Source organism: Streptomyces sp. NPDC034049 (assembly GCF_055575575.1).
Genome location: NZ_JBVISJ010000001.1, coordinates 56,369 through 114,039, shown reverse-complemented (window position 1 = coordinate 114,039; position 57,671 = coordinate 56,369). Strand labels below are relative to the sequence as shown.

The following is a 57,671-nucleotide window of genomic DNA, read 5'->3' as shown; positions in this document are numbered from 1 at the left end:
CTGTACGGCGGCCAGCTGGGCGGGGTCGCCCTGGGCGGCCGCCCGCGCCAGGCTGCCCTGGACGTCGCGCACCCGGCGCTCGACGGCCCGGCGGCGTACGGTGACGAGTTGGTCGCCCGCGTACACCTCGTCGACCTTCTTGCGCATGATCGCCTCGACGGCCAGCTCGGTCACCATCGCCCGCACGGCGTCGTCCGGCGCCGCCTCGCGGACCCGGACCAGGTACTCCTGCGGGTCCTCGGCGCCGTACTCCACGCCGCCCGCCTCGATGATCGCCTCGCGGACGGCCGCGTACGGGGCGGCGGTGAACTCGTCCACGCCGTACGCGTCGAACGCGGGGGCGACCAACTCGGGGCGTTGCAGGGCGAGTTTGAGGAGTTCGCGCTCGGTGGCGAAGACCGGGTTGCGCAGGGTGAGGGCCGGGCCGGAGGGGGGCCGGGCGGTGGACTCGTAGGGCTGCGCGGCGCGCCGGGCGGACGGGGTGGGGCCCTGGCCGCCGCGGTCGCGGGCCCAGCGGGCCAGCTGGGCGACGCGCTTGACGACGAACTGGGTGTCGAGGATGCCGAGCATGCCGGCGAGCTGCACGGCGACCTCGTGCTGGGCGCCGCTGTTCTTGATGCGGGCGACGATCGGCGCGGCCTCGTCGAGGGCCGCGGCGCGCCCTGCGGGGGTCTCCAGGTCGTAGCGGGCGACGATCTGGCGGAGGGCGAACTCGAAGAGCGGGGTGCGGGGTTCGGTCAGTTCGGCGACGGCCTCGTCGCCCTTGGCCAGGCGGAGTTCGCAGGGGTCCATGCCGTCGGGGGCGATGGCGATGTACGTCTCGGCGGCGAACTTCTGGTCGTCCTCGAAGGCGCGCAGGGCCGCCTTCTGGCCGGCCGCGTCGCCGTCGAAGGTGAAGATCACGCGGGCCGAGCCGTTGTCCATCAGCAGCCGGCGGAGGATCTTGATGTGCTCGCCGCCGAAGGCCGTGCCGCAGGTGGCGATGGCCGTGGTGACGCCGGCGAGGTGGCAGGCCATGACGTCGGTGTAACCCTCGACCACGACGGCCCGGCTGGCCTTGGCGATGTCCTTCTTGGCTAGGTCGATGCCGTACAGCACCTGGGACTTGCGGTAGATCGCCGTGTCGGGGGTGTTGAGGTACTTCGGGCCGTTGTCCGCCTCGTAGAGCTTGCGGGCGCCGAAGCCGACCACGTCCCCGCCGATGTCGCGGATGGGCCACATCAGACGGCCCCGGAAACGGTCGATCGGGCCCCGGCGGCCCTCCTGGGAGAGGCCGGACAGCAGCAGTTCCTTGTCGGTGAAGCCCTTGCCGCGCAGGAAGCGGGTGAGGTGGTCCCAGCCCTGGGGGCTGTAGCCGACGCCGAAGTGGACGGCGGCGGCCTGGTCGAAGCCGCGCTCGGCGAGGAAGATCCGGCCGGTGTCGGCCTCGGGGCTGGTGGCGAGCTGTTCCGCGTACCACTCGGCGGCGATCTTGTGCGCCTCGACCAGGCGGATCCGCTCGCCGCGCTGGTGGGAGGGGTTGTACCCGCCCTCCTCGTAGCGCAGGGTGATGCCGGCCTGGCCGGCGAGGCGCTCGACGGCCTCCGAGAAGGACAGGTGGTCGACCTTCATCACGAATGTGATGGTGTCGCCGCCCTCTTGGCAGCCGAAGCAGTGAAAGAGCCCCTTGCTCGGGCTGACCTGGAAGGACGGCGACTTCTCGTCGTGGAACGGGCAGAGCCCCTTGAGGTTCCCGCCGCCCGCGTTGCGCAGCTGGAGGTACTCGGACACCACGGCGTCGATCGGGACCGCGTCCCGTACCGCCTTCACGTCCTCGTCGTTGATCCGTCCTGCCACGCGGAGATTCTACGGTGGTCCACCGACAGCCACGGGTCACGGGCAGCGCCCCTCCAGGTGCGCGGGGAACTGCGCGACCAGCCCACGACGGCCCGCAGTCGCCCCGCCACCGAACCCGGCAGCCCCCTAGGCGATCAGACTATCCAGCGGCACCTGAGGATTCGAGAGCGCGTCCACGTCGACCCGCGCCCGGGACCGGATGAGTTTCTGGATCGGCTCAGTGACATCCCACACGTTCACATTCATCCCGGCCAGCACCCGCCCCTCCTTCACCCAGAACGCGATGAACTCCCGCTTCCCCGCGTCTCCCCGGATCAGCACCTGGTCGTACGAGCCGGGCGGGGCCCACCCCGAGTACTCCATCCCCAGGTCGTACTGGTCGGAGAAGAAGTACGGGACCCGGTCGTACGTGACGTCCTGCCCGAGCATGGAGCGGGCGGCGGCGGGTCCGCCGTTGAGCGCGTTGGCCCAGTGCTCGACGCGGAGCCGGGTGTCGAAGAGGGCGTGCGGGAAGGACACGACGTCGCCGGCCGCGTAGACGGAGGGGTCGGACGTACGGAGCCCCGCGTCCACCAGGATGCCGCCGCCCTGGGACCGGTCGGCCACCTCCAGCCCCGCCGCTTCGGCCAGGCCCGTGCGCGGCCCCGCGCCGATGGCCGCGAGGACGTCGTGCGCCGGGTGCTCCTCCCCCGTGTCCGTGCGGGCCGCGAGGACCATCCCGTCCTGGCCGACGATCTCGGTGAGCCGCGCGCCGAAGTGGAAGCGGACGCCGTGCTCGCGGTGCAGTTCGGCGAAGAGATTGCCCAGCTCGGGGCCGAGGACGCCGTACAGCGGGGTCGGTTCCGGCTCGACGACGGTGACCTCCGCGCCGTACTCGCGGGCCGCGGCCGCCACTTCCAGGCCGATCCAGCCGGCGCCGGCGATGACGAGGTGGCCGTTGTCCCGGCCGAGGGTGGCGAGGACCCCCTTGAGACGCTCGGCGTGGGCGAGGCGGCGCAGATGGTGGACGCCCGCGAGATCGGTGCCCGGGATGTCCAGGCGGCGGGGCTCGGCGCCCGTCGCGAGCAGCAGCTTGTCGTAGTGGACGAGGGTGCCGTCGTCGCCGAAGCGGACGGTCCGGGCCGTGCGGTCGATCGCGTCGACGGTCTGGCCCAGGTGGAGTTCGATGTCGTTGCTCGCGTACCAGGACGGCTCGTGGACGAAGACGCTGTCGCGCTTCTCCTTGCCGAGCAGATAGCCCTTGGAGAGCGGCGGACGCTCGTAGGGGTGGTCGCGTTCGTCGCAGATCAGTATCACGCGGCCGGTGAAGCCCTCCGCTCGGAGCGTCTCGGCCGCCTTCGCGCCGGCGAGACCGCCTCCGACGATGACGAATGTCTGATCCGCGTCGACCACTTGATGCCTCCTCTTAAGGGTGCGTCCACATGCGAGCGTCCCGCACGGAGCGTGATGCGGGAAGAGGTAGTGACCCGATCAGGCCACGCAGGGTCACGTTTTCGTCACATCCGACCCGTCAGTCTCGCGTGTGACGCGCGGGCGGAGGTGTCGGTCAGGGAAGCGATCTGGTCGACGATCACCCGCTTGCGGGCTCGGTCGTCCGGAGCCGCGTCGAACAGCGCGCGGAACTGGGGTTCGAGTCCCTCGGGGGCGCGGGCGGTGAGCGCCTCGGCCAGTTCGGCGACGACGATCCGCTGGTCGGCACGGAGCCGCTCCTGCTCGGCCCGCTGCATCACATAGCGGTCGGCGACGGCCTTCAGCACGGCGCACTCCAGCCGCGCCTCGCGCGGGACGACCAGCTCGGCGGTGTACCGGGTGAGGGGGCCGCCGCCGTACGCCTGCCGGGTGGCGCCCTCGGCGGCGAGGCAGAAGCGGCCGATGAGCTGGCTGGTCGCGTCCTTCAACCGGGCCTGGGCGACGGCCGTTCCGTCGTAGCCGTGGGGCCACCACTCCTGGTCGAGGAGGCGGTCGAGGGCTTCGGCCAGCTCGGCCGGGTCGGTGTCCGCGGAGACGTACCGGCCGCGGGCCACCTCGAACACCGCCTGGCGTTCGGGGTCCGCGTGCAGGCAGCCCGGGTCGATGTGGCCCGCGTGCAGGCCGTCCTCGACGTCGTGCACGGAGTACGCCACGTCGTCGGACCAGTCCATGACCTGGGCCTCGAAGGTCGTGCGGGTGCCGGGGGCGTCCTTGCGGACCCAGTCGAAGACGGGCCGGTCGTCGTCGTACACGCCGAACTTGTGCGACTCGGGGTCGGTGGGGTGAGCGCCGCGCGGCCAGGGGTACTTGGTGGCGGCGTCCAGGGCGGCGCGGGTGAGGTTGAGGCCGACGCTGACGAGGTCGCCGGACTCCGGGGAGCGCACGAAGCGCTTGGGCTCGATGCGGGTCAGCAGGCGCAGGGACTGGGCGTTGCCCTCGAAACCGCCGCAGTCCTCGGCGAATTCGTTGAGCGCCTGTTCGCCGTTGTGGCCGAACGGGGGGTGGCCGAGGTCGTGGGAGAGACAGGCGGCCTCCACGAGATCGGGGTCGCAGCCGAGGGCGGCGCCCAGCTCGCGGCCCACCTGGGCGCACTCCAGGGAGTGGGTGAGGCGGGTGCGGGGGCTGGCGTCCCAGACGTGGGTGCGGGTGCCGGGGGTGACGACCTGGGTCTTGCCGGCGAGTCTGCGCAGGGCCGCGGAGTGCAGCACGCGGGCGCGGTCGCGTTGGAAGGCGGTGCGGCCGGGGCGTTTGTCGGGCTCCGGGGCGTAGCGCTCCGCGGAGGGCGGGGGGTAGGCGGCCGGGGTCTCGTGGGTGGTCGGGGTGTGGGGGCTGGGGGGTGTGGTGCCTTCCATGATTCGACAGTACGGGGAGGGGGTGACAGATGGGTGCCTACTCGTCTGCCGGGTTCGGCTCTTTGGCGGGTGCGGGTGCGTCGTGGCTTGTCGCGCAGTTCCCCGCGCCCCTTCGGGGCGCGCGTTCCTTCTACGCCGACGCCAGTAGCGGCAGCGGCCTGGTCCCGGTCGTCAGGGACTCGTCGTAGCGGTGCAGGATCAGGCTCGCCATCGACGGGTGGGCGCCCAGGGGGGCCGCGGCGATGCCCGGGGCCGCCTCGGCGCACTCCCTCGCGAAGCGGCCCGGGGCCGTGAAGTAGGAGGCGAGGGCTATGCGGGTGCGGCCCTGGGCGGTGAGGGTGCGGACGGCTTCGGGGACCGTGGGGGCTGCGGCCGAGGCGTAGGCGGGGACGACGGGGACGCCCAGGCGGTCGGCGAGGAGGCGGGCCGTCAGGCCGGTGTCCTCGGCGGCCTCGGGGTCGCGGGAGCCCGCGGCGGCGAGCACCACGGCGCTCGTGCGGCGGTGCGCCTCGCTCATCCGGGTGGGCCAGCCGGCCTCGACGAGGCGGGCGCGCAGGGTCTCGACGAGGAGGGGGTGCGGGCCGAGCGGGGCGGCCAGACGGGTGCGGGCCTCGGCGGCGGCGGCCATCTCCGGGATGTCCTGCTTGACGTGGTAGCCGCGGCTGAGGAGGAGGGGGACGAGGACCGCTTCCCGGTCGCCGAGGGCGGCGAGGGTGTCGGGGAGCAGGGGCTCGTTCAGCTCGATGTGGCCGAGGCGCACGGCGAGGCCGGGGCGCTGTTCGCGGACGCGGTCCATGAGGGTGCGCACGGTCGCCAGGGCGCGCGGGTCGCGGCTGCCGTGCGCGACCAGGACGAGCGTCGGCGGGGCGGGGCGCCGGGTCCCGTCGTGGGAGACGAGGCTGAGCTGGGTGGCCAGCTGGTCACTGATCAGGTTCATGATGTGCGCCGTACTGTCGAGGTCCGCGTTCGACTTGCTCGTCGTCGCCGTCATGCACCGATGGTGCCGGGAGGACATTGCCTTCCCGTTGCACGGTGGTGACGGGTGTTTACCAGCGCTTCACCGCGCGCGGTACGGGTGTGTGAACCTCCGTGACCTGGCATTTCGACTCGTTCGAGTGAAGCTTGTCACGCTGGGCGGTGAACCGGATCTCCGCGGATGACGTCTTCGTTGGTCGGGAGGACGGACGCGGACGGGTCCGCCGGAAACACGCAGGACACATAGCGGGACACCTGAGCGGGTCCGAGGGGACGGGGGCGCAGTGAGGCGTATCAGGCGGGTCGCGCACGCCGTTCGGTTGCCGCGGACGCGGGCGGGGCGGCGGGCCGTGCAGGCGGTGATGCTGCTGTGCGTGCTGGCGCTGCTGCCCTCGACCTGGATGTTCACGGCGGCCGGCGACCGGCTGCGGACCACGGCGGACGCGCCACGCACGGAGGTCGCGATGGTCTTCGGCGCCGGGCTGTGGCAGGGCGAGCCGTCCCCGTACCTGGCGCGCCGGCTGGACGCGGCGGCCGAGCTGTACCGGTCGGGCCGGATCAAGGTGGTCCTGGTCACCGGGGACAACAGCCGGGCGGAGTACGACGAACCGGACGCGATGCGCGGCTACCTCACCGAGCACGGCGTGCCCGACGACCGGATCGTGAGCGACTACGCCGGGTTCGACACCTGGGACTCCTGCGTCCGCGCCAAGAAGATTTTCGGCGTGGACCGGGCGGTGCTCATCAGCCAGGGCTTCCACATACGCCGGGCGGTCGCGCTGTGCGAGGAGGCGGGCGTCGAGTCGTACGGCGTCGGCGTCCAGGACCGGCACGACGCGACCTGGTACTACGGCGCCACCCGGGAGCTGTTCGCGGCGGGCAAGGCCTCGCTGGACGCCCTGTTCGAGCCGGACCCCCGCTTCCTCGGACCGGAGGAGACGGGGGTCGAGAAGGCGCTCGCGTCGGCGGGACGAACGCCCACGGAAGCGCCTTAGCGCTCGGAGGGCCTCAGTGCTCGAAGGGCCTCGGTGCTCGGAGGGCCTCAGTGCTTGATGGTGCCCCACCAGCCCTGGTCCACGGCGCAGCCCCACGTCTTGCCCGCGGAGGTCTTGCCGTGGACGGTGAAGCGGACCTCGTAGGGCTTCTTGCGGTTGGTCATGTAGGCGCTGATGCGCAGACCGGTGGTGCCCTTCTTCTTCAGGGTCTTGGTGTACACGGTGGCGACCTTCGAGGTCCGCTTGGTGATCTTGCTGCCCTTGGTGGCAGTGGCGTAGGTGAAGGTCAGGTTGACGGGCTTGCTGACCTTCAGGCTGACGTCCTTGAAGCTCGCGGTCTTGCTCTTGTTCTTGAGCGCGAAGTAGAGGCCGCCCTGCACCCGGTTCTTCGCGTCCAGGGTGAAGTTCTTCGGCGAGCTGAGTTCGATCGGGCAGCCGGCGGCCTGGGGCGCCGCGGAGGCGGCCCCGGCGAGGCCGAGCTGGGTGGCGGTCAGGGCGCCGACGGCACCCAGGACGGCGGCGGTGGTGCGCATACGGTTCACGTGATGGTCCTCTTCCCCCGGCGGCCCGCGTGCGGGCCGGGTGACAGGTCGTACGCCACACGGGGTTCGCGGCACGACCCCCGTGTCTGCGGCGCCCGTAGTTCTTAGCACGCCCGGCCCGAACGAATGGACGGAAAGAAGCGGGGTGACCGCATACGGTGACAGAATCGCGACATCCGGCGGCACGCTTCCTCACGCCGGGCCCGAGGCCGCCGGGAGGTCCCCGTGCCGGTCGCGTAACGAGGGGCGCCCCGGCGCGTAACACGTGCGACGCACGCTGAGCGGTATGCCGAACTCCGCGACGCCCACCCACTGCCCGTACTGCGCCCTGCAGTGCGGGATGAACCTGACGCCCGGTGCGGACGGGACCGAAGGGGTCGTAGTGGTCACGGAGCGCGCGGACTTCCCGGTGAACCGGGGAGCGCTGTGCGGCAAGGGCCGTACGGCGCCGGCGGTGCTCTCGTCCCGGGTCAGGCTGACCAGTCCCTTGGTCAGAAGGGCGGGCAACCTGGAACCCGCCTCCTGGGACGAGGCACTCGACCGGATCGCCGAGGGGCTCACCCGCACGCGGACGGAACATGGCCCGGACGCGTGCGGAGTGTTCGGCGGCGGCGGACTGACGAACGAGAAGGCCTACGCGCTCGGCAAGTTCGCCCGGGTGGTGCTCGGCACCTCGCAGATCGACTACAACGGCCGTTTCTGCATGTCCTCGGCGGCCGCCGCCGGGATGAAGGCGTTCGGGCTGGACCGGGGGCTGCCGTTCCCGCTGGAGGACATCCCGAGGACGGGGTGCGTGATCCTCGTCGGGTCGAACCTCGCGGAGACCATGCCGCCGGCCCTGCGCTATCTCACCGAGCTGAAGGAGAACGGCGGCACGCTGATCGTCATCGATCCGCGCCGCACCCGTACGGCCGAACAGGCCGATCTGCATCTGTCCCCGCGTCCCGGCACCGATCTCGCCCTCGCCCTCGGCCTGTTGCACCTGATCGTGGCCGAGGGGCGGACGGACGAGGAGTACATCCGCGAGCGGACCAGCGGATGGGAGGAGGCCCGGGCGGCGGCCATGGCGCACTGGCCGGAGTACGTGGAACGGATCACGGGGGTGTCCGTTCCCGAACTCCGCGAGGCGGTACGGCTGTTCTGCGAGCCCGAGCACGCGATGGTGCTCACGGCGCGCGGGCCCGAGCAGCAGTCCAAGGGCACGGACACCGTCGGCGCGTGGATCAACCTCACGCTGGCGACGGGCCGCGCCGGACGGCCGCTGTCCGGGTACGGCTGCCTCACCGGGCAGGGCAACGGGCAGGGCGGGCGCGAGCACGGCCAGAAGGCCGACCAGCTGCCCGGCTACCGCAAGCTGGTCGACCCCGAGGCGCGGCGGCACGTCGCCGAGGTCTGGGGCGTGGACCCCGACAGCCTGCCCGGCCCGGGGCGCAGCGCGTACGAGCTGCTGGACGCGCTCGGCACCGACATCAAGTCCCTGCTGCTGATGGCCTCCAACCCGGTGGTGTCGGCGCCGCGCGCCGCGCACATCGAGGACCGGATCAAGTCGCTGGACTTCCTGGCCGTGTGCGATGTCGTGCTGTCGGAGACGGCGGCCCTCGCGGACGTCGTCCTGCCGGTGACGCAGTGGGCGGAGGAGACCGGCACCATGACCAATCTGGAGGGCCGGGTGCTGCTGCGGCGGCGCGCGATCACGCCGCCCGACGGGGTCCGCAGCGACCTGGAGATCATGCGCGAACTGGCCGACCGGCTGGGCGTCGAGAAGGGCTTCCCGACCGACCCCGAGGAGGTCTTCGAGGAGCTGCGCCGGGCGAGCGCGGGCGGGCCCGCCGACTACTCGGGCATCACCTACCGGCGACTGGTCGAGGAGAACGGGGTGTTCTGGCCCTGCCCCACACCGACGGCCGAGGCGGGGGCCGTGCCGCCCGCCGAGGCGCACCCCGGGACACCGCGGCTCTTCCTCGACCGGTTCGCCACGGAGGACGGCCGGGCCCGGTTCGTGCCCGTCTCGCACCGGGCTGCGGCCGAGGAACCGGACGCGGAGTACCCGGTGCTGCTCACCACCGGGCGGGTGGTCGCCCAGTACCAGTCGGGCGCCCAGACGCGGCGGGTCGACGAGCTCAACGCCGCCGCGCCGGGGCCGTTCGTGGAGCTGCACCCGCGGCTGGCCGAGCGGCTCGGCGCGAGCGAGGGCGACCCGGTGGCCGTGGTCTCCCGCCGGGGGCGGGCCGTCGCCCCGGCCCGCATCACGACGGGCATCCGCCCGGACACGGTCTTCATGCCGTTCCACTGGCCGGGCGAGGGCCGCGCCAACACCCTCACCAACCCCGCCCTCGACCCCACCTCCCGCATGCCGGAGTTCAAGACCTGCGCGGTGCGGGTGGAGGCGGTGGGGAAGTAGGGCGGAGCAGAGCGGGGCCGGCCGGAGCGGGGTCGGGCCGCGGCTCAGAGGATCATGCGCACCGTGGCCGCGTCCTCGGCGTACTTCGCCGTCTCCTCGGGGGTGAAGTCCCGGCGTTCCGCGAAGCCGATCCCGACGACGGCGACGAGGGTGTCGTCCGCCGGGTCGAAGACGGGGATGGTGAGGGAGCCCATGGCACCGGCGGCGCGGCCCGCGCGGACGGCGACGCCGGTCGTGTCGGTCTGAAAGTCGGAGACGGCGACGGGCTCACGGCGCTGCGCGGCCGTCCCCGCCATGCCCTTGCCGATCGGTATCACGGCGGTGCCGTTGCGCACCGAGACCGGCAGGTTGTACGAGGCGACGAGGACGATCTCGCCCTCCCCGGCAGGTTCGGCGAGGTGGACGGAGCCGGCGAAGCCGCCGTTGCGGGCCACGAACTCGGCGAGCCAGGCGTCGACTTCGGGGCGGGCGTGCTTCAGGACGGCCTCGTTCAGGGATGTCTCGTTCAGGGATGTCTCGTTCAGGGCTGTCGCGTTCGAGGTGGTTCCGTGCATGGGGGGCTCCTCGTGCTCGCGGCTCAGGTGCCGCTGTCGTGATCAGCATCGTTACCCCACCTGCTTGAACATTCATACTCTTGGATACGAAGATCCTGTGTGGTCGACCCGGGGGGATCGCATGCCGCAGCACGACCGTCACCAGTGGACCGACTCGTTCCCGTGGAGCCTCTCCTACCGTTGGGGGCACTCCGCGCTGACCGCCGACTTCGACCTGCGCGGAGACACGCCCCGGCTGCTGTGCGTGCGTCGCCCCGGCGACCCCGAGCCCGGCCCCGAGGAGCCCGGGACCGGCCCCGCCCTGCCCCTGGTCGACCTGGTCCTGCTCGGTGACGGCACCGGCTGGGCGAGACCCCGCTTCACCGGCACGGCGATCGGCTCCCGTCTGAAGTACCGCGCCCACCACTCCACGTACGACTCCGGTGACCGCGTTCGGTGGCATCGGCTGACCTTCGAACTCCACGATCCGGCGACCGGGTCGACCGCCTTCGTCGAGTACGCCTCCCCGGACGGCATCCCCGTGCTGCGCTCCCGGGTCCGGCTGCGCAACGACGGCTCCGAGTCGGTCACCGTGCGCTCCGTCGGCAGTCTGCTCCTCGGCGGGCTCCCCTCCCCCGACGAGCTGTCCGTCCTGCGGGCGCGCAACGACTGGCTCGCGGAGTGCCGTTGGTACACCGAGCCGCTGCGGGACTCGGTGCCCGACGTCGGTCATGAGCTGCACGGCGGCGCCGGGCACGCGGCGGCCCGCCTCGCCGGGCGCGGCAGTTGGCCCACCGACGGGCACCTCGCGATGGGCGGGCTCCAGCACCGCGCCGACGGCCGCGGCTGGTTGTGGCAGATCGAGTCGGCGTCCAGCTGGGTCTGGGAGGCCGGCGAGTCGGCGGGCCGGACGTGTCTGGCGCTCGGCGGACCGACCCACGACGAGCACCAGTGGCGCCAAGTCCTCGAGCCAGGAGCCGAGTGCACCACGGAGTGGGCCGCTCTCGCCGTCGGCGACGGCTTCGAGGGGGCCCTGGCCGCGCTGACCGCCTACCGCCGGGTCGTACGCCGCCCGCACCCGGACCACACCCGGCTCCCGGTGATCTACAACGACTACATGAACACCCTGATGGGCGACCCCACCACCGAGAAACTGCTCCCGCTGATCGACGCGGCGGCGGAGGTGGGCGCGGAGTACTTCTGCGTGGACGCCGGGTGGTACGACGACAGCGGTGCGGGCGGTGAGGGGGCACCGGGCGACGGGCAGGAGGGCGGTGGCTCGCTCGGGGGCTGGTGGGACAGTGTGGGGGCCTGGCTGCCGTCGGTCCGGCGGTTCCCCGGTGAGGGTGGCATCCGGGTCGTGCTCGACCGGATCCGGGAGCGCGGGATGGTGCCGGGGCTGTGGCTGGAGCCCGAGGTGGTCGGGGTCCGCAGTCCGCTCGCCGCCGAGCTGCCCGCCGAGGCCTTCCTCCGCCACGAGGACGGCACCCGGGTGACCGAACAGGGCCGCCACCAGCTGGATCTGACCCATCCTGCGGCCCGGGCCCAGCTGGACCGGACGGTGGACCGCCTGGTCGGCGAGTGGGGGGTCGGCTACCTCAAACTCGACTACAACATCACCACCTCGGCACCGGCCCACCTCGCCCACTCCCGGGCCTGGCTCTCCTGGCTGTCCTCGATCCTGGACCGCCACCCCGGTCTGGTCGTGGAGAACTGCGCCTCGGGCGGCATGCGGATGGACGGTGCCTCGCTCGCGGTGGCCCAGCTCCAGTCCACCTCCGACCAGCAGGATCCCCTGCGCTGTCCGCCGATCGCCGCGGCCGCCCCCACCGCCGTGCCACCGGAGCAGGGCGCCGTGTGGGCCTACCCGCAACCGTCCTGCACGGACGAGGAGATCGCCTTCACCCTCGGTTCCGCGCTCCTCGGGCGCGTCCATCTGTCCGGCCACCTGGATCGTATGACGGAACGTCAACTCGGCCTGGTGCAAGACGCCTTGGACACGTACAAGTCGATCCGGGGCGACCTGCGCACCGCCGTGCCCTGCTGGCCCCTGGGTCTGCCGGGCTGGTCGGACGACTGGATCGCGCTGGGGCTGAGACAGCCGGGGGCGGGCACGGGCCCGGTGTATGTGACCCTCTGGCGCCGGGGCGGTGACGCGGAACGGTCCTTCACACCGCCCAGGTCGGGTTCGGGGGACGTACGGGTGGAGATCCTGCACCCGAGGGCGACGACGGCCACGGCGCGGTGGAACGGCTCCGAGCTACGGGTGAGCCTGCCGGACGCCCCGTCGGTCGTCCTGCTGAGGCTGACCCCGGCGGGCGGGGCCCCGGACGACCACCGGGGCGCGTCCGGCCGACGGTCTTCGCCGGACCACCGGCACTCCCCCGAGCAGCGGACCTCAACCGCGTAGACGCCAGTCCCCGCTCTCGATCAGCTTCCCCCTGGCCCGCAGTCTGGCCGCGACGGTCGGGGCGGCGACGTAGACCCAGGCCCGGACGACCGTGCCGTCGGCGAGGACGGCGGGGCGTTCCACCCGTTCGTAGAGGTTCGCCGGGTCTCCCGGGGCGTACTCCTCCAACTGGTCGAGGGTGCGCAGGAGTTCGGCGTACTCCTCGGGGGCGGCGGTGACGATCTCGCCGCTCACCTCGCCCGCTCCCCCGCGCACCTGCCCGGCCCCGTCGCCGGCCCTCTCGCCTGCGCTGTCGCCGAGGCTCTCCACCGCGTACGGGTAGCCGGGGCCGTCGTAGAGCGCCATGGCGCGCATCCGGGCCGGTCGCTCCGCGACGGTGCGGCCGCGCAGGAAGAGGTCGTGGTTGGGCTCGCCGGGGCGGAGGGTGCCGTAGACGAAGAAGGGGAGCACCGCTGTCGTCTCTCCTCTCCAGGGGGGGTGGGGACTCTTTGCAGAAACGATTCTCACCCCTCACACATCCCCCTGCCGACGCCCTGGACCGCACCCTGTCATGCCCACTTAAATCTGACGGGATCCGTGGTCGGCCCCACGACCACCGTCGCCCCTCGTCCCTGGGAGACAGATGAGCCGGATACGGCACCTCCGACGTCCGCACCCCGCCACCACCGGCACCGCCGTCGCGGCCGCCGCGCTGCTGGCGGCGACGCTCACCCCCACCGCGGGGGCCGCCGACAGACCCGCTCGGAGCACCGCGATCGCCCACGCCGCCGACGTCCTGCGGGAGCGCGCGGCGAGCCTGGGGCTCACCTCCGCCCAGAAGACCACCGTACGGGACGTGATCGTGGACGCGGACGGCGCGCAGCACGTCCGCTACGACCGGACCTACCGCGGACTCCCGGTGCTCGGCGGCGACTTCGTCGTCCATCTCGCCCCCGGCGGCGAGTTCCGGAGCGCCGACAGGGCGACGACGCGCGCCCTCGACGTCCCCGGCGTCACCCCCGTCGTCAAGGCGCCGCGGGCCGCCGACATCGCCGCCGCCGCGCTGCGCGCCGCGAACGTCGGCGAGACGCTGCGCGGGCTGACGTCGAAGCCCGGGCTGGTCGTCGACGCCCTGCACGGCGCCCCCCGGCTGGCCTGGCGGACGCACGCGCTCGCCCGGGACGAGGCCGGCAACCCGGTCGCCCGCACGGTCCTCACGGACGCCACGACGGGCGGACAGATCGACGCCTGGGACGCGCTGGAGAGCGCCGCGGGCGACGGCAAGTCGCTCTACGGCGGCACGGTGCCGCTGGAGACGACCGTCTCCGGGTCGACGTACCAGCTCAAGGACCCCACCCGCGGCGGCACGTACACCGGCGACGCCGCGAACCAGACCGACCTGTGCGTCCTCGGCATCTGCGTCCGGCGCGCCCCCGCGACGCTCCTCACCGACGCCGACAACCACTGGGGCACGGGCACGACCGCGGACCGCGCCACGGCGGCCGTCGACGCGCAGTACGGCACCGACACCACCTGGGACTACTACAAGAAGGTCCACGGCCGGAACGGCATCGCCGGCGACGGCCGGGGCTCGTACAACCGGGTCCACTACGGCAACGGCTACAACAACGCCTTCTGGGACGACAGTTGCTTCTGCATGACGTACGGCGACGGTGACGGGAACCAGCTCGGTCCGCTCGTCTCGCTGGACGTCGCCGGCCACGAGATGACCCACGGTGTCACCTCCGCGACGGCCGACCTGACCTACTCGGGCGAGCCGGGCGGGCTCAACGAGGCCACCTCGGACATCTTCGGCACGCTCGTCGAGTTCTCCGCGGACAACGCCTCCGACCCCGGGGACTGGCTCGTCGGCGAGAAGATCGTCCGCCCGGGCTTCGGGAAGCCGGCGCTCCGCTTCATGGACCGGCCCAGCAGGGACGGTTCCTCGGCGGACTGCTGGAGTCCGACGGTGGGGAACCTGGACGTCCACTACTCCTCGGGCGTCGCGAACCACTTCGCGTATCTCCTCGCGGAGGGCAGCGGCACCAGGACCATCGGCGGCGTCACGCACTCCGGCACCACCTGCGACGGCTCGACGGTGACCGGCATCGGCAAGGACAAACTGGGCGCGATCTGGTACCGGGCGCTGACCGTCTACATGACCTCGTCCACGAACTACGCCGGGGCGCGCACGGCGACCCTGAACGCGGCGCGGGACCTGTACGGGCCGGACAGCGCGGAGCGCGCCGCGGTGGCGGCGGCGTGGGGTGCGGTGGCGGTGGCCTGACGGGTGGGCGGGCGTCAGCCGGTGACAGGGAGGGCGTCGGCGTACGCGTTGGGCGGGCGGGGGACCTTCTTGACGGTGCGGGCGTCGACGGCGGCCTCGGCGGAACTCGTGCCGAGGGTGCCGGAGGGGTGCCAGACGCCGGTGAGGGCGACCCAGGTGTCGGCGGGCGGGGGCGGGGTGCCGTGCACACGTACCTTCACGAACTGGGCGTCGGCGGCGCAGCAGCTGAAGATGGCGCGGGTCAGGTACCAGCCGGGGTTTCCGTCGCCCTTGCCGGACCCGCCCTTGTCGGGGGTGACGAAGCCGGTCATCTCGACGACGCGGCCGTCGATGGCCCGGTCGCGGTCCTGCTGCACCCGGGCGGTGAAGTCGGTGAGGGTGATCGGGAGCGGTGAGGTCTTCGGCAGGGGGTCGAAGTCGTCCTGGTCCGTGACCGCCACCGCCTTCGGTGCCTCCCGGGACGCGGTGTACGCGCCGATGGCCGGCGGGGCGTAGAAGAGCAGGCTCAGCGCGGGGAGGAGCAGGAGCCAGGCGACCCGGGGCGGGGTGGAGTGGTCATGGCCGTGGTCGTGGCCGTGGGCGTGGGCGTCTCGGCCGTCGGGGGCGTCGTCGTGGCCGGGGGCGTGGCTCGCTGTCTCGGTCGCGGTGGCGGCCTTCCCTTCGTTCCTGCCGTCCTTCCACAGCGACCAGGACTCCGCCGCGCCCAGGACGAGCAGCAGCGCGCCCGAGGCCACGAGGAGGGGGTGCATGCCCTCCTTGACGTATCGCGTGTAGTCGTCGGTGACGACGGTGGCGTGCAGGAGTCCGAGGCCGCTGAGGAGGAGCAGGAGCGCCTGAAGGGGTCGTTTCACAGGAGTACGGCTCCGATCAGGCCGCTGCACAGGATCGCCACGACGACCGTCGCGGCCGAGAAGCGGACCGCGAAGGCCCGGCCGAAGGTGCCTGTCTGCAGGGCGATCAGCTTCAGGTCCACCATGGGGCCGACCACCATGAAGGTCAGCCGCGCGGTGGGGGAGAACCCGGTGAGGGAGGCGGCGACGAAGGCGTCCGCCTCGGAGCACACCGAGAGGAGGATGGCGAGCGCGGCGAGGAACAGCACCGACAGCCAGGGCGAGTCGGCGAAGGTGTCGAGCACGGTACGCGGGACGAGGACGTTGAAGGTGGCCGCGGCCATCGCGCCGACGACGAGGAAGCCGCCCGCGTGCAGGAAGTCGTGCTGGAAGCCGGTCCGGAACTCGTTCCAGCGGCTCTGCCCGGGCCGGTGTCCCGTCTGCCGCGCGACCGGCTTCAGCCACTCCGCGCGCCCCAGCCAGAGCCACAGCCAGCCCATCGCGGCGGCGGTGACGAGGGAGGCCAGCAGCCGGGCCAGCACCATCGCGGGGCTGCCGGGGAAGGCGATGGCCGTGGCGGTCAGGACGACCGGGTTGATGGCGGGGGCGGAGAGCAGGAACGCGAAGGCGGCGGCCGGGTCGACCCCCCGGCGGATCAGGCTCTGCGCGACCGGTACCGAGGCGCACTCGCAGCCCGGCAGGACCACCCCGGCGGCACCGGCGACCGGGACCGCGAGCGCCGGTCTCCTCGGCAGCACCCGGGTGAACACCCGCGCCGGGACGAAGGCGTTGATGGCACCCGACAGGGCCGTCCCGAGCAGCAGGAACGGCAGCGCCTGCACGGTGATGGAGAGACAGACCGTCCGCCACGCCTGAAGCGCCGGCTCCTCCATCCACCGCCCCACCACGAAGAGCACGACACCGGGGACGACGGCCGCGCCGAGGAGCAGCAGGGGCCAGTGCCGGGGCCAGGTGGGGCCGCCGGGCCGGTCGAGGGGGCCCGCGTCGTCGGCGTCGTCGCCCACCGCGTCATCACGCACGGCGTCATCACGCACGGCGTCATCACGCACGGCGTCATCGTTCACCGCGTCGGTGTTCACCCCGTCGGCGTTCACCGCGTCGACGAAGGCCGCTCCGGCCGTGGTGCCGGTCGAGGTCCTGTTCGCGGCCCCGCTCACGGTCTTGCCCCTGGTCCGGGCCCGTCGGCCGGTCTCTCTGTCTTCCGCATGCCCACTCCGAACGTCCGCACGATCGGATCGAACATAGCGGGCGCTCCGGGCCGACGTCTCAGACCCCACCCAGGAGAGAGGTGAGGCCGTCGTCGAGCGCCGATCCCAGGTCCTCGCCGCCGAGCGCGACGACGGCGTACGAGCGGTGCAGGAAGCGGCGGAGCGAGGGCGTGTCGAAGCGGATCATGGCCATGCCGTGCGGCGAGTGGAGCTCCACGACGGTGTGCGCCGGGCCGCAGGGCCACAGGTGTACGTCGCCGATCCCGGCCGGGGCGGTCAGGCCCTCCGCGAGGAGGGTGCGGGCGAACGCCCACGTGACGTTCGCGTCGTCGGCGGAGGCGCCGGACGGGAAGTCGATGTGGACGGCGAAGGGGTCGTCGGGGGTGTAGCGCAGGGTGGTGCGGACCGGGATCTCGTCGTAGTCGGGGGTGATCAGGCGGGCGCGGGCGCTCTGTTCGAGGGCGGGAGGCGTCGGGCGGGTGGGCCGGGCGGCGGGCATGGGCGGTCTCCAGTTCGGGCGTGTCGGGCGGTTCGGGCGATGCGGGCGCGTCAGGTGGTTCAGGTGCTTCAGGTGCTTCAGGTGCTTCAGGTGCTTCAGAGGGTTCAGGCACGTCAGGCGGATCAGGCGGATCGGGCGCTTCGACTTCTTCACGTGGCTCGGGCTTTTCGGATGCTCGGATGCTGTGGGTTCATGCGTTCGTCTGATGCTTCTTCGGGCGACACACCCTGTCGACCGCGCCAAGCCCCCATGTATTACGCCGCTTTCGAAGTCACCCGCTGTGATGAATGTCACTTTGCGTAATTACTTGAGATTTTTGTCATCTCCACATACAAAATCGTCCTGCCCCTCAAGCAGCACGCGACTGGAGAGCGTTCCCGCCATGACCGACGGCCTGTCCGGGTCCGCGACCACCGCGTACACCCGGATCTACGAGGAACAGCATCCGCGCCTCGTCGCGTACGCGCGTTCCCTCACGCGGAACTCCTGGACCGCCGAAGACCTCGTCGCCGAGGCCCACTTCCGTGTGTGGCGGCGGCTCTCCGGAGGGCACGAGATCGACAACGTGCCCGCCTACCTGATGACGACGGTGCGGCACCTCGCGACGGCGGCGGGCTCCACCGCCGCGCGGGAGACGCCGCTCGATCCGACGGCACCCGAGCGGGTCGAGGTCGATGTGCGGGTGGCCGACGCCACCGACCCCGCCGAACAGGTCTCCTCCGTCGATCTGTTGGTGCGGGTGCTGGGGCAGCTGCCCCAGCGGTGGGTCCAGGCGCTGTGGCTGGCCGAGGCGGAGGGGCAGCCGCTGGAGGCCGTCGGGCAGCGCATCGGCGCGAAGCAGGGCGCGACGGCGGTACTGCTGCACCGGGCGCGCGAGGGGATGCGCCAGGCGTTTCTGCGCGAGCAGCCGGGGGCGCCGATCGATCCGGCGTGCCAGGTGCGTTGGGGGCGTATGCCGGCGTACGTGCGCGGTGCCGCGACCGCTCGGCAGTCCGAGCAACTGCTCAGCCATGTGGACGCGTGCGACGACTGCCGGGCGCGACTGGCCGAGCTGATGCGCACGAACGACCGGCTGCCCGCGTTCGTCGGTCCGGCTCTGCTGGTGTTCGTCGTGGGCGGGGGCGGGGGCAAGCTGCTGATGGCCCTCACGGGGGGCTCCGCCGGTACGGCCGCGGTCGTCGGTTCCGCGGGTGGGCACGGGGGTGGCCAGTCGCTGCACGCCGTGCGGCAGGTGGCGGGTGGCCGTGCGGGTGGGGTGAAGGTGCCCACCGTGGCGGCGGTCGGGGCGGCCGCGGCTGCCGCCGCCGTCGTGGCCGGCATCGTCCTCGGTCCCCTCGACTCCGGGGTGGGTCCGGCACAGCGGATGCCGGTCGCACAGGCGCCCGCGCCGCATCGGCCCGAGGTCCTGTCTCCCGATGTCGTCGAGCACCGGGGGGCGGTCACGGACGTGGTGGTCTCCCCGCGTGCGGAGGGCGCGGGCGGGGCCGGGGGCGGGGAGCAGGGGGGCGAGCTGGGAGTGGGTGCGCCTGACTCGCCGGGACGTGTGGGACCGGGGGGTGAGGAGCCGACTGGGTCTGGGGTGGAGCCGCCGGTGGTGGAAGCACCGCCTGTGGAGGAGCCGCCGGTGGAGGAGGTGCCGCCGGTGGAGGAGGCGCCGCACGTGGTCGAGCCGCCTGTCGAGGAAGCGCCACCCGCCGAGCCGCCGGTGGAGGAGGCGCCGCCCGTCGTCGAGCCGCCCGCCGGGGAGGCACCGCCCGTCGTCGAGCCGCCCGCCGAGGAGGCACCGCCGGTCGCGGAACCCCCTGCCGAGGAAGCTCCCCCCGTCGTCGAGCCGCCCACCGAGGAGGCACCGCCCGTCGAGGAGCCGCCGGTGGAGGAGGCACCGCCCGTCGTCGAGCCACCCACCGAGGAAGCACCGCCGGTCGCGGAACCCCCTGCCGAGGAAGCTCCCCCCGTCGTCGAGCCGCCCGCCGAGGAAGCACCGCCGGTCGCGGAACCGCCCACCGAGGAGGCCCCGCCCGCCGTCGAGCCCCCTGCCGAGGAGGCACCTGTGCCGCCCGTCGAGGCGGGCCCGGAGCAGCCGGGGGAGGGGGCCGGAGGCGGTTGTTGATGTCGAGGGGGCGGTGCGGGTGTGGGGTTTCCTCGCCCCCGCCGCCCCTACCCGTCCCATCCCCCAGGGGCTGCGCCCCTTCGACCCCCATACGCACCTCCATACGTCCCCCCATGCGCTTCCGCCGGCGGGCAGTCCGCTCGGGCCCCTGGCCCGCCCCCCGTTCGCACCCCCGGCGCACACCCCCGCTCGGACCCCGCTCCGACCCCTGGCCCGCGCCCCGTTCGCACCCCCCGTTCGCATCCCCCGGCGGGCAGTCCGCTCGGGCCCCTGGCCCGCGCCCCGTTCGCACCCCCCGTTCGCATCCCCCGGCGGGCAGTCCGCTCGGGCCCCTGGGCCCGCCCCCCGTTCGCACCCCCGGCGCACACCCCCACACGTCCCCCCGTTCGCACCCCCCGTTCGCTTCCGCCGGCGGGCAGCCCGCTCGGGCCCCTGGGCCTGCGCCCCGGGCTGCACCCCCGGCGCACACCCCCGCTCGGGCCCCACTCCGGCCCCTGGCCCGCCCCCCGTTCGCACCCCCGGCGCACACCCCCGCTCGGACCCCACTCCGGCCCCTGGCCCGCCCCGCTCCGCCGCCCTCGCGCCTGAGGTCGAGGCGTGTCCGGCAGTGTCCGCCCGCCGGCGCGTAGGACCGCTTCGCGCCCCCGGTCACCCGTTCACACCCCCGCCGGCCCCCGGCGCTCCCCCTTTCTCCGCGATGCTCGCGCCCACCCCCATGACCTGCTCAAACGCCCGGCATTCCGGCTTCTCCCGCACGCTCCCTGACACCCGTTCACCTCATTTCTGACGCCCCCTCAGCAAGCGCGCGGGCCGGAGAGCCACTTACCTCGGAAGGGAACGGAGGACTCTCGGAGGAGGCAGCACGATGCGACGTACCGCCCGGCCGCTGGCCACGACCGCGCTCGCCCTCGCCTTCGCGGCCCTCGCCACCGCCCCCGCGTACGGCGGTGCGGGCACCGAGCTGCTGGAACTGTCCCCCGCCACCGTCGTCCCCGGCGACGAGGTCACCGTCCGTACGGCGGCCTGTGGTGCGGGCGGAACCGCGACGGGGGACGCCAGCGCGGTCGGCGCCGGCTCCTTCTCGCTCACCCCCGTCGCCGGGCAGCGGCTCGGCGGGCGGTTCGAGGTGCCGCCGAGCGCGCAGCCGGGGACGTACGAGATCGTCGCGGCCTGCACGGACGGGGACGGTCGGATCACCGGCGACCTGGTGGTCTCGCTCAACGGCACCCTGACCGGGCAGCCGACGTATCCGAGAGGCAGTGTGAAGACGGGGGTCGGCGGCGCACTCGGCCCCGACCCCGTGCAGACCGCGGCGGGTGTGGCGGCCCTGGCCGTCGCCGCCGCGGGCGGTACCTGGCTCCTGCATCGCCGGGCGAGAGGCGACGGGATCTGACGGACACCCTCCGCCGTCCGTCCGCCGGTACCGCCGTCCCCTCCTCCCCTCCGGGCCCGACGCCCCTCGGCCCGGAGGGGAGGAACACGGGGACCCGGCCCGCGGCGCGTCCTCGGGCGCCCGCCGGCCCATGAAGAGCATGAAGAGGTCGAGGAGGTCCAGGGGTTGAGGGGGCCCAGGGGGTCGAGGAGGTTTCTGGTGCGTGGGCTCGCCGACGCCGTCATAGCCGGGGTCACCGTGGTGGCCCTCTGTACGGGCGCGTGGTTGCTGCACGACGGCACCGCGTCGCACGCTCCGCCGCAGCCGTCGGCCGCGCAGGCCCACAGCCGGCCGGGCGGCGCCTCGGCGACCTCGGACACGGGGAGCGACCGGGCGGACGGCGGTCCGGTGGCCGTCGCGCTGGCGCCCTCCCCGCCCGTGCGGATCCGCATCCCCTCCCTCCGCGTCGACGCGCCGCTCATGGGGCTCGGTCTCACGCCCACCGGCAGCCTCGACGTCCCGCCCGCCGAGAAGGAGAACCTCGCGGGCTGGTACGAGGCCGGCACGGCCCCGGGCGAGCGTGGCACCGCGATCGTGGCCGGGCATGTGGACAACGCCGACGGTGCCGCCGTCTTCTACCGCCTCGGCGCGCTGCGGCGGGGCGCCACCATCGAGGTGGACCGGCGGGACGGCGGGACCGCCGTGTTCACGGTGGACGCGGTGGAGGTGTACGACGCGCGGAACTTCCCCGACGAGAAGGTGTACGGGGCCGCGCCGGGGCCCGAGCTGCGGGTCATCACCTGCGGCGGCGGATACTCGCGGACGACCGGCTACCAGGGGAACGTGGTCGCCTTCGCCCACCTCACCGGCAGCCGAGCGGCCGCGTCGCCACCGGCCACGAACGGGCCGACCGCGCAGCCGCCGACGGCCCGCTAGCGCGCACGGCAGCCCCGCCGACGTGACCTACGGCACCGCGCCCCGGGGCACGCTCCCCCGCCCGTGCGCCGGCCCGTCCTCCCGTATACGCCCGCATGACCCTCGTATCACCAGGTCAGCGCGGTGATCCCGGGCGTCCTCACACCCCACCCGGCCTCTGTGGAAACCCCTCACACTCCCCTCGGGGCCGCAGGGAGGGCAGCGTTCCTCGTGGGAAACAGATGCGATGCGGTCGGGTAACACCGGCACCGCACGCTCAAGGACATGACCTCGAATGAGCGTGTGGTGGTGATCGGCTCCGGCCTAGCGGGTGTACGTCTCGCCCGGCGGCTGGGAGAGCTCGGCATGCCCGCCACGCTGGTGGGCGAGGAGGAGCACTCACCGTACAACCGGGTGCTGCTCGCCGAGGTGCTGGCCGGGCGGTACGCGCCCGAGGTCATCGCGTTGCCCGCCCCCGCCGAGCTGACGCGCGGCCGGGTGGTCCGGATCGACCGCGAGATGCGAGCCGTACATCTCGCGGACGGTACGGAGATCGCGTACGACAGGCTGGTCCTCGCGACCGGCTCGAACCCGGTGCTGCCGCCGCTGCGCGGCCTCTGGGACCCGGAGCGGCACGAGTTCCCCGACGGGGTGCACGCCTTCCGGACCATGGACGACTGCATGCGGCTGTCCAAGGCCGTACGGCCGGGCTCGCGGGCCGTCGTCATCGGCGGCGGACTCCTCGGGGTCTCCGCCTCCCGCGCACTCGCCCTGCGCGGCGCCCAGGTCGTCCTCGCCCAGCAGGGCGAACGCCTGATGGAACGTCAACTCGACCCATCCGCCTCGAAGTTGGTCCGTCGGCATCTCACCGACCTCGGCGTCGAGGTGCACACCGAGACGCGCGTACGCGCGGTGCGCAGCATCGGCGGGACCGTGCGGTCGGTGTCGATGGCCGACGGATACGCCCTGGACGCGGACCTCGTGGTCATCGCCTGCGGCGTCCACCCCCGGGTGGGTCTCGCCCAGGAGGCGGGGCTCGCGGTGCACAAGGGCGTCATCGTCGACGAGGAGCTGCGCAGCTCCGACCCGCGCATCCACGCCATCGGCGACTGCGCCCAGTTCGAGGGCACGGTGTACGGGCTCGCCACCCCGGCGCTCGAACAGGCCGATGTGCTGGCCGAGTTGCTCGCGGGGAACACCGGCTCCCGGTACACCGGCACCCGCGCCCTGACCCGGCTGACGCTCGCCGGAGCGGACTTCCTCGACCTCGCCGCGTTCGGCGAGCCCGAGCCGCTGCCCGGTGACGACGTCATCCAGCTGGCCGATGCCACGCGCGGCACCTACCGCAAGGTCGTCGTCCGCGACGACCGCCTGGTCGGCGGGGTGCTCGTCGGCGAACTCGGCACCGTCGGCGCGCTCGCCCGCGCCTGGGAGGGAGCGGAGCCGCTCCCCGGAGACGGCGCTCCCCTGCTCCACCTGCTCACCAACGATGGAGGCTCCTGAATGTCCGCCACCCTGGGGGCCACCCCCACGATCGTGCTCGTCGGCCACGGCATGGTCGGCCAGCGCTTCCTCGAAGCGCTCGCCGAGCGCGGCCTGACCGCCACGCACCGCGTGGTCGTGCTCTGCGAGGAGCCGCGCCCGGCGTACGACCGGGTGGCGCTCACCTCGTACTTCGCGGGCAAGAGCCCCGAGGACCTCTCCATGACCGACATGGAGTTCATCGAGACGCACGGGATCGAACTGCTCGTCGGCGACCCGGCCGAGACGATCGACCGTGAGGCGAAGAAGGTCACCGCGCGCTCCGGGCAGGTCTTCGAGTACGACATCCTCGTCCTCGCCACCGGCTCGTTCCCCTTCGTGCCGCCGGTCCCCAACAAGGACGCGGCCGGCTGCTTCGTCTACCGCACGATCGAGGACCTGCTCGCGATCGAGGAGTACGCGAAGACGGCCGAGGTCGGTGCCGTGGTCGGCGGCGGTCTGCTCGGTCTGGAGGCGGCGGGCGCGCTGAAGGGTCTCGGACTCACCTCCCACATCGTGGAGTTCGCGCCCCGGCTGATGCCGGTGCAGGTGGACGACGGTGGCGGCGCCGCGCTGCTGCGCACCATCGAGGACATGGGCCTGTCGGTCCACACCGGGGTGGGCACGCAGGAGATCGTCGTCGACGAGTCCGGCGCGGTCACCGGCATGAAGCTCTCCGACGGCTCCGAACTCGCCACCGACATGGTCGTGTTCTCCGCCGGCGTCCGCCCCCGCGACCAGCTCGCCCGCGACTGCGGCCTGACGGTCGGCGAGCGCGGCGGCATCAGCGTCGACGAGCAGTGCCGGACCGTCTCCGACCCGCACGTGTTCGCGATCGGCGAGTGCGCGCTGGCCTCCGACGGCCGGGTGTACGGCCTGGTGGCCCCCGGTTACGAGCAGGCCGAGACGGTCGCCGCGACGATCGCCGCCGACGAGGCCGCGTTCACGGGCGCGGACATGTCGACGAAGCTGAAGCTGCTCGGCGTCGACGTCGCCTCCTTCGGTGACGCGCACGGCGCGACCGCCGACTGCCTGGACGTCGTGTACTCCGACTCCCGCTCGGGCGTCTACAAGAAGCTGGTCATCGGCCGGGGCGGCGAGCTGCTCGGCGGCATCCTGGTCGGCGACGCGGACGCGTACGGCACGCTGAAGGCGTTCACCGGGTCCGTCCCGCCGGTCTCCCCCGAGTCGCTGGTGCTCCCGGCGGGTTCCGGCGGCGGCGCCCAGCTCGGCCCGACGGCGCTGCCGGACGACGCGATCATCTGCTCCTGCCACAACGTGTCCAAGGGCGCGATCCGCGGCGCGGTCACCGACCACCAGTGCACCACGGTGCCCGAGGTCAAGAAGTGCACCAAGGCCGGCACGGGCTGCGGCAGCTGTGTGAAGGTGCTGGGCCAGCTGGTCACGGCCGAGCTGGAGGCCGGCGGCATCGTCGTCGACAAGGGCCTGTGCGGCTGCTTCTCGCAGACCCGCGAGGAGCTGTACGAGATCGTCCTCGCCCTGCGCATCAACACCTACCAGGACCTGCTGGACCGGTACGGTCGCGACGAGGCCAAGGGTGGCGACGGCTGCGACATCTGCAAGCCGGCGGTCGCCTCGATCATCGCCTCCCTCGCCCCGACGATCGGCGCGAGCGGCTACGTCCTCGACGGCGAGCAGGCGGCGCTCCAGGAGACCAACGACCACTTCCTGGCCAACCTGCAGAAGAACGGCTCGTACTCGGTCGTCCCGCGCATCCCCGGCGGTGAGATCACCCCCGAGGGCCTGATCGTGATCGGCGAGATCGCCCGCGACTTCGGTCTCTACACCAAGATCACGGGCGGTCAGCGGATCGACATGTTCGGCGCCCGGGTCGAGCAACTGCCGCTCATCTGGACCCGGTTGGTCGACGCCGGCTTCGAGTCGGGCCACGCCTACGGCAAGTCGCTGCGTACGGTGAAGTCCTGCGTCGGCCAGACCTGGTGCCGCTACGGCGTCCAGGACTCGGTCCGCATGGCGATCGACCTGGAGCTGCGCTACCGGGGCCTGAGGTCCCCGCACAAGCTGAAGTCGGCGGTCTCGGGCTGCGCCCGCGAGTGCGCCGAGGCCCAGTCGAAGGACTTCGGTGTCATCGCCACCTCCAACGGCTGGAACCTGTACGTCGGCGGCAACGGCGGCGCCACCCCGCGCCACGCGGACCTGCTGGCCCAGGACCTCTCCGACGCCGAACTGATCAAGCTGATCGACCGGTTCCTGATGTTCTACATCCGCACCGCGGACCGCCTGGAGCGCACCTCGACGTGGCTGGAGCGGATCCCCGGCGGCCTCGACCACGTCCGTGACGTGGTCGTGGAGGACTCCCTCGGCATCTGCGAGGAGCTGGAGTCCCTGATGACGGACCACGTCTCGCACTACGCCGACGAGTGGGCCTCCACCATCAACGACCCCGAGAAGCTCGCCCGGTTCGTGTCCTTCGTCAACGCCCCCGACACCCCGGACCCGGTCGTCGGCTTCGTCCCCGAGCGCGACCAGATCAAGCCCGACCTGCCCCTGCTGTCCATCGGCCTGCGGCCCGCCGATGTCCTGGAAGGAAGCGCCCAGCGATGACCCTCGCCCCCGAGAAGATCGACGTCAAGGTCCAGCTGCGGCTGGCGGACGGCTGGTTCACGGTCTGCGACCTGGCCCTGCTGATGCCGGGCCGCGGTGTGGCCGCCCTGCTCCCCGACGGCAGCCAGGCCGCGCTCTTCATGGACCGCGCGGGCAAGCTGTACGCCATCGACAACCGGGACCCCTTCGGCGGCGCCGCCGTCCTCTCCCGGGGCCTCACCGGCAACCACCAGGGCCGCCCCTTCGTCGCCTCCCCGCTCCTGAAGCAGCGCTTCGACCTGGAGACCGGGCAGTGCCTGGACGACGAGACGGTACGCATCACGGCATACGAGGTGCGGGCCGCGTAGCCCGTCGCCGCCCACCCACCCGTCGCGCGTGGCGCGCGGACGACCGTACGAGGGTACGGACGTCCGCGCGCCGCGCGCGTTCTCGTGCCTCGGCCGTGGCGTCAGGCCTTCAGTTCGTCGTACGTGACGCCGGTGAGGTGCGCCGAGGCGGCCCAGAGGCGTTCGCTCGCGCGGTCGTCGCGGGTCCAGGGGGCTCGGAGGGAGGGTGCGGGGGTGCCGCGCCACATCGCGAAGGACGGGCCGATGAAGGAGTCGGGGCGTACGTCGGGGGCGGTCGCCGCGTAGAGGGTGGGCAGGGCGCCGCCCTCGGCGGACTGGGCGAAGATGCGGTTGCCGACCCGCATGAAGCGTTCGACGCCCTTGCGGCCCTCGGCGCTGGGCCCGGCCGTCTGGAGGTTGGTCGACGCGTAGCCGGGGTGCGCGGCCGCGGCGACGACGTCCGAGCCGTTCGCCGCCAGGCGCCGGGCCAGCTCGTGGGTGAAGAGCAGATTGGCGGTCTTGGAACGGCCGTAGGCGAGCCAACGCCCGTACGGGTGCTCGCTGTCGAGGTCGTCGATGTCGATGTTCGCCCGCAGGTGCATCAGGCTGGAGACGGTCACGACGCGGGCGCCGGGGGTGGCCAGGAGGGCCGGCAGGAGCAGACCGGTGAGGGCGAAGTGGCCGAGGTGGTTGATCCCGAACTGCGTCTCGAAGCCGTCGGCCGTCCGGCTCCGCGCCACGGCCATCACACCCGCGTTGTTGACGAGCAGGTCCAGCCGGTCGCTCGCCTGCGCGTAGGCGTCCGCGAACTCCCGTACGGAGCGCAGGTCCCCGAGGTCGAGCCGCATCAACTCGACGCTGCCGTGCGGCACTTCGGCACTCATCCGCTCCAGCGCCGCGGCGCCCCGCTCCGCGCTGCGGCAGGCGAGGACGACATGGGCGCCGCGGCGGGCCAGTTCCCTGGCGGCGGCGTAGCCGATACCGCTGTTGGCCCCGGTGACGACGACGGAGCGGCCGTGCTGGTCGGGGATGTCGCGCACGTTCCAGTCGGTCATGACCGCCGCCCTCCCGGGGGGTTCCTGGGGTGTTCTCCAGCGTAGACCGGGTGGGGGTGTGTCGGGAGGGGTGCCGGGAGGGGTGTCGGCTGCGGGTGCGTGGGGCTTCTCGCGCAGTTCCCCGCGCCCCTGAAAAGCCGGGGCTGCGCCCCGCGCTTTTCAGGTCCGCGGGGCAGTGGTCTTCCAGGCCCGCAGGGGCCTGGTCTTTCAGGGGCGCGGGGAACTGCGCGATCACGGCCCACCGGCCCGCACCCGCCCACGACCCCCCGGTCACTCCCCCCAGTCGCGCCCCCGGCGCAACAACGGCGGCCGGGCCTCCGGCGCCCCCGGCATCGGCTGGGTGTCCAGATAGAACCACTCGGCGTCGGGCCCCGGCCCGGCCCCGGTCGGCATCGGCCCCGTACCCCCCACCGCCGCCGTACCGACCGTCGCGTAGTCCCACACCTCCGTCGACACCGGCTCCGGCGCCTCCGTGAACCCCGGCTCCTCCTCCACGGCCCTCGGCTCGGCTGCCGCCGGCAATTTCGTGAGGTCCGGCATCAGCAGTTCCACCCGCAGCCCGGCCCCCCGCTGCTGCGCCACGAACTCCTCGACCTGGCTGCGGCAGGCATGGTCGAGGTGGGTCACCCCGAGCAGGTCCAGCCGGATGCGCGGCTTGCCGGCGGCGGCCGCGCCCTCCAGCGCGTCGATCAGCTTGGGCAGCCGCAGGAACGTCGCGTTGCCCGCCATCACGACCTTCGCCGTGTCGTCCTCGATGTGCTGTCGTACGACGGTCTGCGACATCCGCAGCGCGGCCAGCACCACACCCGCGGCCAGCCCGAACAGCACCCCTTCGAGCAGCGCGGTCACCGTGATGACCAGCGTCGTCAGCGTCATGACCGCGAACTCGCCCCGGTCCTGCCGCCACATCTTCGGGAACTGGTCCGGCGCGAACAGCTTCCACCCGCTGTGCACGAGGACACCCGCGAGCACCGAGATCGGGATCAGCGCCAGCACCTGCGGCAGCAGCAGCGCGAAGGCGAGCAGCCACAGGCCGTGCAGCGTGCGGGAGAGGCGGGTCTTGGCACCGGCCTGCACGTTCGCCGAACTGCGCGCGACGACCGCCGTGATGGGCAGCGCGCCGAGGACTCCGGCGACGGTGTTGCCCGCGCCCTGGGCGATGAGTTCGGTGTTGTAGCGGGTGCGCGGACCGTTGTGCATCCGGTCCACGGCGGCGGCGGTGAACAGGCTCTCCGCCGACGCGATCACGGTGAAGGTGAGGATCGCCGTGATGATCCCGACGTCGGCGAGCCCGGCCAGCTGATCCGGCCCGGGCACGTCCACGGACGCCAGCAGATCGCCGACCTGGAGCGTCTTCACCTCGACGCCCGGCAACGAGGCCACCGCGATGCCGATCCCGACGGCCACGAGCGCGGCCGGGATCTTCTTCGCCGGCCCCGGTACCTGCTTCCACAGGAAGCTCAGCACGATCGTGACGATCCCGAGTCCGGCCGCGATCAGCGCCTGCGGGTCCGTCACGGTGTCGGCGACGAGTCCGGGGACGCCCGCCATGTTCTCCAAGGGGGTGCCCGGCGCCTTGGAGTCGGACATCGGGTAGAGCTGGCTGAACATCAGCGGCAGTCCGATGCCGGCGAGCATGCCCTGCACCACGGCCAGGGAGATCGCCTGGAACATCCGGCCCAGTTTCACGAGGCCCAGCACGATCTGGAGGATGCCGGAGAAGAGGACGATCACGCCGAGCATCGCGACGCCGAACTCCATGACCGTCTCCGCGACGAGCGCCGCGAGCCCGGCCGCCGGGCCGCTGACCTGGAGGGTGCTGCCCCGCACCGCGCCGACCACCAGACCGCCGATCACGCCGGAGATGATGCCCAGTTCGGCCGGCACGCCGGAGGCCACAGCCACACCGATGCAGAGCGGCAGCGCGACCAGGAAGACGACGAGGGACGCGGTGATCTCGGTGGCGAAGTCGATACGACCGGCGGAGCCACCGGGGCGCGGCCCCTTGGCGCCGGGGCCGGGGCCGGGGCCGGGGCCGGGGTCCTCGGTGGCGGCCCCTGCCCCTGCCCCCGGGGGCGGATGGTCCCGGCCCAAGGGCTCGGCGGGGGGCCACTCCGGAGGATCACCGTGGCCGTGGGCGAAGTCCGGAGCGGAGTACGCGGCGGGGTCCGGGGCCGAGTACGGCGCGAAGTCCGGGGCGTAGGGGGGCGGGCCGGGTATGTGGGCCGGGGACGCCGGCCCGCCGCTCCGGGCGGTGCGGTGGGACCGGCGGGCGCCGCCGCCCGCCGCGTGCCGGCCGCCGTGCGCGCCGCTCATGAGCCGTGCACCTGGAAGCCGCCGTCCGCGTCCAGCTCGTGGACCTGGCCGGTGTCGATCTCGTAGTACCAGCCGTGCAACCGGAGCCGTCCGGCGTCGAGTTGCTGTCGGGCGACCGGGTACTCCCGCAGGACGGCGAGCTGGTTGCGGATGTTGAGCTGCACGACCTCGCGCAGGGCGGGATCCTCGGACGAGGCGCTGTCCCTGCCGGAGCCATCGCTGCCGGAACCGTTGCTGCCGGAACCGTCCCTGCCGCCGTCGTTCCCGCCGGTGCCGCTCGGGCCCGCGGCGGCCCCCAGGACCGGTTCGAGCGCGGGCCTGGCGTAGTCGAGCCAGGCGTCCACCCGGGGCAGGCCGGACAGGTCGGCGCCGTACTTCAGCGCGCCCATCGCACCGCAGTGGGAATGACCACACACCACGATGTCCTGAACGCCGAGCACCTCCAGCGCGTACTCGATGGTGGCGGCCTCGCCGGAGGCGGCCCCGTACGCGTCGTGCGGCGGCACGATGTTGCCCGCGTTTCGCAGCTCGAATATCTCGCCGGGCCGCGCCCCGGTGATCAGGGCGGGAATCACCCGCGAGTCCGAGCAGGTAATGAACAGCGCCTCGGGGAATTGTCCGACGGCGAGCTTCCGGTATTCGTCGCTCTCGAAGTCGACCCGCCGCTTGAACGAGCGGGCGCGATCCAGCAACGCCTTCATCATGCCTCCCTGCAATGGCTCTGACCAGCTCTTACGACCGTAGAGGGGCGATGAACAGAGGAAGGTTAAGAGAACACTAAAGCGCCGCCAGATTCTCCACATATTTCGGCCAGCAGCTCCTTCACCGCAGGTCGGGCGACCGAATACAAGCGGTTTCTGAGGGTCATTTCACAATGCTCCGGATTCCCTGCACACATCTGTTCGTTCTCTTGTAGCGTGGCGCCCCACAGCACGGCTCTCGTGTTGTCCCGACTTTCTGGAGAGACAGGCGGCCATGGGCGTACGAGTGCTGCTCATCGAGGACGACGAGACGATCGCCGAACCGCTCGCCGACGGGCTGCGGCACTTCGGCCTGACGGTCCACCACGTGGCGAACGGCGCGGACGGGTTGAGAGGCCCGCACGGCGATGTGGTCCTGCTGGACCTGGGCCTGCCCGACATGGACGGCATCGACGTCTGCCGCGGGATCCGCCGGACCTCCGACGTCCCCATCATCATCCTCAGCGCGCGCGGCGAGGAGGCCGACCGTGTGCTGGGCCTCGAACTCGGCGCCGACGACTACCTGGCGAAACCATTCAGCATCCGTGAACTGGTCGCCCGGATACGTGCGGTCTCCCGCCGCCACCAGCGCCCGGGCAACGGGGGAACGGGTGGCGACATGGGCGCAGTCGCGGACGGGTTCATGGCCGGCGGCACGGGCGGGGTGGTGGCCGGGGTGGTGCTGGCCGAGTCGGGCGTCGGGACCTCGGCCGGGGACGGGGCCAGGGGCGGGGCGGGAACGGCCGCTGGGTCCGCGGCCGAGTTCGAAGCCGTGGCCGGCGGTGCGGCGTACGGGTCGTGGGCGGCGTCCGCATGGGACTCCGCGCCGGAGTCCCCGGCGCGGCGGGAGTCGGCGACCGGGGACGGATTCGGGGGCCGGGACCGGCCCGGGAGCCGTTTCGGGGCCGGGAGCGACTTCGCCGCCGTCGGTGGCGTCGGGACCGCGGACCGCCATCGGGCAGGGGGCGAGGGCGAGGGCTCAGCGCGCTTCGGGGCCGACGGCGTGGGGCGCTCGGCCGGCGCGGAGTACGACTGGGCGGCCGCCCCGAACGAAACGCCGGCGCACGGCACACCCGCGTACGCCACCCCGGCGCCCGGCGCGCCCGCCTTCAAAAGCCCTGCGCCCGGCGCCTCCGCCTCGGCCGGCCCGGCGTACGGCGCCCCCGCCTACGGCACGCCGCCGCACGGCAGCCCGGTCCACGAACCCCCGCCCTACGAGCCCCCCGTCTACGAGCCCCCCATGTACGAGCCCCCCATGTACGAGCAGGCCCCGCTCCCACCCCGGGACCCCTCCCGGACCGAGGCCGCCGACGACGGTACGGCCCCACCCCCCGGTCCACTCGTCGTGGACCGGCGGACCCGGCAGGTGTGGGTCGGCGAGGTCCCGGTCGCGCTGACGCCGAAGGAGTTCGAACTGCTGGCGCTGCTCACCGAGGACCCCGGCGCGGTCTACTCCCGGCAGCAGATCCTCAACCGTGTCTGGGACGACCACTATCAGGGCCCGACCAAGACGCTGGACGTCCATGTCGCCACCCTGCGGCGCAAGTTGGGCGACCCGGCGTGGATCCAGACCCTGCGCGGCGTCGGCTTCCGGCTCGCCGTACGCACCCCGGGGCCGGGGCAGGCACACGGCGGTGGGCGCGGGCCGGAGTCGAGGGCGGCGTCCACGTCGGGAGCGGCGTCGGGGTCGGGGAGGCATCGGACGCCCGAGGCCAGGGCCTCATGACCCGACGCCTGCTGTTGAGTTACCTGAGCCTCGCCGCCCTCGTCCTGCTCGGCCTGGAGATCCCGCTGGGCTTCGTCTACTCCCGGGCCGAGCGCGAGCGGATCGTCAACTCGGCCAACGACGAAGCCGAGTCGGTGGCCGCGTTCACCGCGCTGTCGCTCGCCGCCCGTCGGCCTGACGAACTCGCCGAACGGGCCAGACACTGCGCCGAGCGCATCGGCGGGAGGGTCGTCATCGTCGACGCGGACGGTGAACTCCTCGCCTCCTCCCACTCCCTGTCCGCCGAGGAGAAGCAGTCCCTCTCCTCCCTCCCCGAGATCTCCGCCGCGCTCCGGGGCCGCGCCACCACGGACGTACGCACGACGTCGACCGGCGGGGTCCACTACCTGTCCGTGGCGGCCCCGGTGGGCCACGCGACAGCGGGCACGGACACCGACTCGGGCTCGGATCCCGACGCGGGCACGGATCCCGACTCGGGCACCGACACGGGCTCGGATCCCGGCTCCGGCGCGAACACGGCTCCGGTCACCTACACCGTCTCAGGCACGCGCACGCGCACGGGCACGGGCACGACAGCCGGCTCCCGCCCCGCCTCGGACACCCGCCCCGCCGCGCACACCCGTCCGGCCTCGGACACCCGCCCCGCCGCGCACACCCGCCCCGCCTCGGACACCCGCCCCGCCGCGCACACCCGTCCGGCCTCGGACACCCGTCCCGCCGCGCACACCCGCCCCGCCTCGGACACCCGTCCCGCCGCGCACACCCGTCCGGCCTCGGACACCCGTCCCGCCGCGCACACCCGTCCGGCCTCGGACACCCGTCCGGAGTCGGGCGCGTCCGCGCAGGGTGCCGTGCGCATCACGTTGCCGACCACGATGGTGCACGCCCGTGTGTTCGCGGTCTGGCTGCTGTTGGCGCTGGCCGGACTCGCCGTGCTCACCGGCGTCGCCGCGGTCGCGTTCGCGTTCGCGCGCTGGACCGGGCGCCCCATCCGGCAGTTGGAGGAGGCCACCCACCGGTTGGCCGAGGGCGGCACGGCGACCAGTGTCGTGGTCACCTCCGGCCCACCGGAGGTGCGGAGCCTCGCGGCGGCCTTCAACACGACCGCGGCCCGCCTCGAACATCTGCTGGCCTCCCAGCGGGCGTTCGCCGGTGAGGCCTCGCACCAGCTGAAGACCCCGCTGGCGGCCCTGCGGCTACGGCTGGAGAACCTGGAACCGGACATCGCCCGGCGCGCCCGGCCGAGCCTCGACGCGGCCGTCACCGAGACCGACCGGCTGGCCCGGATGGTCGAGGGGCTGCTGGCGATGGCCCGCCTGGAGGAGTCGGCGGCCATCCCGGCCCCGGTCGACCTGGGGGCGATCTGCGCGGAACGGCACCGTACGTGGGGGCCGTTGTTCGAACGCGAGGGGGTTTCCCTGGTCCTCTTCGCCGGTGTGGTGGGGCCGGTGACGGCCGTGCCCGGAGCGGTGGAGCAGATCCTCGACAACCTCCTCTCCAACGCCCTGCGCGCCTCCCCCGCGTACAGCACGGTCACCATGGAGCTACGGCTCCTCGTCCCCGCCCGCCGGGCACTGCGCGACGCCCGGCCCAGCTGGGTCGACCTGCACGTCACCGACGAGGGCCCGGGTATGACGCCCGAGCAGCGCGCCCGCGCGTTCGACCGCTTCTGGCGCGCCCCCGGCGCACCCAAGGGCGGCACCGGGCTGGGCCTCTCCCTCGTCCAGCGGCTCGCCCACGCCAGCGGGGGTGAGGTGACGCTGCGGGAGGCGGCGACGGGCGGCTTGGACGCCGTCGTCCGCCTGCCGTCCGCCGAGCCGCCGGGGCCGGTGCACGGCCACGGCCACGGGTTCGGCGGGCGGCAGGGGCAACGGCGCCGTGAGGCGCCGCCCTTGCCGGCCTGAGCGCAAGGCGGCCCGCACCGTGTCGGGGCCTCTCCGCCCCGGCGACATAAGTTGTCCATGTCCCGTCAATATCGCTCCCCTAAGTTCCATCAGCGCGCGACCCCGCCGCCGACCGCGCGGCGGGCCGGTCAAGGCACCCCTTGGAGCGACTGTGGAACGTCGTACTCTCCTGCGCGCGGCCGTGCTCGGCGGCACATCGACCGTCTTCGGCGGCACCCTGTGGCGCGGCGCCGCGTACGCCGCGCCGGCCCAGCCCGGTCCCGGCCCGTACGGGGCCCTGGGCTCGGCGGACGCGGCCGGCATCCGGCTGCCGAGCGGTTTCACGAGCCGGGTGATCGCCCGCTCCGGCCAGACGGTGCCCGGGACGTCGTACACCTGGCACAACGCCCCCGACGGCGGCGCCTGTTACGCGGACGGCACCGGGTGGATCTATGTCTCGAACTCGGAGATCAACCCGTCCGGGGGCGCGAGCGCGGTGCGGTTCTCGTCGACGGGCGCGGTGACGTCGGCGTACCGCATCCTGTCCGGCACCCGGCAGAACTGCGCCGGCGGGCGGACGCCCTGGAACACCTGGCTGTCCTGCGAGGAGGTGGACCGGGGCTACGTCTACGAGACGGACCCGTGGGGCGCGAAGGCGGCGGTCCGCCGGGACGCGATGGGCCGGTTCAAGCACGAGGCGGCGGCCGCCGACCCCACCCGGGGCGTCGTCTACCTGACCGAGGACGTCACCGACGGCTGCTTCTACCGCTTCCGGCCCACGACCTGGGGCGACCTGTCGTCGGGCACGCTGGAGGTCCTGGTGGCCGGCACCGCCACCAGCGGGCCGGTGACCTGGGCCCGGGTCCCGGACCCCACCGGCGCCACCGCCACCCGCAACCAGGTGTCCGGCGCCAAGCGCTTCAACGGCGGCGAGGGCTGCCACTACGCCGACGGCACCTGCTGGTTCACGACGAAGGGCGACAACCGCGTCTGGCAGTACGACGCGGCCGCGCAGACCATCGAACTCGCCTACGACGACTCGCTGGTCACCGGTGGAACGGCACCGCTCACCGGTGTCGACAACGTCACGGGCACCTCCTCGGGCGACCTCTATGTCGCCGAGGACGGCGGCACCATGGAGATCTGCCTCATCACCCCGGACGACACGATCGCCCCCTTCCTGCGCGTCGAGGGCCAGTCCGCCTCCGAGATCACCGGCCCCGCCTTCTCCCCCGACGGCCGCCGTCTCTACTTCTCCAGCCAGCGCGGGACCAGCGGCAGTTCGTCGGGCGGGATCACGTACGAGGTGACGGGCCCTTTCCGATCCGCGTAAAGGGAATACGCGGAAAATATCGAACTCATTACCACCCCAGACTTGTTCGATTTTCCGTCTGCTAGGTTCAGCGCGTGGTCATGCCCAATGAATCGGGGCCGCAGAGCCTCGGAGTCGGCGCCCGTCCGCGCAAGGTTCTTCTCGCGGCATGCGGTACTCGCGGGGATGTACAACCCTTTCTCGCATTGGCCGTGGCGCTGCGTCGCCACGGCCATCGGCCGTTATTGGCGGCCCCTTCCGCATATGCGTCCGAAGCGGCCGCGCACGGCGTCGATTTCGCCGCGATCGACGCCGGCCCGACCCGGATCCTCGACGAGACGGCGACCCGCCGGATCATCGACGAGGGTCTCCTGGGGGTGCGGGGCAAGATCGCGGCCGCGCGGACCGTCGCCCGGCTGAAGCACCTGATGATCGCCCCGCTGCGGGACGTGGCGGCCGTCGCGCACGACCACGGTGACGTGGCGGCGGTGGTGCATTCGGCGGCGTTCCCCGTCCAGCACGTCGCCGACATACTGGGCGTGCCCGCCGTCGTCGTGGCGCTCCAGCCGGGCTGGATCCCCACCGACGCGTTCCCCTGCCCGCTGATGCCGCTCCCCCGGGTGCCACGCGTCCTGAACCGGAGCACGTACGCCCTGGTCGCGGCCGCCCAGCGGTCCCGTGCCGTGGAACGCTGGCGGACGGGCGAACTGGGGCTGGCGCCGCGCCGCCACGGTGCCCGGCGGTGGCTGCGGGACCCCGAGGGGCGACGGCGCCCGGTGCTCCAGCCGTTCAGCCGGCACATCACGCCGGTCGACCCGGCGTGGGGCGACGCCGTACGCACCACGGGGTTCTGGTACCTGCCCGCGCGCCCCGACTGGACGCCGCCCGGGGTGCTGAGCCGGTTCCTGGACGCGGGCCCGCCCCCCGTCTACATCGGCTTCGGCAGCATGACCGGCACCCGGGCCCGCCGGAACCACGCCCTGGTCACCGAGGCGGTCCGGCGCACCGGCGTACGGGCCGTCGTCGCGACCGGCTGGGGCGGCATCGGCGCGCCCGCCAGGAACTCGGCACCCCTGTCGCCGAACGTCCTGGTGATCGACGAGGCCCCGCACGACTGGCTCTTCCCGCGTACGGCGGCGATCGTCCACCACGGCGGCCGGGGGACGGTCGGAGCCGCCCTCGCCGCGGGCCGCCCCCAGATCCTCTGCCCGCACCTGGGTGACCAGACCCACTGGTCCGCCCGTATGCACGCACTGGGCGTCGCCCCCGCTCCCCTCACCGCCCGCACGCTCACCGCGCCCGGGCTCGCGGAGGCGATCACCACGGCGGTGACGGACCGCCGCATGGAAGACCGCGCGAACGAGATCGCCCGCCTGGTCCGCGCCGAGGACGGCGTCGACGCGGCGGTGAATTCCCTGCTGGCGCACGTCATGTGATCCCGTCCACCCACCGCTCGACCCATTCCAGATTCCCCTTCCACCATCCCCTTCCAGTAATCCCCTTCCATCAATTCCATTGCTGCGATTCCATTCCATCCAGCAATCCCCCCTCGACTTCCCCCCACAAGTCATGAACAGAAAGCCCCCGAGTGCAGCAAATCCCCTTCTCCGACGCCACCATCGAGCCCGGGACCGTCGTCTCCTGGTCCCTCTACACAAAGCACTCGCCCGACGCCGGACAGGATTCCCCCACCGATCCGCCCGAGTCCGCTACGGCCTCACCCTCATCGGCCGCGCACACGTCGTCCGAACGCGAATCCGCCTCGTGCAAATCCGCCTCGCTCAAGTCCGCCTCGTTCAACCAGGACAAGCACCACTCGTCGTCCGAGGCGACGCGGAGCACGAGCGACGGGATCGCCAGCTCCATCACGGTCACCTTCGAGATCGAGGGGCGGCCGGACACCGCGGCCCTCGAAGCGGCGCTCCTGCTCCTCGTACGGCGCCACGAGGTGCTCCGCAGCCGGTTCCAGCGTCTGGCCGGTGATCTCAGCTGCACGGCGCTGGCACCCGAGGCCGTCGTCCTGGAGGCGGAGGAGGTCGGTCACTTCCACAGCGGCGACGATCTGCACACCCACCTCGACAAGACCTTCAAGAGCATCGACACGCTCTCCTGGCCGCTGTTCCTCATGGGCGCGGTGGTCCGGGACGACAGTGCGACCGTCTACCTCTGCTTCGACCACATCGTGTGCGACGGCCTGTCCATGCCCGTCGTCGTGAACGAACTCCAGACCTCCTACGCCGCCCTCTCCGCCGGGCGCGACCCCGAACTCCCCGCCGCCGCGAGCTACTTGACCTTCGGGGACGACCAGCGACGCCGCTACGCCGCGCTCCGCCCCGACGACGACCGCCTGAGCCACTGGAAGGACTTCGTCCGGGGCGACGGCGGCTTCTTCCCCAGGTTCCCCTTCGACCTGGGCGTACCGGAGGGCGACCTGTACCCCCTGGTGAACCGGGCCCTCCCCCTCCTGGACCCGCACCGCACCGAGGCCCTGGCAGCGGGCGCCCGCGCCTCGGGCGGCAGCGTCTTCACCGCCGTACTGGCCGCCGCCGCGACGGCCCAGCACCGCTTCGGGGGGCCGGGGATCTACCGGGGCCTGCTCCCCATCAGCGAACGCACGGACGAGGGCCGGGAGGGCCGGGAGGGCCGGGGCGGGGACGGGGGGAAGGGCGGTGAGGACGGACGCGCGGGCGTGGCGGGCGGACGTCAGGGCAGAGAGGCCGGCTGCGGGGCACCGAACCCGTGGCAGCACTCCGTCGGCTGGTTCGTGAACACGATGCCGATCGAGTTCCGGGTGGGCGAGGGCGGCACGGATCACGCCACCACCATCGCGCGGGCCCGCGCGGCGTACGACGAGCTACAGCGGCACACCGACATCCCCTTCGTACGGGCGTGGGAGCTGCTCGCCCCGGAGACCTTCGCGCTGCACCACTGGCCGTACCCGGTGAACTTCTTCTCCTACATCGACTTCCGCAGAACCCCCGGCGGCACCCACCACCCGCTCTGGAAGCCGAAGTTGCATGTCTGGGCCGCCCGCGGCAACGGCATCAGCCACTGGTTCCACCGCACCGCCACCGGCCTGCACGTCAACATGCTGCACGTCGACACACCCCAGGCACACGAGATCGGCGACGCCCTCCACGACGAACTCGTACGGGTCCTCCGGGAGATCGCGGGCGAGGGCGAACGGGACAGCGTGCCGGTGTCCATCCCACGCCCCTCCCGGGGGAGGCCGGCCGTGCGGAGCTGATCCGTCGACGGGGCGGCGGGACGGGCGACCGCCCCGCCGCCCCGCCGTTGACGCGCCGCCGTTCAGTGGAACTCGTGCACGACCTCGATCTCGCCCACGAGGTGTGCATTGAACTCCTCCAGCTCCTCCGCCGGCAACCAGAGTTCGAGGATCGTCCTCCCGCCGGCCTGGCGCACCGGGTAGCGCCGCAGGAACTCCGTGTCGACCTCGAACCGGGTGACGTACCCCGCCCCGTCGTGCTTCACGTTCCAGTCGCGGGCGATCTTGACCGCGTACTCCTCGTCGAGCACCGGGTAGAAGATCGGCTGCTCGGGGAGCCGGGGAGGCCAGGCCCGCCAGCCCGCCTCCCGCACCAGCCCCAGCTCCACGGGGCCGGTCGGCCGCCACAGGGTCGTCGTCTCGCGCTGCCCGCCCACAGAACTCATCACTCCCCGACCACGGCGACCGCGGTTCGGCCGCCGGGCGGCGACACTACCGACACGTCGGTGGGAGAGGCACGGGAAATACGGCTCGCACCGACCGGCTCCGGTGGCCTGGGCCGGAGCGGGAACAGCGGCAGGCGGCGCCTCTGCCGACGGCGCCGCCTGCCACTCCCCTTCCTTCCGCCTCCGGTGGCTCAGTCCCGCCGGATCAGCTCCGGGTCGATACGGCGGCCGACGAGCGGCAGGGCGCCGAGGGCGGCGACGGCGACCGCGCCGAGGGCGCAGGCGAGCAGCAGGGGGATTCCGGCGCCGTCCCAGTAGACGGCGCCGCCGCCGGTCACGAGGTAGCTGGACTCGGCGAGCTTGCCCAGCACCACGGCGAGGGCCAGGCCGACGGCCAACGGCACGACGACCTGGGCGACTTGGACGGCCCGCAGCGTACGGGGCCGGGCCCCGAGCAGCGACAGCGCGGTGACCTGGGGCTTCCGCTCGACGGCACGGTCGGTGGCGGCGACGAGGTATGCGGCGACACCGATGACGAGCCCCAGCACCATGCCGATACCCAACAGACTCTTCACCACGGTGATCTGCTGCAGAGACGTGACGACGACCCCCGGCGTACCGACCTCGGTGGTCGGGTCCACGCCCCCGATGCCGTCGAGCACGGCCCGGACGGTTTCGGGGGCTGAGCTGCTGATGAGGGTGAGGGTGGCGTCGTCCGGGCGGTGACCAGCGGGGATCGCGGATGGGGGGAGCAGGACGGAACCGCTGTCGATGACCGGGAGTTCGTGGTCGTCGGTGTACCGCAGAACTTCTCGCGGCACCTTCACGTGCATCACGCGCCGATGCCCTTCGTGTCGCAGATCGAAGGGGAAGCGAGTTCCCGGCTTGCTCTGCTCGGACGCGACCTGATTCGGGTCCCACAGCCGCATCGGGCGGCCGTCGACACAGCCGTGGGCCCCCCTCACCAGCTTCCGCAGCTGATCACACGTGGCGAGCACCACATTCAGGCTCGGGTCGAACTGACCGAACTCGGAACTCAACCGCGATCGCATGACGACCGCGTGTCCCCGGACGCCCTCGACCTTCTCCCAAGCCCGCTGCCGGTCTGCCGTCGTCCTCGCGAGCGAAATGTTGTACGTCTGGGTCGGCGACGTGTTCTTGGAGACCTGGTCCAGTTCGATCAGCACGCCCTGCACCAGCGAAGCGGCGAAGACCAACATCACCAGACCCGTGGCCACCCGCAACGCGCCCCCGGGTTCCACCTCGTTGCGCCGCATGGCCAGACCGAGGGAGACCGAGTGGGTGGCGCGGGCCACCCTCTGCGAGAGGGCACGTGAGACGACCGGAAGCATCATCACGAGCCCGGTGCCGACCAGAACGACGGCAAGGGGCATGAGGAACGAAGAGAGTGTCGTGTCCCGGGGTGCGTTGTCCGTCAACCCGGCCACGCAGTAACCGATCACGATGCCCATGCCCGGGAGCAGTGGAAGCAGCCCCCACTTTCCGGGCGCCTTCTCCACGGCACTCCGCCGAACGGCCAGCGGGTTCGCCGCCGCGTTACGCGCACTGGCTCGGCCGACGTACCACGCGAGTGCCGGGCAGCCGACGCCGCAGATCAACACCGTGGACAGCGACAACGCCCCGTCGCTCGGGTACCACTTGAAGCCGGGCAGCCCGATGCGTGAGACGAGCTGGTTCGTGATCGAGTAGGCGCCCAGTCCGAGCGCGGCACCGAACGACGCGGCCGCGACGGTCTCGGCGGCGTTGACCCGCTGGGTGCCCTTCCTGCTCAGGCCCAGCAATCGCAGAGCGGCCAGTCGCCTGGCGCGCGCCGCCGCCGAGAGCCTGGCACACACGGAGAGAAACACGGCCAGGGGGAGGAGCACGACGCCGGCGAGAGTGAAACGCACGATGTCGAGCGTCGAGGATTCCAGGGTGGGAAAGTCGGCGTAGCTCTTGCCGAAGGTCGTCACACGGTCACCACCGTCTTCGAGTTCCTCCCGGCCGACGCCCACGTACGCATACAGCTCGTCGGGGTGAGCCAACCCCTGGGCACTGATGGTCCCGCTGTCGTCACCCGGTAGAAGCTGGGCCAGCGCGGGTTCCCGCTGAAGCGCCTCGCGCAGCCGCGGGGATACGAACACCTCGCCCGGGGCGGGGAGTTCCCTCAGGCCCGGCGGAGGCTCGAGACGCCTGGTGCCCCGAGCCACGAAGACCCGGGTGAGAGGTTCTGAGCCGTAGGGAACCATGCGGGTGAGCTCGAACGGATCGCCCTCCGTCACAACGCACTTCACCCCGCTGGCTTCCCGCTTGCAGTCCGGTTCACGCGCCGCCTTGCGCCCGTCCTGCGCTTCCAGGATCCCGGGGATGGCGAGGACAACAGCCAGACAGCACACACCGATCGCGCTGCCCGCGACCATCAGGAGGAAGCGCACCCGACTCCCGCGTCCGGCCCCCAGGAGCAGCCGAAGCCCCAAGAGGAGTTCCTTCACGACACCTCCCGCACCTCGGCTGAGAGGACCCCGTCGCACATCGTGAATCGGCTGTCCGCGCGGGAGGCGACCTCGGAGTCGTGCGTCACCAGTACCACAGCCGTCCCCTGGGACCGGGCGAGGGCAAGGAACTCCTCCAGCACGGCCGTGGCGTTGGAGCTGTCGAGCGACCCGGTCGGCTCGTCGGCGAACACCACCGCCGGCCGGTGCACCAACGCCCGTGCCACCGCCACACGTTGACTCTGCCCGCCGGACACCTGGGAGGGCCGCCGCTCCCGCAGGTCCGCGAGACCCAGGCGGCCGAGCACCTCTCCAGCTGTGGCGAGCGCCTCCTTCTTGCGCTGTCCGGCGAGCCGGAGCGGTAGTGCGGTGTTCTCCTCCACTGTCAGCTCGGGGAGGAGTTCGCCGTACTGGAAGACGAACCCGAACCGCTCCCTGCGCAGTTGGCTGAGTTCCTCGTCGTCGAGTTCCGCGAGGCGCCGTCCCTCGAAGCGGACCTCACCCCGAGCCACCGGCAACACTCCTGCCAGGCAGTACAACAGGGAAGACTTCCCCGAACCACTCTGCCCGGTGATCGCCGCGACCTCTCCCCTGCGCAGGGAGATCTCCGCGCCCCTGACGGCGGGAGTCTCCCCGTAGAGCAGGTCGACCCCCTTGGCGGACAGTACTTCTGAAGTGTTGATCTCATACCCCTAGGAAGTGCAGGAGCCCAGGCAGGATCGCCTGGGCTGTGGGCGCGGGAAGGCTCAGTCGCGGTTGTAGTGGAAGCTCACGGTCGGCGAGCAGTTGTCCGGGCGCAGAGAACCGCGGTCACGGCACACTCGGACGTCCGCGTCGTCCGTATAGCTCTGAGAACCGCTCCAGTTGGAGTGGCGCATCTCCACCGTCCTCCGCTGCTTTCCGTAGTAGCGGGCCCAGCCATGCCCCTCGACCTTCACCTGCACGTACACGTTGTGGCCGTCGCGCGCGTTGTCGTCCCTGAGCTTCCCGGTCCACTCGAAGGATCCGTGGTTGACGCCCGGCGGGTTGAACTTGTACTGCCCCTCCAAGAATTTGACGCCCCGCGTATCGAGCGTCGGGATGCTCCCCTGCTGCTTCGGCGCCGCCAGCGCAACCCCCGCCCCCGCGAGAAACAGCCCCGCAGTCACGACCCCGACCATCGCCCTCTTCATGCGTACCTCCGTGTCGACCGGCAGCTCGACCACCACCGTGAATCACGGACTGTAACTCCCCAACTTCACAAAGAAACGATCGATCCACCCAACCACCACCGAATCAGGTGATCTTGAAGCACACGAAGCACAACCGGCCAAAACGCAGAAGGCGGCACCCCCCGCACGGGGTGCCGCCTTCTCTTCGTGGACCGGAACCGCCGCCCATCGGTGAGGGTCGGTCGGGGACAAGCAGCGGTTCCGGGGCTGGGGGTCGGGGTGACCGCCGGAGGCTACCGGTGGTCGCTCCCCGTGGACTGCGACGCCGCGCGCCCCGCCTCCAGGCGGGCCACGGGGATGCGGAACGGCGAGCAGGAGACGTAGTCGAGGCCGACCTCGTGGAAGAAGTGGACCGACTCCGGGTCACCGCCGTGCTCGCCGCAGACGCCGAGCTTGAGGTCGGGGCGGGTCGCCCGGCCCGCCTCCGCCGCCAGCTTCACCAGGGAGCCCACGCCGTCCTTGTCGATCGTCTCGAACGGGCTGACCCCGAAGATGCCCTTCTCCAGGTAGGCCGTGAAGAAAGACGCCTCGACGTCGTCGCGGCTGAAGCCCCACACCGTCTGGGTCAGGTCGTTCGTGCCGAAGGAGAAGAACTCCGCCGCCTCCGCGATCTGACCGGCCGTGAGGGCGGCGCGCGGCAGTTCGATCATCGTGCCGATCGACAGCTTCAGCGACACCCCCGTCGCCGCCTCGACCTCCGCGATCACCGCGTCGGCCTCCTCGCGGACGATCTCCAGCTCCTGGACCGTGCCGACGAGCGGAATCATGATCTCGGCGCGCGGGTCGCCCTTGGCGTTCTTCCGCTCGGCCGCCGCCTCGGCGATCGCGCGGACCTGCATGGTGAACAGGCCGGGGATGACCAGGCCCAGACGTACACCGCGCAGACCCAGCATCGGGTTCTGCTCGTGCAGGCGGTGGACGGCCTGGAGCAGGCGCAGCTCGTTCTCGTGGGGCTCCTGGCGGGACTCCGCCAGGGCCACCCGGACCGACAGTTCCGTGATGTCGGGGAGGAACTCATGCAGCGGCGGGTCGAGGAGACGGACCGTCACCGGGAGGCCGTCCATCGCGGAGAACAGCTCCACGAAGTCCTGCTTCTGCAGCGGCAGCAGGGCCTTGAGGGAGTCCTCGCGCTCCGCCTCCGTGTCGGCCAGGATCAGGCGTTCCACCAGCTCACGACGGTCGCCGAGGAACATGTGCTCGGTGCGGCACAGGCCGATGCCCTGGGCGCCGAAGCGGCGGGCGCGCAGCGCGTCCTCGGCGTTGTCGGCGTTGGCCCGTACCCGCAGGCGGCGCTTGCGGTCGGCGAAGGCCATGATGCGGTGGACCGCCTCGACCAGTTCGTCGGCGTCCTGGGCACCCGCGTGCATCCGGCCCTCGAAGTACTCCACGACCGGGGAGGGGACCACCGGGACCTCGCCCAGGTAGACCTTGCCGCTCGACCCGTCGATGGAGATGAGGTCGCCCTCCTCCACCACATGGCCGCCGGGGACCGTCATCCGGCGCCGCTTGGTGTCGACCTCCAGCTCCTCCGCGCCGCAGACACAGGTCTTGCCCATGCCGCGCGCGACGACGGCCGCGTGGGAGGTCTTGCCGCCGCGCGAGGTCAGGATGCCCTCGGCCGCGATCATGCCGTCGAGGTCGTCGGGGTTGGTCTCGCGGCGGACCAGGATGACCTTCTCGCCCGAGCGCGACCACTTCACGGCCGTGTACGAGTCGAAGACCGCCTTGCCGACCGCCGCGCCCGGGGAGGCCGCGATGCCCCGGCCGACCTGGGCGACCTTCGCCTCGTCGTCGAAGCGGGGGAACATCAGCTGGGCGAGCTGGGCGCCCGTGACCCGCTGGAGGGCCTCCGCCTCGTCGATCAGGCCCTGGTCGACCAGCTGGGTCGCGATACGGAAGGCCGCGCCGGCCGTGCGCTTGCCCACCCGTGTCTGGAGCATCCACAGCTGGCCGCGCTCGATGGTGAACTCGATGTCGCAGAGATCCTTGTAGTGGTTCTCCAGGGTCTCCATGATCTGCATCAGCTGGTCGTACGACTTCTTGTCGATCGACTCCAGCTCGGCCAGGGGGACGGTGTTGCGGATGCCCGCGACGACATCCTCGCCCTGGGCGTTCTGGAGGTAGTCGCCGTAGACGCCCTGGTGGCCGGAGGCGGGGTCGCGGGTGAAGGCGACACCGGTGCCGGAGTCGGGGCCGAGGTTGCCGAAGACCATCGAGCAGACGTTGACCGCCGTGCCGAGGTCGCCGGGGATGCGCTCCTGGCGGCGGTAGAGCTTGGCGCGGTCGGTGTTCCAGGAGTCGAAGACCGCGTGGATGGCGAGGTCCATCTGCTCGCGCGGGTCCTGCGGGAAGTCCCGGCCGGCCTCGGTCTTGACGATCTTCTTGAACTTGGTGACGAGCTTCTTGAGGTCGGCCGCCTCCAGCTCCGTGTCGACCGTGACCTTCTTGGCCGCCTTCGCCGCCTCCAGCGCCTCCTCGAAGAGGTCGCCGTCGACGCCGAGCACCGTCTTGCCGAACATCTGGATGAGGCGGCGGTAGGAGTCCCACGCGAAGCGGTCGTCGCCGGCCTGCTTGGCCAGGCCCTGGACCGACTTGTCCGACAGCCCGATGTTGAGGACCGTGTCCATCATCCCGGGCATCGAGAACTTGGCGCCCGAGCGGACCGAGACGAGGAGCGGGTCGTCGGCCTGGCCGAGCTTCTTGCCCATCTTCTCCTCGAGGGCCACGAGGTGCGCGGTGACCTCGTCACGGAGTGCCGCGGGCTCGTCGCCGCTGTCGAGGTAGACCTTGCAGGCCTCGGTGGTGATGGTGAAGCCGGGGGGCACGGGGAGACCGAGGTTGGTCATCTCGGCGAGGTTCGCGCCCTTGCCGCCGAGGAGGTCCTTGAGGTCCTTGTTGCCTTCGGTGAAGTCATAAACAAACTTCACGCCCTCAACGCTCTGAGCTACGTGGCCTACGTGGGGATCTTTGTTTTCCGACACAGGTCCCAACTCCTTGAGGACGCGGTGGCTGCCCTGACGGCGAGGAACATACCCAGATCGAAGGCACCTGGGTACGTCCACTTGCGCGTCATGCGCCTGTAACCACCCGTCCGCCAGGAGATCGAAAGTCAAGGCTTGGCAAGGAACAAGGCGTGACTGTGTTCACCTCTTGAAGGGGCGACCCCCCATCCGACCCCCATTCCGCTCACATGAGCGGCTATCGACACGCCTGAGTTCGCTCGATGAACGATCAAAGGGTGGCACCCAGTGCCACCCTTTGAAGTCGCAGAGCCGCCCGCGAATCGCTCATCTGAGCGCAACCGCTATCAGGGGTGGCGAGAATCACGCGGTGCGGCAGGCTCGGATTTCACCATGCGGACCGCCCCTCGGGACCGCAACACGCCCGTCACACCCCCGCGCGCCCTCCCCTCACCGCGCCCTCCCCTCGCATCCCCTCACCGCGCGTCCCCTCACACCCCCAGCTCCAGCAGGCGCTGCTCCGCCCGCTCCGGTGCGTACAGGTGCTCGACGACCAGCGCGCCCGCCCCGGCCAGGCCCGCGCGCTCCCCCAGCCGGGAGACGACGACGTCCAGATGGGCCGTGGAGCGGGGCAGGGCGCGCTGGTAGAGCAGCTCGCGGACGCCCGTGAGGAAGGCGGTTCCGGCCAAATCGCCGGCGACCATCAGGACGCCCGGGTTCAGCAGGGTCACGACCGTCGCCAGGACGTCCCCGACGACCCGGCCCGCCTCCCGCGCGAGCGCCGTCGCCCCCGGGTGGCCGGCGACCAGCAGATCCCGCACATCCGAGCCGGAGGCCGCCGGAACCCCGGCCTCCGCCAGCCGCCGGGCCACGGCGCCGCCGCTCGCGACCGCCGCCAGACAGCCGTACGAGCCGCACTTGCACAGCGCCTCCGCGCCCTGCGGCACCCGGATGTGGCCGATGTCGCCGGCGCCGCCGTCGGTCCCCCGGTATATCGAGCCGCCGACCACGACCCCGGCGCCGATGCCCGTGGAGACCTTGACCAGCGCGAACGCCGTGCAGCCGGCGTATCCCGCGCGCTGTTCGCCGTACGCCATGAGGTTGGCGTCGTTGTCGACGAGGACCGGTGTCCCGGCGGGCCCGGACGCGTGGTCGGTGAAGGCGCGGGCCAGGCGGCCTCTTATGTCGTAGCCGTCCCAGCCGGGCATGATCGGCGGCTGGACGACGCGGCCGGTGTCGGAGTCGACCGGACCGGGGACCGCGAGGCCGATCCCGCAGACCGCGTCGGCCGGGCGGCCCGCCTTCTCCAGCAACTCGGCGAACCAGCGCCCGAGTTCGTCCAGCACGGCGTCGGGGCCCTCCTCGATGACCAGGATGCCGGCGTGCTCGGCCTGGATCTCGCCGGCGAGGGAGAGGACGGCGGCGCGGGCGTGGCGGGTGTCGAGGTCGGCGGCGAGGACGACCGCGTGCTCGTCGTCGAACTCCAGGGTGATGGAGGGGCGGCCGCCCAGCGGCGAGTCGACGGGGCCGCCGGCGCCCTCGCGGAGCCAGCCCGCGCGGAAGAGCCGGTCCAGGCGCTGTCCGACGGTCGCCCGGGAGAGGCCCGTGGCCTGCTGGAGCGCGCCGCGGGTGGTGGCCCGGCCGCTGCGGACCAGCTCCAGCAGATCTCCTGCACCGGCGTGACTGCCCACCTTCACGGCCCTTCCGCTCATGTCGTCCTCGGTGCCGCCATTGTCGCGGCCTCAGAAGAATCCGTTCCCGCTCACCCTCTTGCGTTCACCAACTCTGCATTACATATTGAGTTTTGCGTGTTAAGTAGACGTAACCCTACGGTAGCTACCGCCGAACCGGTCGGCACCTTCTCCTCAGGGAGCCCCGCGTGGACCGCACAACCCAGCTCACCGCCCGTCGACCCGACACGAGAGCCCGAGCCAGGGACGACGTATACGATCCGGCCGGTTCGCCGCACCGCGCGGCGGCCGAGGTGCTGGCGGCCAACTGGACGGGCCGGTCCACCGTGCCGTCGCGCACGCTGTATCCCCACCAGTGGTCGTGGGACTCGGCGTTCGTCGCGATCGGTCTGCGGCACCTGTCGCCGCTGCGGGCGCAGACCGAGCTGGAGACGCTGCTCGCCGCGCAGTGGGGCGACGGGCGGATCCCGCACATCGTCTTCAACCCCTCGGTGCCGCTGGACGCGTACTTCCCGAGCCCCGACTTCTGGCGCTCCTCGACCGCGGGACGCGCCGCCGGCGCCCCGCGCACCACCGAGACCTCGGGCATCGTGCAGCCGCCGGTGCACGCGCTGGCGGCGTGGCTGGTGCACCGGGCCGACCCGGAGCTGTCCCGGGCGCGCGGCTTCCTGGCCCGGGTCTATCCGGGGCTGGCCGCCTGGCACCGCTATCTGCTGGACCGCCGCGACCTGGGCGGGGGCGGACTGGCCTCGGTCGTCCACCCCTGGGAGCAGGGCATGGACAACAGCCCCGCCTGGGACGCGCCCCTCGCCCGGATCACCCCGGCCCCGGCGCGCTCCTTCCGGCGTGCCGACCTGGACCACGGGGCGGCCGAGGACCGGCCGACGGATCTGGACTACGGGCGGTACGTGCGGCTGGCGGCGGACTACCGGGACGCCGGGTACCGGGACCGGGTGGGCGGCGGAAGCCGGGAGGTCGGCGGAAGGCGCGGCGCCGGGCAGGCGGAGTTCGCCGTCGAGGACCCGGCGTTCAACGCGCTGCTGATCGCCTCCGAGCACGCCCTCGCCCAGGTGGCGAAGGAGTTGGGCGCGCCGGGGACGGCCCGGCACGAGCGCGCCGAACGGCTGACGGGGGCCCTGGTGGAACGGCTGTGGGACCCGGCGGAGGGCATGTTCCTCTGCCGGGACGTCACCACCGGCACCCTCCTCCCCGAGCGCGGTGTCTCCGGTCTGGTCCCCCTGCTGCTGCCGGGGCTGCCCCGCGACATCGCCGCCGCCCTCGTCCGCACCGTGCACGGCCCGCGCTTCGGGCTCGGCGACACCACCCTGCTCGTACCGTCGTACGACCTGACCGGCGAGGCCTTCGATCCGCACCGCTACTGGCGCGGCCCCGCCTGGTTCAACACCAACTGGATGCTGGAGCGGGGGCTCCGGCTGCACGGGGAGCGGCGGCGGGCCGACGCGCTGCGGACGGCGCTGCTGGAGACGGCGGTGGCGTCCGGATTCGCCGAGTACGTGGACCCGTTCACCGGAGCGGCGTGCGGGGCGGCCGGCTTCGGCTGGACGGCCGCGCTCACCCTCGACCTGCTGCACCAGGACGACCACGGTCACCCGCGCGCCCGGGAGCGGCACCACGGCCGGGAGCGCCACCACGCACGGCACCACGAGACCAACGAGGCCAAGTTCGGCATGAGTGACCAGGGAGGGGACCGGGGATGACGGACCGGCATCACCTGCTCGTGCGCGGCGGGACGTTCGCCGCCGTGGGCGACGGCGGCGACATCAGCGGCGTACGGGGCGGCAGTTCGCCGGACGGACTGTTCGTCCGGGACGCCCGGCATCTGAGCCGGTGGCAGCTGACCGCCGACGGCGCGGTCCCCGAGACGCTCACACCGGTCACGGACGGCGACGTCGCCCGCTGTGTGCTCGTGCCCCGGGGCGGCCGCCGGGAGCCGCCCGCGTACACGCTCTTCCGTGAACAGGCCGTCGCCGACAGCGCGTTCGTGGAGACCCTGCGCGTCACCAGCAACCGGCCGGTGCCGACGACGGTCCGGATCGCGATCACCGTCGACGCCGACTTCACCGACCAGTTCGAGCTGCGCTCCGACTTCCGCACGTACGCCAAGAGCGGCGTCGTCAGGAAGCGCGAAGTCCTCGACGACGGGGTGGAGTTCAGCTATCGGCGCGGCGAGTGGCGGTCCTGTACGACGGTGACGGCCGAGCCCGCGCCGGACAGCGTGGAGGAGACCGGGACGGGGGCACGGCGGCTCGTCTGGGCCCTGGACGTGGCGCCGCACGGCTCGGCGGAGCTGACCTGCCGGGTGATGGCGCGCACGCACGGCGACCGCCGGGCCCTGCGGGTGCCGCGTTCCCCGGCCGCCGTGCACGAACAACTGCGTGCGGCGGAGGACGAGTTCGTGGAGGGCGTGGCCTTCCCCACCGGCTGGCCGGAGCTGGCCGCCGCGTGCGCGCGCGGCCTCGCCGATCTCGCCGCGCTCCAGGTCCCGGCGACCGGCCCGGACGGCGAGAGCCTGCGGGTGCCCGCCGCCGGGGCTCCCTGGTTCCTCACCCTGCTCGGCCGGGACGCCCTGCTGACCTCGCTCTTCGCGCTCCCCTACCGGCCGGAGCCGGCCGCCGCCACGCTGCTCGCGCTCGCCGCGGCCCAGGCGACCGAGGTCGGCGTCGACTCGGTGGCCCAGCCCGGCAAGATCGTGCACGAGATGCGCCACGGTGAGCTGGCGCACTTCGGGCAGGTCCCGTACGGCCGTTACTACGGTTCGGTGGACGCGACCCCGCTCTTCCTCGTCCTGCTCGGCACGTACGTCGAGCAGACCGGGGACGTCACCCTGGCCCGGCGTCTGGAACCCCATGCGCGGGCGGCGATCGGCTGGATGCTCGACCACGGCGGCCTCACCTCCCGCGGCTACCTCGTCTACCGCGCCGACCAGGGCGGCCTCGCCAACCAGAACTGGAAGGACTCCCCCGGCGCGATCTGCTCCGCCGACGGCAGCCGGCCCGCCGCCGGGCCGGTGATGGCGGCGGGCGCGCAGGGCTACGCGTACGACGCGCTGCGCCGCACCGCCGTGCTGGCCCGCACGGTGTGGGAGGACGAGGTGTACGCGGCGCTCCTGGAGCAGGCGGCGGGTGATCTCCGCGACCGGTTCCAGCGGGACTTCTGGATGCCCGGACACGGTTTTCCCGCGCTGGCGCTGGACGCGGAGGGCGGGCAGGTCGACGCGCTCGCCTCGGACGCGGGGCATCTGCTGTGGTCGGGGCTGCTGGACAAGGAGTACGGGAAGGTGGTGGGGCGGCGGTTGCTGGAGCCGGACTTCTTCTCCGGGTGGGGCGTGCGGACGCTGGCCGCCGGGCAGCCGGCGTACCACCCGCTGTCGTACCACCGGGGGTCGGTGTGGCCGCACGACAACGCGCTGATCACGCTGGGGCTGGCGCGGTACGGGCTGCACGACGAGGCGCGGGCGGTGGCCTCCGGCATGGTGGACGCGGCGACGGCCGCGGGGCATCGGCTGCCGGAGGTGCTGGCCGGGTACGGGAGGGACACGCATCCGGCGCCGGTGCCGTATCCGCACGCGTGCGTGCGGGAGTCGCGGTCCGCGGCGGCGCCGTTGGCTCTGTTGACGGCGGTGGGTGGCGCGTAGGACTCCGTCGGGGGGTGGGGCGCCTAGGGGGTGGGGGGCGGGGGTTCGTCGGCGGGTGTGGGTGTGTGGGGCTTCTCGCGCAGTTCCCCGCGCCCCTGAAAGGCAGGGGCTGCGCCCCTTGCCTTTCGGGCCGGAGGGCCGGAGGGCCAGAGGGCCAGAGGGCCAGAGGGCGGAGGGCGGAGGGCGGAGGGCGGAGGGCTCGGGCCCGGATGCCCGAACCCCGGCCCCCTAATCCGAACCCAACCCCCGAACCCAACCCCCGAACCCGAACCCGGCCGCCCCAACACCCCGACGCCCCAACACACCAAACACAGCCTTCCCCCCTCCCCCCTCACGCGGCCCTGGTGGTTTCCAGTAGGCGTTCCGCCGTGCGCCTCGCCTCCCTTTCCGTCCAGGCCCATTGCGTGGTCGGGGGGCGGTGGGTGGTCCAGGTGTCCCAGTGGCTGCGGGACTTGCCGTAGCGGTCGGCCAGCAGGACGTGGGGCAGGCCGAGTAGGAGGGCGAGGACATGGCCGTGGAGGCGGTCGGTGACGGCGACCCGCCCGGCTGTCAACAGGCGGCAACCGCGCGCCAGTTGGAGGCGGGCGAGGCCGTCGTAGGCGGCGAGGAGCGCGGGCGCGGCGCCGGGCGGGTCACCCGAACCGGCGCGGCACAGGGCGCGGGCCCGGCTCCGCCACAGTGCCTCCTTGGCCCGCCGCCAGTCGGTGTCGTCGCCCTCCCGGGTCCAGTCGAAGACGTACGGGCCGCCGCGCTCCTTGCGTGCCGCGCCCCGCCCGGCCGGTGGGCCCTTCGCCGACTCCTTGTCCTCCCTGGCCAGCCAGACCACGTCATGGGCGGCCGTCCCGCCGGTGAGGGCGTCCGGTGGGACGGCGAAGGCCAGGTCGGGGGCGAGCAGCGAGGGGGCCTCGAAGACGGTGCGGCAGCGGTGCAGGCTGTGCCGGTCGCGCAGCAGCAGCGTCAGGTCGGGGTGGGCGTCGAAGACGCGGCGGGCCCGGGTGAGGTTGGCGTGGTCCGTGAAGTGCACGGACTGGGGCAGCTGGACGATCCGGCGGTCCGGGAAGTCGCGCAGCACCTGCTCGCGCAGGAGTTGGCTGTCCTCCCACAGGTCACCGAGGGTGCCGCCGCCCGTCAGCATGATCGGACCGTCCGGGAGACAGGCCGCCAACTGCCCGGCGTCGTACGACATCAGATCGCAGGCGTAGCGCACCTCGGCCCCGAGCACGCCGAGCAGGGCGCGCTGGCCGAGCCAGATCGCGCTGTCGCCGACGTTGGAGTTGAGCGGGGCGCCGATGAGCGCGCAGCGGGTGCCGGCCGGGACCAGCCGGTCCAGGACGGTCAGGACGTACGCGACGTGGTGGGCGCAGTGGGGGACGTGGGACGGGGGCGGCGCGTAAGGGACGGAGGGCCGGGACGGTTCGCGCAGCCGGGCCGCCGGCCGGGACGTCGGTCTGCGCGAGGGCCGCTTCGGCGGTGTCCTGGCCGGCTTCTTCGGGGTCTCGTTCGCTCCGCACACCAAAAGGCGCTACCCGGACATTTCCGCACTCATTCCGAGATGACGGAAACCGGCCGCACATCGACCGGAACGCCGACAGAACGGGCAGCCCCGATCAACTACCCCCCGGACGTGTCCAGTTCGGCTTCCTCGCCGACGCCCGCGCAGTCGTACGGGTCCTTGAGCCAGCCGTCCGGCAGGACGACGCGGTTGTTGCCGGAGGTGCGGCCGCGCGGACCGTCGGCGCCGGTGGGCCAGGGCTGGTCTAGGTCCAACTCGTCGAGTCCGGAGCGGAGTTCGGCGAGGGAGGAGGTGATGGCCAGCCGCTTGCGCATCTCGGAGCCGACCGCGAAGCCCTTGAGGTACCAGGCGACGTGCTTGCGGAAGTCGACGACCCCCTTGGACTCGTCGCCGATCCACTCGCCGAGCAGCGTGGCGTGCCGGACCATGATGTCCGCGACCTCGCGGAGCGTGGGCCGCGCGATGTCCTCGGTGCGCCCCTCGAAGGCCGCCACCAGGTCCGCGAACAGCCAGGGCCGCCCGAGGCACCCGCGTCCGACGACCACGCCGTCGCAGCCGGTCTCGCGGACCATGCGCAGCGCGTCCTCGGCGGACCAGATGTCGCCGTTGCCGAGGACGGGGATCTCGGGGACGTGCTCCTTGAGGCGGGCGATGGCGTCCCAGTCGGCGGTGCCGCCGTAGTGCTGGGCGGCGGTGCGGCCGTGCAGGGCGATCGCGGTGACGCCCTCCTCGACGGCGATCCGGCCGGCGTCGAGGTAGGTGATGTGGTCGTCGTCGATGCCCTTGCGCATCTTCATGGTGACCGGGAGGTCGCCGGCGCCGCTCACGGCCTCGCGGAGGATCGCGCGGAGCAGGTTCCGCTTGTACGGGAGGGCCGAGCCGCCGCCCTTGCGGGTCACCTTGGGGACCGGGCAGCCGAAGTTGAGGTCGATGTGGTCGGCGAGGCCCTCCTCCGCGATCATGCGGACGGCCTTGCCGACGGTGGCCGGGTCCACGCCGTACAGCTGGATCGAGCGCGGCTTCTCGGTCGCGTCGAAGCGGATCAGCTGCATGGTCTTCTCGTTGCGCTCGACCAGCGCCCGCGTGGTGATCATCTCGCTGACGAACAGCCCCTTGCCGCCGCTGAACTCCCGGCACAGGGTGCGGAAGGGCGCGTTCGTGATGCCGGCCATCGGGGCCAGGACGACGGGCGGGGCGACGGCGTGCGGGCCGATCCGCAGGGGGGCAGGGGCGAGGGACACGGGCGTGGACATTCCCCCATTGTCACGCACACGGACGCATGCTCGCCATTCATTAGTTAGGCGCACTATTGAGTTGGGTACGATGGGCCGCATGCCCGAGCTCAGCCGCCGCCACCGTCTGCTGGTGCTCTCGATCTGCTGCACCAGCCTCCTGATCGTGAGCCTGGACAACACCGTCCTGAACGTCGCCCTGCCCTCGATGCAGCGCGATCTGAACGCGAGCCTCGCCGGTCTGCAGTGGACCATCGACGCCTACACCCTGGTCCTGGCCGCGCTGCTGATGCTGGCCGGCTCCACCGCGGACCGGATCGGCCGCAAGCGGGTCTTCATGGCGGGCCTGGTCGTCTTCGCGATCGGCTCCCTGCTGTGCTCCCTCGCCCCGAACCTGGAATCGCTGGTCGCCTTCCGGATGGTGCAGGCGGTCGGCGGCTCGATGCTCAACCCGGTCGCGATGTCGATCATCACCAACACGTTCACGGACCCGCGCGAGCGGGCCCGGGCGATCGGCATCTGGGGTGCGGTGGTGGGCATCTCGATGGCCGCCGGGCCGATCATCGGCGGGCTGCTCGTGGAGTCGGTCGGCTGGCGCTCGATCTTCTGGATCAACCTGCCGGTGGGTCTGGCCGCGCTGCTGCTGACCTGGCGGTACGTCCCCGAGTCCCGCGCCCCGAAGGCCCGCCGCCCCGACCCCGTGGGGCAGCTCCTGGTGATCTCGCTGCTCGGCTCCCTCACCTACGCGATCATCGAGGCGCCGACCGCGCCGGTCGCCGAGACCCTCGCCCTCGGCGGTGTCGCGCTCGCCGCGCTCCTCGCCCTCCTGCGCTACGAGCCGCGCCGCGCCGAACCCCTCATCGACCTGCGCTTCTTCCACTCGGCGCCGTTCAGCGGGGCGACGGTGACAGCGGTCAGCGCGTTCGCCGCGCTCGGCGGTTTCCTGTTCCTGTCGACGCTGTACCTGCAGAACGTCCGCGGCCTCGACGCCCTGCACGCCGGCCTGTGGATGCTCCCGATGGCGCTCCTCTGCTTCGTGTGTGCGCCGGTCGCCGGGCGGCTGGTCGGCAGCCGGGGGCCGCGTCTGCCCCTGCTGATCGCCGGCGTCGCGATGACCGCGAGCGGGGTGCTGTTCGCTGCGTTCGAGGCCGAGACCGGGAACGTCACCCTCGTCATCGGCTACGTCCTCTTCGGCCTCGGCTTCGGCTTCGTCAACGCGCCGATCACCAACACGGCCGTCTCCGGCATGCCGCGCGCCCAGGCCGGGGTCGCCGCGGCGGTCGCCTCCACCAGCCGCCAGATCGGCCAGACGCTGGGCGTCGCGGTGATAGGAGCGGTCCTGGCGGCGGGCATCGGCTCGTCCTCGTACGCCGACTCCTTCGTCACGGCGGCCCGCCCCGCCTGGTGGATCGTCGCGGCCTGCGGCTTCGCCGTCCTCGTCCTGGGCGCCCTCACCACGGGCACCTGGGCCCGTGAGACCGCCGCCCGCACGGCGAAGCGCCTGGAGTCCCCGGAGGTACGGGACGCGGCGGGTTCGCTCCGCTAGCCGGGCGGGTACGGGTCCGCTCCGCTCGTAGGGCAGGTGCGGGTACGGGTCCGCTCCGCTCGCAGGGCAGGTGCGGGTGCGTCGTGGTTGCTCGCGCGGTTCCCGCGTCCCTGAAAGCTCTGGGCGTGCCCGATGCCTTCGACCGGGCGCTCGGCACCCGTGGCTGCGCTGCCCCCTGTTCCCCTCGCTACGGAATGTCGTGCGGGGCCCCCGACAGTGTTCGCAGGCGGTACTCCCTGGGCGAGACGCCGTACGCCGTGCGGAAGGCGCGGGTGAAGTCGGGGGCCTGGGGAATGCCCCAGCGGGCCGCGATCATGTGGATCGGCGTGGTCCGCTGGACCGGGTCCACCAGGTCCCGGCGGGCGCCCTCCAGACGGCGGGCGCGGATCCAGGCCGCGACCGGCTCGCCTCCCGTGTGCTGCTGGAACACGCGGTGGAGATAGCTGAGCGAGATGTGGTGCGCGGCCGCGATCACGGGCGGCGTCAGCTCGGGGTCGTGCAGGTTCTGCCTGACGAAGGCGGTGATGCGGCGCGCCAGGATCTGTTGGCGCGTCTCCGGCGGCAGCGCCGCCTCCGCCTCCAGCACCTGCGCGCACCAGGCCGACACCAGGTCCAGCAGGGTCACCCCCAGCCGCGGCCCGTCCGCCGGCCGAAGGGTTCCGGCCTGCCGTTCCAGCCCGACGAGGAACTCCGCCAGCAGCGCCCCGACCCCCTCCCGCACCGGGAGCGCCCGGCCCAGCAACTCCCGTACCCGGTGCGGCGGGAGCGGCAGCAGCGCCCTGGGGAAGTCGACTCCGAACCCCGTGAGTACCCGGCGCGTCCCGTCGTCCGCTGACCGCAGGTCGTAGGGCTGCGAGCTCTCGACCAGATGCAGATCACGGGGGACGAACGTGTCGTGCCGGCCGGCGTGGTCGAGCGCCATCCCACCGTCGACCAGCAGCGTCAGGTGGTACAGCTCCGGGTCCGACTGCCGGATCATCCTCTGGCTCCGCCGGTAGCGGGCCGGCAGGAACTCCATCGCCGCGACGGTCACCTGGCCCAGCTCCGTGGCCCGGTAATGCGCGTGGAAGTCGTCGGCGTAGGGGCTGAGCACCTCGCTCGACCGCGTCCGCGCCAGCGCCTCCCGCCAGTGCTCGAACCGCTCCCCCGCCGGCACGTCGTCGCTCCGGAACACGGTCCTCATCATCGCGCCCTCCCCGCACCGACCCCGATCCGTACGCCAGTCTCCCTCCCGCTCCCCCTCTCCCTCTCCCCGGCCCCGGCTCCAGCTCCGGCTCCAGCTCCGGCTCCGGCTCCGGCCCCGGCACGTCCCCGCTCCCTCTCCCGCTCCCTCTCCTTCTCCAGCGCCTTTGCGTGCAGTTTCTCCATCCGCCCGCGGGTCACCTCGTCGACCGGTACGTACGTCACCATGCGCGGCCCGGGGCGCGGCCCCAGCCAGAGGTCGGTGTGGTCGACGTCGAGGAGGCCGACATGGGCATTGCGGTACTGCTTGCGCTTGTTGAAGGTCTCGACGACCTCGTGCCGCTCCCAGGCCGCACGGAACTCGGCGGACTCGGTGCACAGCCGCTTGAGCAGCGTCTTCCAGGCCGGGTCGGCGAGATGGTCGGCCATCGCGGCCCGCAGCTTGCCCGCGAGGAAGCGGGTCGTCTCCTCCAACTGGACCATGGAGGAACGCCATTGCGGGTGGGTGTAGGCGAGGATCATGCAGTTCATGTCCTCGGGCGGTACCTCGGAGAGGTCGCAGAAGAGCAGTCCGAAGGTGCGGTTGTGGGCCAGGATGTCGTAGCGGCTGTTCTGGATGGACGCCGGGATCGGCTCCAGTTGTTCCAGCAGCGCGTACTGGGCATCGGTGATGGCGTGGCACCGCGCCCCCGGCGCCGGGTCGGCCGCCCCCGCCAGGTTGAACAGATGGGCGCGCTCGCCCCGGTCCAGGAGCAGGGCGCGGGCCAGGGCGTCGAGCACCTGGCCGGAGACATGGATGTCGCGGGCCTGCTCCAGCCAGGTGTACCAGGTGACGCCCACCGCGGAGAGCTGCGCGACCTCCTCGCGGCGCAGTCCCGGTGTACGCCGGCGGCGGCCCCGGGGCAGGCCGACCTGCTCGGGGGTGATGTGTTCGCGCCGGTGGCGCAGGAAGGCGGCGAGTTCGTGCCGCCGGATCACCGACTCGGGTGCGGCGGGCGGACGTTCGGCGGTCCCGGCCAGGGGGTGCGAAGGTGTCTCCGGTGCGGACATGGTCGTCATGCCTCCAGGGTGCCGCCGTACGGATCCTGTTGCCAGGTAGCACCAGTACCAGGATGAAGAGACTCTGGTACCAGGCTGAGCGGCGCGCGAACCTGGCTCCCGTGACCGAGAGCCTTACGACACCCACGTCCGCACCCGCACCGACTCCGACCCGCTCCGGCGACCGTTCCTCCGGCTCCCCCGCCGCCCCCGCCGGCCTCGGCGGCCTCGGCGGCCTCGGGCTGTTCACCGTCCTGCTCGGCGCGGCGCTGCCCCTCG

General features: G+C 72.5%; 41 protein-coding genes and 2 pseudogenes (2 of these 43 running past the window's edge). 20 read left to right on the top strand and 23 right to left on the bottom strand.

Annotation, left to right across the window (positions count from 1 at the left end):
* The 4 genes from dnaG to ACZ52C_RS00465 all read right to left on the bottom strand — a co-directional run.
* Positions 1–1,836 carry the 5' portion of a DNA primase gene (gene dnaG, locus ACZ52C_RS00480; RefSeq protein ID WP_469072698.1) on the bottom strand. 66 nt of this gene lie to the left of the window's left edge, so the window shows 1,836 of its 1,902 coding nt (coding positions 1–1,836); it begins with the start codon at positions 1,834–1,836; its stop codon lies beyond the left edge, outside the window.
* A gap of 126 nt (positions 1,837–1,962) precedes the next feature.
* Complete coding sequence (locus ACZ52C_RS00475) at positions 1,963–3,228, bottom strand: NAD(P)/FAD-dependent oxidoreductase (protein ID WP_469072697.1); 1,266 nt, start codon at positions 3,226–3,228, stop codon at positions 1,963–1,965.
* Positions 3,229–3,332: 104 nt separating this feature from the next.
* The gene (locus tag ACZ52C_RS00470; protein ID WP_469072696.1) at positions 3,333–4,658 is read right to left on the bottom strand and encodes a deoxyguanosinetriphosphate triphosphohydrolase; all 1,326 of its coding nucleotides are present in this window, start codon (positions 4,656–4,658) and stop codon (positions 3,333–3,335) included.
* Positions 4,659–4,788: 130 nt separating this feature from the next.
* A complete protein-coding gene (locus tag ACZ52C_RS00465; protein ID WP_469072695.1) occupies positions 4,789–5,649 on the bottom strand; it encodes a sirohydrochlorin chelatase in 861 nt (286 codons plus the stop codon).
* A 346-nt stretch (positions 5,650–5,995) separates the two neighbouring features.
* Between ACZ52C_RS00465 and ACZ52C_RS00460 the strand changes: the two genes are divergently transcribed.
* Positions 5,996–6,628, top strand: coding sequence for a SanA/YdcF family protein (locus tag ACZ52C_RS00460; protein ID WP_469073394.1), 633 nt, complete (start codon positions 5,996–5,998; stop codon positions 6,626–6,628).
* Positions 6,629–6,675: 47 nt separating this feature from the next.
* Here the strand turns inward: ACZ52C_RS00460 and ACZ52C_RS00455 are convergent, their stop codons facing one another.
* On the bottom strand, positions 6,676–7,161 hold the full coding sequence (locus ACZ52C_RS00455; protein ID WP_469073393.1) for a hypothetical protein: 486 nt from the start codon (positions 7,159–7,161) through the stop codon (positions 6,676–6,678).
* 295 nt (positions 7,162–7,456) lie between these two features.
* On the opposite strand from ACZ52C_RS00455, the gene ACZ52C_RS00450 reads away from it, so the two are divergent.
* The gene (locus tag ACZ52C_RS00450; protein WP_469072694.1) at positions 7,457–9,571 is read left to right on the top strand and encodes a molybdopterin oxidoreductase family protein; all 2,115 of its coding nucleotides are present in this window, start codon (positions 7,457–7,459) and stop codon (positions 9,569–9,571) included.
* A gap of 44 nt (positions 9,572–9,615) precedes the next feature.
* On the opposite strand, the gene ACZ52C_RS00445 is transcribed toward ACZ52C_RS00450, so the two are convergent.
* Entirely contained in the window at positions 9,616–10,125 is a 510-nt protein-coding gene (locus ACZ52C_RS00445; protein WP_469072693.1) for a GAF domain-containing protein, read from the bottom strand.
* 121 nt (positions 10,126–10,246) lie between these two features.
* On the opposite strand from ACZ52C_RS00445, the gene ACZ52C_RS00440 reads away from it, so the two are divergent.
* The gene (locus tag ACZ52C_RS00440; RefSeq protein ID WP_469072692.1) at positions 10,247–12,514 is read left to right on the top strand and encodes a glycoside hydrolase family 36 protein; all 2,268 of its coding nucleotides are present in this window, start codon (positions 10,247–10,249) and stop codon (positions 12,512–12,514) included.
* Here the strand turns inward: ACZ52C_RS00440 and ACZ52C_RS00435 are convergent.
* Entirely contained in the window at positions 12,503–12,964 is a 462-nt protein-coding gene (locus ACZ52C_RS00435; protein ID WP_469072691.1) for a gamma-glutamylcyclotransferase family protein, read from the bottom strand. The genes ACZ52C_RS00440 and ACZ52C_RS00435 overlap by 12 nt on opposite strands.
* 172 nt (positions 12,965–13,136) lie before the next feature.
* Between ACZ52C_RS00435 and ACZ52C_RS00430 the strand changes: the two genes are divergently transcribed.
* Entirely contained in the window at positions 13,137–14,780 is a 1,644-nt protein-coding gene (locus tag ACZ52C_RS00430) for a M4 family metallopeptidase (protein ID WP_469072690.1), read from the top strand.
* Positions 14,781–14,794: 14 nt separating this feature from the next.
* Here the strand turns inward: ACZ52C_RS00430 and ACZ52C_RS00425 are convergent, their stop codons facing one another.
* From ACZ52C_RS00425 to ACZ52C_RS00415, 3 genes are all read right to left on the bottom strand, one after another.
* Complete coding sequence (locus ACZ52C_RS00425) at positions 14,795–15,631, bottom strand: TIGR03943 family putative permease subunit (protein WP_469072689.1); 837 nt, start codon at positions 15,629–15,631, stop codon at positions 14,795–14,797.
* Positions 15,628–16,635 (bottom strand): permease, encoded by a 1,008-nt coding sequence (locus ACZ52C_RS00420; protein WP_469073392.1) that lies wholly within the window; start codon positions 16,633–16,635, stop codon positions 15,628–15,630. Before ACZ52C_RS00420 ends, ACZ52C_RS00425 begins: the two co-directional genes overlap by 4 nt.
* Before the next feature lie 262 nt (positions 16,636–16,897).
* Positions 16,898–17,338, bottom strand: coding sequence for an SsgA family sporulation/cell division regulator (locus ACZ52C_RS00415; protein WP_469072688.1), 441 nt, complete (start codon positions 17,336–17,338; stop codon positions 16,898–16,900).
* A gap of 382 nt (positions 17,339–17,720) precedes the next feature.
* Here ACZ52C_RS00415 and ACZ52C_RS00410 point away from each other — a divergent pair, with 382 nt between their 5' ends.
* The 6 genes from ACZ52C_RS00410 to nirD all read left to right on the top strand — a co-directional run bounded on the left by ACZ52C_RS00410 (position 17,721) and on the right by nirD (position 26,189).
* Positions 17,721–19,448 carry a sigma-70 family RNA polymerase sigma factor gene (locus tag ACZ52C_RS00410; protein ID WP_469072687.1) on the top strand — a complete coding sequence of 576 codons (1,728 nt, stop codon included), beginning with the start codon at positions 17,721–17,723 and terminating at the stop codon, positions 19,446–19,448.
* Between the two features lie 865 nt (positions 19,449–20,313).
* Positions 20,314–20,841, top strand: coding sequence for a hypothetical protein (locus tag ACZ52C_RS00405; RefSeq protein ID WP_469072686.1), 528 nt, complete (start codon positions 20,314–20,316; stop codon positions 20,839–20,841).
* 198 nt (positions 20,842–21,039) lie between these two features.
* Positions 21,040–21,756, top strand: a complete 717-nt coding sequence (locus ACZ52C_RS00400; RefSeq protein ID WP_469072685.1) for a class F sortase — start codon at positions 21,040–21,042, stop codon at positions 21,754–21,756.
* A 264-nt stretch (positions 21,757–22,020) separates the two neighbouring features.
* Positions 22,021–23,238, top strand: a complete 1,218-nt coding sequence (locus ACZ52C_RS00395; RefSeq protein ID WP_469072684.1) for an NAD(P)/FAD-dependent oxidoreductase — start codon at positions 22,021–22,023, stop codon at positions 23,236–23,238.
* Entirely contained in the window at positions 23,239–25,842 is a 2,604-nt protein-coding gene (gene nirB, locus ACZ52C_RS00390; protein ID WP_469072683.1) for a nitrite reductase large subunit NirB, read from the top strand. It abuts the gene before it with no gap.
* Positions 25,839–26,189: a nitrite reductase small subunit NirD gene (gene nirD, locus ACZ52C_RS00385; protein ID WP_469072682.1), complete on the top strand. Its 351-nt coding sequence runs from the start codon at positions 25,839–25,841 to the stop codon at positions 26,187–26,189. The genes nirB and nirD overlap by 4 nt, the downstream gene beginning before the upstream one ends.
* Before the next feature lie 101 nt (positions 26,190–26,290).
* Here the strand turns inward: nirD and ACZ52C_RS00380 are convergent, their stop codons facing one another.
* From ACZ52C_RS00380 to ACZ52C_RS00370, 3 genes are all read right to left on the bottom strand, one after another.
* On the bottom strand, positions 26,291–27,223 hold the full coding sequence (locus ACZ52C_RS00380) for an oxidoreductase (protein ID WP_469072681.1): 933 nt from the start codon (positions 27,221–27,223) through the stop codon (positions 26,291–26,293).
* A gap of 270 nt (positions 27,224–27,493) precedes the next feature.
* Positions 27,494–29,539 carry a SulP family inorganic anion transporter gene (locus ACZ52C_RS00375; RefSeq protein WP_469072680.1) on the bottom strand — a complete coding sequence of 682 codons (2,046 nt, stop codon included), beginning with the start codon at positions 29,537–29,539 and terminating at the stop codon, positions 27,494–27,496.
* The gene (locus ACZ52C_RS00370) at positions 29,536–30,240 is read right to left on the bottom strand and encodes a carbonic anhydrase (protein ID WP_469073391.1); all 705 of its coding nucleotides are present in this window, start codon (positions 30,238–30,240) and stop codon (positions 29,536–29,538) included. The genes ACZ52C_RS00375 and ACZ52C_RS00370 overlap by 4 nt, the downstream gene beginning before the upstream one ends.
* A 274-nt stretch (positions 30,241–30,514) precedes the next feature.
* Here ACZ52C_RS00370 and ACZ52C_RS00365 point away from each other — a divergent pair.
* The 6 genes and pseudogenes from ACZ52C_RS00365 to ACZ52C_RS00340 all read left to right on the top strand — a co-directional run.
* Positions 30,515–30,874 (top strand): annotated as a pseudogene (locus tag ACZ52C_RS00365) (response regulator transcription factor); the annotation flags it as partial.
* A gap of 735 nt (positions 30,875–31,609) precedes the next feature.
* Positions 31,610–32,005: pseudogene (locus ACZ52C_RS00360) on the top strand (winged helix-turn-helix domain-containing protein); the annotation flags it as partial.
* Complete coding sequence (locus ACZ52C_RS00355; RefSeq protein WP_469072679.1) at positions 32,002–33,909, top strand: sensor histidine kinase; 1,908 nt, start codon at positions 32,002–32,004, stop codon at positions 33,907–33,909. The pseudogene ACZ52C_RS00360 and the gene ACZ52C_RS00355, both read left to right, overlap by 4 nt.
* Positions 33,910–34,060: 151 nt before the next feature.
* Complete coding sequence (locus ACZ52C_RS00350) at positions 34,061–35,221, top strand: alkaline phosphatase PhoX (protein WP_469072678.1); 1,161 nt, start codon at positions 34,061–34,063, stop codon at positions 35,219–35,221.
* A gap of 80 nt (positions 35,222–35,301) precedes the next feature.
* Complete coding sequence (locus tag ACZ52C_RS00345; RefSeq protein ID WP_469072677.1) at positions 35,302–36,636, top strand: glycosyltransferase; 1,335 nt, start codon at positions 35,302–35,304, stop codon at positions 36,634–36,636.
* A gap of 152 nt (positions 36,637–36,788) precedes the next feature.
* Complete coding sequence (locus ACZ52C_RS00340; RefSeq protein ID WP_469072676.1) at positions 36,789–38,447, top strand: condensation domain-containing protein; 1,659 nt, start codon at positions 36,789–36,791, stop codon at positions 38,445–38,447.
* Between the two features lie 62 nt (positions 38,448–38,509).
* Here ACZ52C_RS00340 and ACZ52C_RS00335 read toward each other — a convergent pair whose 3' ends face one another.
* The 6 genes from ACZ52C_RS00335 to ACZ52C_RS00310 form a co-directional block, all read right to left on the bottom strand.
* Entirely contained in the window at positions 38,510–38,872 is a 363-nt protein-coding gene (locus ACZ52C_RS00335) for a hypothetical protein (protein ID WP_469072675.1), read from the bottom strand.
* Between the two features lie 191 nt (positions 38,873–39,063).
* Positions 39,064–41,364, bottom strand: coding sequence for an ABC transporter permease (locus tag ACZ52C_RS00330; protein ID WP_469072674.1), 2,301 nt, complete (start codon positions 41,362–41,364; stop codon positions 39,064–39,066).
* A complete protein-coding gene (locus tag ACZ52C_RS00325) occupies positions 41,361–42,008 on the bottom strand; it encodes an ABC transporter ATP-binding protein (RefSeq protein ID WP_225617348.1) in 648 nt (215 codons plus the stop codon). The genes ACZ52C_RS00330 and ACZ52C_RS00325 overlap by 4 nt, the downstream gene beginning before the upstream one ends.
* 102 nt (positions 42,009–42,110) lie before the next feature.
* Entirely contained in the window at positions 42,111–42,572 is a 462-nt protein-coding gene (locus tag ACZ52C_RS00320; RefSeq protein WP_469072673.1) for a hypothetical protein, read from the bottom strand.
* A gap of 236 nt (positions 42,573–42,808) precedes the next feature.
* A complete protein-coding gene (gene ppdK / locus ACZ52C_RS00315) occupies positions 42,809–45,556 on the bottom strand; it encodes a pyruvate, phosphate dikinase (RefSeq protein ID WP_469072672.1) in 2,748 nt (915 codons plus the stop codon).
* A 470-nt stretch (positions 45,557–46,026) separates the two neighbouring features.
* Positions 46,027–47,247 (bottom strand): ROK family transcriptional regulator, encoded by a 1,221-nt coding sequence (locus tag ACZ52C_RS00310; RefSeq protein ID WP_469072671.1) that lies wholly within the window; start codon positions 47,245–47,247, stop codon positions 46,027–46,029.
* Between the two features lie 167 nt (positions 47,248–47,414).
* On the opposite strand from ACZ52C_RS00310, the gene ACZ52C_RS00305 reads away from it, so the two are divergent.
* Entirely contained in the window at positions 47,415–48,944 is a 1,530-nt protein-coding gene (locus tag ACZ52C_RS00305; RefSeq protein WP_469072670.1) for an MGH1-like glycoside hydrolase domain-containing protein, read from the top strand.
* Positions 48,941–50,881 (top strand): amylo-alpha-1,6-glucosidase, encoded by a 1,941-nt coding sequence (locus ACZ52C_RS00300; RefSeq protein ID WP_469072669.1) that lies wholly within the window; start codon positions 48,941–48,943, stop codon positions 50,879–50,881. The genes ACZ52C_RS00305 and ACZ52C_RS00300 overlap by 4 nt, the downstream gene beginning before the upstream one ends.
* A gap of 331 nt (positions 50,882–51,212) precedes the next feature.
* Here the strand turns inward: ACZ52C_RS00300 and ACZ52C_RS00295 are convergent, their stop codons facing one another.
* Positions 51,213–52,394 carry a polysaccharide pyruvyl transferase family protein gene (locus ACZ52C_RS00295; protein ID WP_469072668.1) on the bottom strand — a complete coding sequence of 394 codons (1,182 nt, stop codon included), beginning with the start codon at positions 52,392–52,394 and terminating at the stop codon, positions 51,213–51,215.
* Between the two features lie 98 nt (positions 52,395–52,492).
* Positions 52,493–53,647 (bottom strand): tRNA dihydrouridine synthase DusB, encoded by a 1,155-nt coding sequence (gene dusB, locus ACZ52C_RS00290; protein WP_469072667.1) that lies wholly within the window; start codon positions 53,645–53,647, stop codon positions 52,493–52,495.
* A gap of 79 nt (positions 53,648–53,726) precedes the next feature.
* Between dusB and ACZ52C_RS00285 the strand changes: the two genes are divergently transcribed.
* Complete coding sequence (locus ACZ52C_RS00285) at positions 53,727–55,172, top strand: MFS transporter (RefSeq protein WP_469072666.1); 1,446 nt, start codon at positions 53,727–53,729, stop codon at positions 55,170–55,172.
* 187 nt (positions 55,173–55,359) lie between these two features.
* Here ACZ52C_RS00285 and ACZ52C_RS00280 read toward each other — a convergent pair whose 3' ends face one another.
* Positions 55,360–56,358: an AraC family transcriptional regulator gene (locus tag ACZ52C_RS00280; protein WP_469072665.1), complete on the bottom strand. Its 999-nt coding sequence runs from the start codon at positions 56,356–56,358 to the stop codon at positions 55,360–55,362.
* Entirely contained in the window at positions 56,355–57,413 is a 1,059-nt protein-coding gene (locus ACZ52C_RS00275) for an MmyB family transcriptional regulator (RefSeq protein ID WP_469072664.1), read from the bottom strand. The genes ACZ52C_RS00280 and ACZ52C_RS00275 overlap by 4 nt, the downstream gene beginning before the upstream one ends.
* 101 nt (positions 57,414–57,514) lie before the next feature.
* Between ACZ52C_RS00275 and ACZ52C_RS00270 the strand changes: the two genes are divergently transcribed.
* Positions 57,515–57,671, top strand: partial view of an MFS transporter gene (locus ACZ52C_RS00270; RefSeq protein WP_469072663.1) — the 5' end (the start) only. The gene runs 1,322 nt beyond the window's last position; the window shows 157 of its 1,479 coding nt (coding positions 1–157); its start codon is at positions 57,515–57,517; its stop codon lies beyond the right edge, outside the window.

What these genes read in the sequence shown, in the direction of transcription:
- dusB (WP_469072667.1), bottom strand. Translation starts at nt 53,647, where the DNA reads ATGTCCACGCCCGTGTCCCTCGCCCCTGCCCCCCTGCGGATCGGCCCG.
- ACZ52C_RS00375 (WP_469072680.1), bottom strand. Translation starts at nt 29,539, where the DNA reads ATGAGCGGCGCGCACGGCGGCCGGCACGCGGCGGGCGGCGGCGCCCGC.
- ACZ52C_RS00310 (WP_469072671.1), bottom strand. Translation starts at nt 47,247, where the DNA reads ATGAGCGGAAGGGCCGTGAAGGTGGGCAGTCACGCCGGTGCAGGAGAT.
- ACZ52C_RS00445 (WP_469072693.1), bottom strand. Translation starts at nt 10,125, where the DNA reads ATGCACGGAACCACCTCGAACGCGACAGCCCTGAACGAGACATCCCTG.
- ACZ52C_RS00450 (WP_469072694.1), top strand. Translation starts at nt 7,457, where the DNA reads ATGCCGAACTCCGCGACGCCCACCCACTGCCCGTACTGCGCCCTGCAG.
- ACZ52C_RS00415 (WP_469072688.1), bottom strand. Translation starts at nt 17,338, where the DNA reads ATGCCCGCCGCCCGGCCCACCCGCCCGACGCCTCCCGCCCTCGAACAG.
- ACZ52C_RS00300 (WP_469072669.1), top strand. Translation starts at nt 48,941, where the DNA reads ATGACGGACCGGCATCACCTGCTCGTGCGCGGCGGGACGTTCGCCGCC.
- nirB (WP_469072683.1), top strand. Translation starts at nt 23,239, where the DNA reads ATGTCCGCCACCCTGGGGGCCACCCCCACGATCGTGCTCGTCGGCCAC.
- ACZ52C_RS00460 (WP_469073394.1), top strand. Translation starts at nt 5,996, where the DNA reads ATGCTGCTGTGCGTGCTGGCGCTGCTGCCCTCGACCTGGATGTTCACG.
- ACZ52C_RS00380 (WP_469072681.1), bottom strand. Translation starts at nt 27,223, where the DNA reads ATGACCGACTGGAACGTGCGCGACATCCCCGACCAGCACGGCCGCTCC.
- ACZ52C_RS00410 (WP_469072687.1), top strand. Translation starts at nt 17,721, where the DNA reads ATGACCGACGGCCTGTCCGGGTCCGCGACCACCGCGTACACCCGGATC.
- ACZ52C_RS00430 (WP_469072690.1), top strand. Translation starts at nt 13,137, where the DNA reads ATGAGCCGGATACGGCACCTCCGACGTCCGCACCCCGCCACCACCGGC.
- nirD (WP_469072682.1), top strand. Translation starts at nt 25,839, where the DNA reads ATGACCCTCGCCCCCGAGAAGATCGACGTCAAGGTCCAGCTGCGGCTG.
- ACZ52C_RS00465 (WP_469072695.1), bottom strand. Translation starts at nt 5,649, where the DNA reads ATGACGGCGACGACGAGCAAGTCGAACGCGGACCTCGACAGTACGGCG.
- ACZ52C_RS00335 (WP_469072675.1), bottom strand. Translation starts at nt 38,872, where the DNA reads ATGAGTTCTGTGGGCGGGCAGCGCGAGACGACGACCCTGTGGCGGCCG.
- ACZ52C_RS00455 (WP_469073393.1), bottom strand. Translation starts at nt 7,161, where the DNA reads ATGCGCACCACCGCCGCCGTCCTGGGTGCCGTCGGCGCCCTGACCGCC.
- ACZ52C_RS00395 (WP_469072684.1), top strand. Translation starts at nt 22,021, where the DNA reads ATGACCTCGAATGAGCGTGTGGTGGTGATCGGCTCCGGCCTAGCGGGT.
- ACZ52C_RS00285 (WP_469072666.1), top strand. Translation starts at nt 53,727, where the DNA reads ATGCCCGAGCTCAGCCGCCGCCACCGTCTGCTGGTGCTCTCGATCTGC.
- ACZ52C_RS00355 (WP_469072679.1), top strand. Translation starts at nt 32,002, where the DNA reads ATGACCCGACGCCTGCTGTTGAGTTACCTGAGCCTCGCCGCCCTCGTC.
- ACZ52C_RS00370 (WP_469073391.1), bottom strand. Translation starts at nt 30,240, where the DNA reads ATGAAGGCGTTGCTGGATCGCGCCCGCTCGTTCAAGCGGCGGGTCGAC.
- ACZ52C_RS00280 (WP_469072665.1), bottom strand. Translation starts at nt 56,358, where the DNA reads ATGATGAGGACCGTGTTCCGGAGCGACGACGTGCCGGCGGGGGAGCGG.
- ACZ52C_RS00440 (WP_469072692.1), top strand. Translation starts at nt 10,247, where the DNA reads ATGCCGCAGCACGACCGTCACCAGTGGACCGACTCGTTCCCGTGGAGC.
- ACZ52C_RS00405 (WP_469072686.1), top strand. Translation starts at nt 20,314, where the DNA reads ATGCGACGTACCGCCCGGCCGCTGGCCACGACCGCGCTCGCCCTCGCC.
- ACZ52C_RS00345 (WP_469072677.1), top strand. Translation starts at nt 35,302, where the DNA reads ATGCCCAATGAATCGGGGCCGCAGAGCCTCGGAGTCGGCGCCCGTCCG.
- ACZ52C_RS00275 (WP_469072664.1), bottom strand. Translation starts at nt 57,413, where the DNA reads ATGACGACCATGTCCGCACCGGAGACACCTTCGCACCCCCTGGCCGGG.
- ACZ52C_RS00470 (WP_469072696.1), bottom strand. Translation starts at nt 4,658, where the DNA reads ATGGAAGGCACCACACCCCCCAGCCCCCACACCCCGACCACCCACGAG.